This is a genomic window from Devosia sp. Leaf420 (genome assembly GCF_001425445.1).
In the GTDB taxonomy this organism is placed as follows: Bacteria; Pseudomonadota; Alphaproteobacteria; order Rhizobiales; family Devosiaceae; genus Devosia.
In genome coordinates this window covers 168308-224538 of record NZ_LMQU01000009.1, presented here as the reverse complement: position 1 = coordinate 224538, position 56231 = coordinate 168308, and the positions used below count along the sequence as shown (strand labels likewise).

Annotated in this window: 56 protein-coding genes, 1 tRNA gene and 1 pseudogene (2 of these 58 running past the window's edge); 30 read left to right on the top strand and 28 right to left on the bottom strand. The window is 61.4% G+C overall.

All coding sequences use genetic code 11. From position 1 onward, the window contains the following. Both ASG47_RS05635 and ASG47_RS05630 read right to left on the bottom strand, forming a co-directional pair. Positions 1-15, bottom strand: partial view of a hypothetical protein gene (locus tag ASG47_RS05635; protein WP_061907752.1) — the 5' end (the start) only. Its footprint begins 180 nt before the window's first position; the window shows 15 of its 195 coding nt (coding positions 1-15); the start codon lies at positions 13-15; the stop codon falls past the left edge of the window. Positions 16-132: 117 nt separating this feature from the next. Next, positions 133-492 (bottom strand): DUF427 domain-containing protein, encoded by a 360-nt coding sequence (locus tag ASG47_RS05630; RefSeq protein ID WP_061907751.1) that lies wholly within the window; start codon positions 490-492, stop codon positions 133-135. Between the two features lie 184 nt (positions 493-676). Between ASG47_RS05630 and ASG47_RS05625 the strand changes: the two genes are divergently transcribed. From ASG47_RS05625 to ASG47_RS05615, 3 genes are all read left to right on the top strand, one after another. Next, on the top strand, positions 677-967 hold the full coding sequence (locus tag ASG47_RS05625; protein WP_046144411.1) for a co-chaperone GroES: 291 nt from the start codon (positions 677-679) through the stop codon (positions 965-967). A 47-nt stretch (positions 968-1014) separates the two neighbouring features. Then, entirely contained in the window at positions 1015-2655 is a 1641-nt protein-coding gene (groL, locus tag ASG47_RS05620) for a chaperonin GroEL (protein WP_061907750.1), read from the top strand. 239 nt (positions 2656-2894) lie between these two features. Then, complete coding sequence (locus ASG47_RS05615; RefSeq protein WP_061908077.1) at positions 2895-3128, top strand: BrnA antitoxin family protein; 234 nt, start codon at positions 2895-2897, stop codon at positions 3126-3128. Between the two features lie 3 nt (positions 3129-3131). On the opposite strand, the gene ASG47_RS05610 is transcribed toward ASG47_RS05615, so the two are convergent. The 6 genes from ASG47_RS05610 to ASG47_RS05585 all read right to left on the bottom strand — a co-directional run bounded on the left by ASG47_RS05610 (position 3132) and on the right by ASG47_RS05585 (position 7921). Continuing rightward, entirely contained in the window at positions 3132-3881 is a 750-nt protein-coding gene (locus tag ASG47_RS05610; RefSeq protein ID WP_061907749.1) for a TSUP family transporter, read from the bottom strand. Between the two features lie 58 nt (positions 3882-3939). Next, on the bottom strand, positions 3940-4170 hold the full coding sequence (locus ASG47_RS05605; RefSeq protein ID WP_061907748.1) for a hypothetical protein: 231 nt from the start codon (positions 4168-4170) through the stop codon (positions 3940-3942). A gap of 17 nt (positions 4171-4187) precedes the next feature. Continuing rightward, entirely contained in the window at positions 4188-4892 is a 705-nt protein-coding gene (gene hisG / locus ASG47_RS05600; RefSeq protein WP_061907747.1) for an ATP phosphoribosyltransferase, read from the bottom strand. After that, positions 4889-5953 carry an ATP phosphoribosyltransferase regulatory subunit gene (locus ASG47_RS05595; protein ID WP_082511590.1) on the bottom strand — a complete coding sequence of 355 codons (1065 nt, stop codon included), beginning with the start codon at positions 5951-5953 and terminating at the stop codon, positions 4889-4891. Before ASG47_RS05595 ends, hisG begins: the two co-directional genes overlap by 4 nt. Before the next feature lie 126 nt (positions 5954-6079). Further along, the gene (gene hisS / locus ASG47_RS05590) at positions 6080-7498 is read right to left on the bottom strand and encodes a histidine--tRNA ligase (RefSeq protein ID WP_061907745.1); all 1419 of its coding nucleotides are present in this window, start codon (positions 7496-7498) and stop codon (positions 6080-6082) included. Between the two features lie 162 nt (positions 7499-7660). Next, positions 7661-7921 (bottom strand): hypothetical protein, encoded by a 261-nt coding sequence (locus ASG47_RS05585; protein WP_061907744.1) that lies wholly within the window; start codon positions 7919-7921, stop codon positions 7661-7663. Positions 7922-8381: 460 nt separating this feature from the next. Between ASG47_RS05585 and ASG47_RS05580 the strand changes: the two genes are divergently transcribed. Together ASG47_RS05580 and ASG47_RS05575 are read left to right on the top strand one after the other, a co-directional pair. Further along, positions 8382-9011, top strand: a complete 630-nt coding sequence (locus ASG47_RS05580; RefSeq protein ID WP_061907743.1) for a L,D-transpeptidase — start codon at positions 8382-8384, stop codon at positions 9009-9011. Positions 9012-9048: 37 nt separating this feature from the next. Continuing rightward, positions 9049-11067, top strand: coding sequence for a TadE/TadG family type IV pilus assembly protein (locus tag ASG47_RS05575; RefSeq protein WP_061907742.1), 2019 nt, complete (start codon positions 9049-9051; stop codon positions 11065-11067). Between the two features lie 50 nt (positions 11068-11117). Here ASG47_RS05575 and ASG47_RS05570 read toward each other — a convergent pair. After that, a tRNA-His gene (locus tag ASG47_RS05570) sits at positions 11118-11194 on the bottom strand. Next, complete coding sequence (locus ASG47_RS20845) at positions 11172-11435, bottom strand: hypothetical protein (protein ID WP_162243222.1); 264 nt, start codon at positions 11433-11435, stop codon at positions 11172-11174. The genes ASG47_RS05570 and ASG47_RS20845 overlap by 23 nt, the downstream gene beginning before the upstream one ends. Before the next feature lie 102 nt (positions 11436-11537). Here ASG47_RS20845 and ASG47_RS05565 point away from each other — a divergent pair, with 102 nt between their 5' ends. From ASG47_RS05565 to ASG47_RS05545, 5 genes are all read left to right on the top strand, one after another. After that, positions 11538-14090 (top strand): sensor histidine kinase, encoded by a 2553-nt coding sequence (locus ASG47_RS05565; RefSeq protein WP_162243221.1) that lies wholly within the window; start codon positions 11538-11540, stop codon positions 14088-14090. A 128-nt stretch (positions 14091-14218) separates the two neighbouring features. Then, on the top strand, positions 14219-15697 hold the full coding sequence (locus ASG47_RS05560) for an ABC transporter substrate-binding protein (protein WP_061907740.1): 1479 nt from the start codon (positions 14219-14221) through the stop codon (positions 15695-15697). Between the two features lie 147 nt (positions 15698-15844). Next, entirely contained in the window at positions 15845-16795 is a 951-nt protein-coding gene (locus tag ASG47_RS05555; RefSeq protein WP_061907739.1) for an ABC transporter permease, read from the top strand. After that, the gene (locus ASG47_RS05550) at positions 16792-17637 is read left to right on the top strand and encodes an ABC transporter permease (RefSeq protein WP_200940861.1); all 846 of its coding nucleotides are present in this window, start codon (positions 16792-16794) and stop codon (positions 17635-17637) included. Before ASG47_RS05555 ends, ASG47_RS05550 begins: the two co-directional genes overlap by 4 nt. Next, positions 17624-19174 (top strand): dipeptide ABC transporter ATP-binding protein, encoded by a 1551-nt coding sequence (locus ASG47_RS05545; protein ID WP_061907737.1) that lies wholly within the window; start codon positions 17624-17626, stop codon positions 19172-19174. The genes ASG47_RS05550 and ASG47_RS05545 overlap by 14 nt, the downstream gene beginning before the upstream one ends. A 3-nt stretch (positions 19175-19177) precedes the next feature. Here ASG47_RS05545 and ASG47_RS05540 read toward each other — a convergent pair whose 3' ends face one another. From ASG47_RS05540 to ASG47_RS05510, 7 genes are all read right to left on the bottom strand, one after another. Continuing rightward, a complete protein-coding gene (locus ASG47_RS05540; protein ID WP_156464000.1) occupies positions 19178-19756 on the bottom strand; it encodes a UPF0149 family protein in 579 nt (192 codons plus the stop codon). Positions 19757-19800: 44 nt separating this feature from the next. After that, on the bottom strand, positions 19801-21114 hold the full coding sequence (locus ASG47_RS05535) for a GH1 family beta-glucosidase (protein ID WP_061907735.1): 1314 nt from the start codon (positions 21112-21114) through the stop codon (positions 19801-19803). Between the two features lie 101 nt (positions 21115-21215). Continuing rightward, entirely contained in the window at positions 21216-22280 is a 1065-nt protein-coding gene (locus ASG47_RS05530) for an Mrp/NBP35 family ATP-binding protein (protein ID WP_061908076.1), read from the bottom strand. A 101-nt stretch (positions 22281-22381) separates the two neighbouring features. After that, the gene (gene fsa, locus ASG47_RS05525) at positions 22382-23035 is read right to left on the bottom strand and encodes a fructose-6-phosphate aldolase (RefSeq protein ID WP_061907734.1); all 654 of its coding nucleotides are present in this window, start codon (positions 23033-23035) and stop codon (positions 22382-22384) included. A gap of 78 nt (positions 23036-23113) precedes the next feature. Continuing rightward, on the bottom strand, positions 23114-24298 hold the full coding sequence (locus ASG47_RS05520) for an aromatic amino acid transaminase (RefSeq protein ID WP_061907733.1): 1185 nt from the start codon (positions 24296-24298) through the stop codon (positions 23114-23116). Between the two features lie 67 nt (positions 24299-24365). Then, complete coding sequence (locus tag ASG47_RS05515) at positions 24366-25295, bottom strand: electron transfer flavoprotein subunit alpha/FixB family protein (RefSeq protein WP_061907732.1); 930 nt, start codon at positions 25293-25295, stop codon at positions 24366-24368. Beyond that, positions 25295-26053: an electron transfer flavoprotein subunit beta/FixA family protein gene (locus ASG47_RS05510; RefSeq protein ID WP_061907731.1), complete on the bottom strand. Its 759-nt coding sequence runs from the start codon at positions 26051-26053 to the stop codon at positions 25295-25297. The genes ASG47_RS05515 and ASG47_RS05510 overlap by 1 nt, the downstream gene beginning before the upstream one ends. Positions 26054-26389: 336 nt before the next feature. On the opposite strand from ASG47_RS05510, the gene ASG47_RS05505 reads away from it, so the two are divergent. Then, positions 26390-27559 (top strand): M20 aminoacylase family protein, encoded by a 1170-nt coding sequence (locus ASG47_RS05505; protein WP_061907730.1) that lies wholly within the window; start codon positions 26390-26392, stop codon positions 27557-27559. A 160-nt stretch (positions 27560-27719) separates the two neighbouring features. Here ASG47_RS05505 and ASG47_RS05500 read toward each other — a convergent pair whose 3' ends face one another. Further along, positions 27720-28655, bottom strand: coding sequence for an AEC family transporter (locus ASG47_RS05500; RefSeq protein WP_061907729.1), 936 nt, complete (start codon positions 28653-28655; stop codon positions 27720-27722). Between the two features lie 164 nt (positions 28656-28819). Between ASG47_RS05500 and glpD the strand changes: the two genes are divergently transcribed. The 3 genes and pseudogenes from glpD to ASG47_RS05485 form a co-directional block, all read left to right on the top strand. Further along, positions 28820-30307 (top strand): glycerol-3-phosphate dehydrogenase, encoded by a 1488-nt coding sequence (glpD, locus tag ASG47_RS05495; RefSeq protein WP_061908075.1) that lies wholly within the window; start codon positions 28820-28822, stop codon positions 30305-30307. Positions 30308-30358: 51 nt separating this feature from the next. Then, positions 30359-31846: a glycerol kinase GlpK gene (glpK, locus tag ASG47_RS05490; RefSeq protein ID WP_061907728.1), complete on the top strand. Its 1488-nt coding sequence runs from the start codon at positions 30359-30361 to the stop codon at positions 31844-31846. Positions 31847-31865: 19 nt separating this feature from the next. Further along, positions 31866-32180, top strand: a pseudogene (locus ASG47_RS05485) (alkylphosphonate utilization protein); the annotation flags it as partial. A 3-nt stretch (positions 32181-32183) separates the two neighbouring features. Here ASG47_RS05485 and ASG47_RS05480 read toward each other — a convergent pair. Then, positions 32184-33002, bottom strand: coding sequence for a DUF1499 domain-containing protein (locus ASG47_RS05480; protein WP_156463999.1), 819 nt, complete (start codon positions 33000-33002; stop codon positions 32184-32186). Between the two features lie 77 nt (positions 33003-33079). Next, complete coding sequence (gene pdxH / locus ASG47_RS05475; RefSeq protein WP_061908074.1) at positions 33080-33709, bottom strand: pyridoxamine 5'-phosphate oxidase; 630 nt, start codon at positions 33707-33709, stop codon at positions 33080-33082. A 113-nt stretch (positions 33710-33822) separates the two neighbouring features. Here pdxH and ASG47_RS05470 point away from each other — a divergent pair, with 113 nt between their 5' ends. Next, entirely contained in the window at positions 33823-34794 is a 972-nt protein-coding gene (locus ASG47_RS05470; RefSeq protein WP_061907725.1) for a DnaJ C-terminal domain-containing protein, read from the top strand. Positions 34795-34966: 172 nt separating this feature from the next. On the opposite strand, the gene ASG47_RS05465 is transcribed toward ASG47_RS05470, so the two are convergent. Beyond that, positions 34967-35908 (bottom strand): L-threonylcarbamoyladenylate synthase, encoded by a 942-nt coding sequence (locus tag ASG47_RS05465; protein ID WP_061907724.1) that lies wholly within the window; start codon positions 35906-35908, stop codon positions 34967-34969. Positions 35909-36005: 97 nt separating this feature from the next. Between ASG47_RS05465 and ASG47_RS05460 the strand changes: the two genes are divergently transcribed. From ASG47_RS05460 to ASG47_RS05445, 4 genes are all read left to right on the top strand, one after another. After that, a complete protein-coding gene (locus ASG47_RS05460; protein WP_061907723.1) occupies positions 36006-36953 on the top strand; it encodes a histone deacetylase family protein in 948 nt (315 codons plus the stop codon). A gap of 8 nt (positions 36954-36961) precedes the next feature. Continuing rightward, positions 36962-37213, top strand: coding sequence for an exodeoxyribonuclease VII small subunit (locus ASG47_RS05455; RefSeq protein ID WP_061907722.1), 252 nt, complete (start codon positions 36962-36964; stop codon positions 37211-37213). 144 nt (positions 37214-37357) lie between these two features. Next, a complete protein-coding gene (locus ASG47_RS05450) occupies positions 37358-37957 on the top strand; it encodes an SCO family protein (RefSeq protein ID WP_061907721.1) in 600 nt (199 codons plus the stop codon). Next, positions 37954-38694, top strand: coding sequence for a TlyA family RNA methyltransferase (locus tag ASG47_RS05445; RefSeq protein ID WP_061907720.1), 741 nt, complete (start codon positions 37954-37956; stop codon positions 38692-38694). The genes ASG47_RS05450 and ASG47_RS05445 overlap by 4 nt, the downstream gene beginning before the upstream one ends. Here the strand turns inward: ASG47_RS05445 and ASG47_RS05440 are convergent. The 3 genes from ASG47_RS05440 to uxaC form a co-directional block, all read right to left on the bottom strand. Next, a complete protein-coding gene (locus ASG47_RS05440; protein WP_061907719.1) occupies positions 38691-39194 on the bottom strand; it encodes a CAP domain-containing protein in 504 nt (167 codons plus the stop codon). The genes ASG47_RS05445 and ASG47_RS05440 overlap by 4 nt on opposite strands. 18 nt (positions 39195-39212) lie before the next feature. Next, positions 39213-40064, bottom strand: a complete 852-nt coding sequence (locus ASG47_RS05435) for an aminoglycoside phosphotransferase family protein (protein ID WP_061907718.1) — start codon at positions 40062-40064, stop codon at positions 39213-39215. A gap of 236 nt (positions 40065-40300) precedes the next feature. Next, a complete protein-coding gene (uxaC, locus tag ASG47_RS05430; RefSeq protein WP_061908073.1) occupies positions 40301-41719 on the bottom strand; it encodes a glucuronate isomerase in 1419 nt (472 codons plus the stop codon). Between the two features lie 219 nt (positions 41720-41938). Here uxaC and ASG47_RS20585 point away from each other — a divergent pair, with 219 nt between their 5' ends. From ASG47_RS20585 to ASG47_RS05400, 7 genes are all read left to right on the top strand, one after another. Continuing rightward, positions 41939-42100: a hypothetical protein gene (locus ASG47_RS20585; protein ID WP_156351851.1), complete on the top strand. Its 162-nt coding sequence runs from the start codon at positions 41939-41941 to the stop codon at positions 42098-42100. Positions 42101-42163: 63 nt separating this feature from the next. Further along, positions 42164-42835 (top strand): response regulator transcription factor, encoded by a 672-nt coding sequence (locus ASG47_RS05425; RefSeq protein ID WP_061907717.1) that lies wholly within the window; start codon positions 42164-42166, stop codon positions 42833-42835. A gap of 145 nt (positions 42836-42980) precedes the next feature. After that, entirely contained in the window at positions 42981-45431 is a 2451-nt protein-coding gene (locus tag ASG47_RS05420) for an extracellular solute-binding protein (RefSeq protein WP_061907716.1), read from the top strand. A 62-nt stretch (positions 45432-45493) separates the two neighbouring features. After that, the gene (gene dapD, locus ASG47_RS05415; RefSeq protein ID WP_061907715.1) at positions 45494-46336 is read left to right on the top strand and encodes a 2,3,4,5-tetrahydropyridine-2,6-dicarboxylate N-succinyltransferase; all 843 of its coding nucleotides are present in this window, start codon (positions 45494-45496) and stop codon (positions 46334-46336) included. 2 nt (positions 46337-46338) lie between these two features. Then, positions 46339-47493 (top strand): succinyl-diaminopimelate desuccinylase, encoded by a 1155-nt coding sequence (gene dapE, locus ASG47_RS05410; RefSeq protein WP_061907714.1) that lies wholly within the window; start codon positions 46339-46341, stop codon positions 47491-47493. Next, positions 47490-48035, top strand: a complete 546-nt coding sequence (locus ASG47_RS05405; RefSeq protein WP_061907713.1) for a hypothetical protein — start codon at positions 47490-47492, stop codon at positions 48033-48035. The genes dapE and ASG47_RS05405 overlap by 4 nt, the downstream gene beginning before the upstream one ends. 16 nt (positions 48036-48051) lie before the next feature. Further along, positions 48052-48615, top strand: a complete 564-nt coding sequence (locus ASG47_RS05400; RefSeq protein WP_061907712.1) for a hypothetical protein — start codon at positions 48052-48054, stop codon at positions 48613-48615. Between the two features lie 62 nt (positions 48616-48677). On the opposite strand, the gene truA is transcribed toward ASG47_RS05400, so the two are convergent. From truA to def, 3 genes are all read right to left on the bottom strand, one after another. Continuing rightward, entirely contained in the window at positions 48678-49424 is a 747-nt protein-coding gene (truA, locus tag ASG47_RS05395) for a tRNA pseudouridine(38-40) synthase TruA (RefSeq protein WP_061907711.1), read from the bottom strand. 237 nt (positions 49425-49661) lie between these two features. Continuing rightward, a complete protein-coding gene (gene fmt / locus ASG47_RS05385; RefSeq protein WP_061907709.1) occupies positions 49662-50585 on the bottom strand; it encodes a methionyl-tRNA formyltransferase in 924 nt (307 codons plus the stop codon). Between the two features lie 47 nt (positions 50586-50632). Next, entirely contained in the window at positions 50633-51148 is a 516-nt protein-coding gene (gene def / locus ASG47_RS05380) for a peptide deformylase (protein ID WP_061907708.1), read from the bottom strand. A gap of 133 nt (positions 51149-51281) precedes the next feature. On the opposite strand from def, the gene rmuC reads away from it, so the two are divergent. Then, complete coding sequence (rmuC, locus tag ASG47_RS05375; RefSeq protein ID WP_061907707.1) at positions 51282-52706, top strand: DNA recombination protein RmuC; 1425 nt, start codon at positions 51282-51284, stop codon at positions 52704-52706. A gap of 150 nt (positions 52707-52856) precedes the next feature. Here rmuC and ASG47_RS05370 read toward each other — a convergent pair whose 3' ends face one another. Then, positions 52857-53069: a DUF2945 domain-containing protein gene (locus ASG47_RS05370; RefSeq protein WP_410494052.1), complete on the bottom strand. Its 213-nt coding sequence runs from the start codon at positions 53067-53069 to the stop codon at positions 52857-52859. A 210-nt stretch (positions 53070-53279) separates the two neighbouring features. Here ASG47_RS05370 and ASG47_RS05365 point away from each other — a divergent pair, with 210 nt between their 5' ends. The 3 genes from ASG47_RS05365 to ASG47_RS05355 form a co-directional block, all read left to right on the top strand. Then, the gene (locus ASG47_RS05365; RefSeq protein WP_061907705.1) at positions 53280-54827 is read left to right on the top strand and encodes a Do family serine endopeptidase; all 1548 of its coding nucleotides are present in this window, start codon (positions 53280-53282) and stop codon (positions 54825-54827) included. A 169-nt stretch (positions 54828-54996) separates the two neighbouring features. Beyond that, a complete protein-coding gene (locus tag ASG47_RS05360; RefSeq protein ID WP_061907704.1) occupies positions 54997-55668 on the top strand; it encodes a response regulator transcription factor in 672 nt (223 codons plus the stop codon). 4 nt (positions 55669-55672) lie between these two features. Further along, positions 55673-56231: the beginning of a sensor histidine kinase gene (locus ASG47_RS05355; protein WP_061907703.1), read on the top strand. 875 nt of this gene lie beyond the right edge of the window; the window shows 559 of its 1434 coding nt (coding positions 1-559); it begins with the start codon at positions 55673-55675; the stop codon falls past the right edge of the window.

The window sequence follows — 56231 nt, the reverse complement described above, 5'->3', positions numbered from 1 at the left end:
AGATTGTTCGCTCATGGTCAGCCTTATGCAGCACATGCGATGCGGAAGAAAGCACAAAGTGGGCCGCCTTTTAGCGCCCCACTCACCAATTCGTCCTTCGCACCATCTCGATGTTAACGGAATGCTACCGTTTTAGACGTCCGAAACGGTTACCTTCACCCGCTCGCCACCAAAGGTGATGAGGTCGCGAATGTCGGCATAGGCGCCATCGGCATAGGGAAAATACCAGGCTTCATCCGGGCCGTCGGCGGTCAAGGTCTTGATGGTATAAAAATGTGCCTCGCCTTTTCCAGCCTCAGTCCGGCGCGTATCCGAGGCTTCCAGAATGCCCGGATGGACATGGTCGAGCGGGACGAAATATTGCGGCTCCCGGCCAGCCTCTACCACCTGCAAAGCATTGGCGCTGCTGGCGATTTCCGCATCGTCAAAAAAGATATGCACGCGGCCCGATACAGGGCTCACATTGGCGGTCGCAGTCTCATCGGCGGTCACGGTTGCCTCCTTCGTTCAAGAGTCATCTTCCCATGGTAACGCACGAACAAAATCTCCGTTCACCCGACCTTGACTCATTGGCCGGGGGCTCCCTATATCCCGGTCAGCTTGTTAGCACTCAGCCACATCGAGTGCTAACAAGCCCGAGATTGCACCAGAAATGATGCCAAGAGGAACTGAAATCATGGGCTTCCGTCCCCTGCATGACCGCGTGGTCGTCCGTCGCGTCGATAGTGAAGAAAAGACCAAGGGCGGGATCATCATCCCCGACACCGCCAAGGAAAAGCCCTCTGAGGGCGTGATCGTTTCGGTTGGCCCCGGCGCCCGTGACGAAAACGGCAAGATCAATGCTCTCGACGTCAAGGCTGGCGATCGCGTGCTCTTCGGCAAGTGGAGCGGCACCGAGGTCAAGCTCAACGGCGAAGACCTGATCATCATGAAGGAAAGCGACATCATGGGTATCGTCGAGGTCTAAAACCCTCGTCTGTCCAGTCGTTTAACCCATTCTAAGGAGCGCCTCACATGGCTGCTAAAGAAGTAAAATTCTCGACCGACGCCCGCGAAAAGATGCTGCGCGGCGTCAACATCCTCGCCAATGCGGTGAAGGTGACCCTCGGCCCCAAGGGTCGTAACGTCGTTATCGAAAAGTCCTTTGGCGCCCCGCGCATCACCAAGGACGGCGTTTCGGTTGCCAAGGAAATCGAACTCGAAGACAAGTTCGAAAACCTCGGCGCCCAGCTCCTCCGCTCGGTCGCTTCCAAGACCAACGACGTTGCCGGTGACGGCACCACGACCGCGACCGTCCTCGGCCAGGCCATCGTCGTCGAAGGCGTCAAGGCAGTTGCTGCCGGCTTCAACCCGATGGATCTCAAGCGCGGTATCGACCTCGCTGTTGCTGAAGTCGTTGAATCGCTGAAGGCTTCGTCCAAGAAGATCACCTCGTCCTCCGAAGTTGCCCAGGTCGGCACCATTTCGGCTAACGGCGAAACTTCCATCGGCGACATGATTGCCGAAGCCATGCAGAAGGTCGGCAACGAGGGTGTTATCACCGTCGAAGAAGCCAAGACCGCTGAAACCGAACTCGATGTCGTTGAAGGCATGCAGTTCGACCGTGGCTACCTCTCGCCCTACTTTGTCACCAATGCTGAAAAGATGACGGCAGTCCTCGAGGACCCGATCATCCTGCTGCACGAAAAGAAGCTCGGCAATCTCCAGGCTATCCTGCCGATCCTCGAAGCTGTCGTTCAGTCCCAGCGCCCACTGCTGATCATTGCTGAAGACATCGAAGGTGAAGCTCTCGCGACCCTCGTCGTCAACCGTCTGCGCGGTGGGCTCAAGGTTGCAGCCGTCAAGGCTCCAGGCTTTGGCGATCGCCGCAAGGCAATGCTCGAAGACATCGCTATCCTCACCGGTGGCCAGGTGATCTCCGAAGATCTCGGCATCAAGCTCGAGAACGTGACCCTCGACATGCTCGGCACGGCCAAGCGCGTTGAAATCACCAAGGAAAACACCACCATCGTTGATGGCGCTGGCTCGGCTGAAGACATTCAGGGCCGCGTTGGCCAGATCAAGGCACAGATCGAGGAAACCACCTCGGACTACGACCGCGAGAAGCTGCAGGAACGTCTTGCCAAGCTCGCTGGTGGCGTTGCCGTGATCAAGGTCGGTGGTTCGACCGAAGTTGAAGTCAAGGAACGCAAGGACCGCGTCGACGACGCACTCAACGCAACCCGCGCTGCCGTCGAAGAAGGCATCGTTCCGGGTGGTGGTGTTGCTCTCCTCCGTGCTTCGGCCAACATCAAGGCCAAGGGCATCAATGCCGACCAGGAAGCTGGTATCGCCATCGTTCGCCGCGCTCTTCAGGAGCCAGTGCGCACCATTGCCAACAATGCTGGTGCCGAAGGCTCCGTCGTCGTGGGCAAGATCCTCGAGAACTCCGCTGCAGCGTTCGGCTACAATGCCGCAACCGGCGAATATGGTGATCTCGTTGCTCTCGGCGTTATCGACCCGGTCAAGGTCGTCCGTCATGCTCTCCAGGACGCAGCTTCGGTTGCTTCGCTCCTGATCACGACGGAAGCCATCATCGTCGAAGCTCCCAAGGACGCAGCACCGGCAATGCCGGGCGGCGGCGGCATGGGCGGCATGGGCGGTATGGACTTCTAAGGCTGACGCCTTAGACTTTCTTCTCGCTCACGGGCCGTATCGCGGTCGGCAAACCGCCGACCGCTGCCCCTCCGCGGAGGCGGCCGACGGCCGGGCGGCCTTGCCGCCTAGAGATAAAAGACTTCCAGGATCGTTTCTTCCCAGTCACGATCTTGGTGGAAAGCTCCGGTGGCAACACCGGGGCTTTTTTCATGGGCGTTGAACGGCTAGTCTGGGAACAAAGCAAACATGAGGCCAGCATGAGAACGCCACGACGCGGCAGCGCCTACGATCAGGCAGAAGCGGCCTTCAAGAGCGTCACCACCAAGCCAGAAACTGCGGCCAATCCAAAATCGTCAACGCCGCCAGAAGGCAAGGAATTGGTATCGCTCCGGCTTGATCGCGCCGTGCTCGAACATTTTCAGGATGAGGGCCCGGGTTGGCAAGAGCGTATCAATGAGGCGCTGCGCAAAGCCGCAGGGCTCGACGATTAAGCGCTAGGGCCAGACCAGCAGCTTGACTGCCATGGCGACCGACACCACCACGACCAATGGCCGAATAAGCTTGGCACCGAACCGGATGCCGGCGCGGGCGCCGACATAGCCGCCGATCACCTGCCCGCCGGCCATCACGATCGCCGCCTGCCAGACCACATCGCCGCCATGGATGAAAATCACCAGCGCGGATAGGTTGGACACGAGGTTGAGCAGCTTGGTATTCCCCGCGGCCTTGGTGATCCCAAGCCCGAAAAGCAGCACAAACCCGATGGTGAAAAACGAGCCCGTGCCCGGGCCAAATACGCCGTCATAAAAGCCGATGACGAAACCGAGGAGCGGCACCCAGCGAGGGAACGGCAGCCGCGACACGCGGTCGGCATCGGACAGGCTCGGCGCGAATAGAAAATAGAGCGCCACACCAATCAGGGCTATGGGCACGGCGACATTGAGCAGCGATGTATCGATCTGCTTGACGATCAGCGCACCGATCATGCTGCCGGCAAATGTTGCGGCAACCGAGGGCAGTAACGCGCGCACCGAAACGAAGCCGCGACGCCAATAGGTCAATACGGCGATCGTCGTGCCGATCGAGGATTGCATCTTGTTGGTCGCGAGAGCCGCAATCGGCGGCAGGCCCGCCGAAAGCAGCGCGGGCACCGTGACCATGCCACCGCCGCCAGCAACGGCGTCCACAAAGCCCGCGAGAGCGCCAACGCAGGCAAGTGCAACCAGAATCAGAGGATCGAGCATGATGGTCCCGGGAAATCTCGGCGCGTCTTAGCACCGGCGGATGCAAGGCAACAGAGCCTCAATCGCCCCCACCGCCGCCATCACCACCGCCGCTGTCGCCACCTGCATCCCCAGCGTCTCCGCCGTGATCGTGGTCACGATGGCTCGGGGAATATCCGGCATCGCCGGAGCCACCGGTGTCGCCCGAGGACTTGCGCGCCCGCCGCCGATCGGCGCGCTGACCGAGCGACACGATGGCGATGATCACACAGGCGACCACGACGAAGGTCAGGACAATCGGTTCCATCATCGCCACTTCGAGCTGGCCTAGAGCACTCCTGCACCCAGGCGTTTGAGCAGATCGTTGAGATAGGCCTTCTTGTCGGCCGGCCACTCGGTCGTGCGCGAGACGATCAGATTGGCCTCGCTCTTGAGCATTACGCCATCATCGAGGACGCGCAAGCCATTGGCAGCAAGGGTCGAGCCGGTCGAGGTAATATCGACGACGATATCAGCCACACCGGATGCTGGCGCGGCTTCCGTCGCACCGAGACTTTCGACAATGCGATATTCCGCAATCCCGGCCTTGGCGAAATGCTGGCGGGTGATGGTGATATATTTGGTCGCGATCCGCAGCCAACGCTTGTGACGGCTCCGAAAGTCCGAGGCAACGTCCGCAAGGTCATGGAGATGGGTGACATCGATCCAGGCATCGGGCACGGCAATGACGACGTCGGCATGACCGAAGTCGAGCGAACGAGCGAAGTGGACGGCATCCGGTCCGGTTTCACTCGTCTCGTGGATGAGGTCACGACCCGTCACGCCAATGTCGATATTGCCGCGGATCAGCTCGCGCGCAATTTCCGAGGCGGGGAAGAAACGTACCGTGACATCGGCTTCTCCCTCCATCACGCCGAGATAGGATCGCGCGCCGCCAGGCCGGGAAATGGTGAGACCGCGCTCGGCAAACCAGGCGCGGGTCAGTTCTTCGAGGCGCCCTTTCGAGGGGACTGCAAGTGTAATGCCCCTCATGCCGAGACCTCCACTTCCAGCCGATCAACCCAAAGCGCGCAACCTGAGGCCGCGATAGGTGCCGTGGCGCCGAGCCGTTCCAGCAAACGATCGTATTGACCGCCCGAGGCCAAAACGTCGCCACTCCGGCCGACAATTTCAAAGACGATGCCGGTATAATAATCGAGCCGCGGCGAGAAGGCGGCGTCGAAGGAAATGCGTGCTTCGCCAAGCTTATCGAGATGGCGCCGAATAGCGCGGATCGGCGCACCGAGCATCAGCTTGTGGCTTTCGGCCAGCGCTTCGATCTGGCGCAGTGCCGAGAGCACGTCGCCCGAAATCGAGAGGTAGTCGCGGAGCAGCTTTAGCGTTTCCGCAGGAACATGCGCTGCATCAAGCGCCTGTTGCTCGAGATAGCGGTCGGCGATCTCGTTTGGCGTGCGGCCTTCCGAGAGGCTTAGACCCGTCGATACCATGCGCGCCGTGACATCCTCGATCAGCACATCGCGCGACGGCTGTTCCTGTCGCGGCACGTCCGGCGCAGCCTCAAGGCGCGACAGCAGGCGCTCCATCGCTTCTGGATGACCGAAACGGTGCCGAATGCGCGAGCGCCACGCGGCGGGCATATCAGCCTGCACCAGAAGAGCCTCGAACAGGCCAACGCCGCCAAGACGGATATGGGCCGGGAGGCCATAGATGGAGAGGGCAGCACGCGCGAACGTCAAAACCTGGTCAAGCGCCACGTCGCCATCGGGCTGTGCCAAAAGCTCAATCCCGGCCTGGTCGAATTCGGCGGGACCGGTTTCACGCTGGCGGAATATCGGGCCGAGATAGGTGAAGGCCGCCGGTTGGCGCGTCCCATCGGCGATGTACTCGCGGACGATGGGTAGTGTAAATTCAGGACGCAGGCAATGCTCGGCGCCAGTCGTGTCGGTCGTCAAAAGCAGCCGGCGTCCGAACTCTTCGCCCGCCAGATCGAAATAGGGATCAGCCGGCAGGAGCAGCGGCGGGGTCGCACGGCAACCGCCCTGGGCCTCGACAAGGGCTTCGAGCTGGGCCCGTCGCATGGCGGCGTTAGACATTTACGGCCCCAAGAAACATCAACACACGCGGTGTCATCCCGGCGAAGGCCGGGATCCATCTTGAGATCTCAGGATGGGCCCCGGCCTTCGCCGGGGTGACATCGCGGATGGAGATGAGACTGCGCATCATTGCTGGTTCAGCAACTTCTGGATCGCCGAAACGAGATCCTCGCGCTTGATCTCGAACTGGCCGGGACGCGCAGCCTTCCATTTGGCATTATCGGTAATACCCTCGGACGCCTGCTTGCCGGCGACCAGATCCTTCACCTGCAGAATGCCCTGCTCGCGTTCCTGGCTGCCCTCGATGATGACCGCCGGCGAATTACGCTTATCGGCGTAGGAGACCTGCTTGCCGAAGTTCTTGGTTGAGCCGAGGAACATCTCGGCCCGGATGCCAGCCTGGCGGAGTTCGGCGACCATGGCCTGGTAGCGCGCGGTCTGGTCCTTATCCATAACCAGCACGACGACCGGGCCCACCGGCTCTTTCGAGCCGAGATTGCCCGTGAGTTTGAGCGCATTGGCAAGACGCGACACACCGATAGAAAAGCCGGTCGCCGGAACAGGCTCGCGACGGAAGCGGGATACGAGCCCGTCGTAACGGCCACCCCCGCCGACTGAGCCGAAGACCACGTCCTGACCCTTTTCGTTCTGCACCTTGAAGGTTAGTTCGATCTCAAAGACCGGGCCAGTATAGTATTCAAGGCCACGGACGACCGACGGGTCGATCTTGATCTTGTCCGCATCATAGCCAGCCGCGTCGAAGAGCGTCTGCATGACCGCGAGTTCAGCGACACCGGCATTGTCGGCGGGCGGCTTGCCTGCAACATAGTCGAGCACCACGCCCGCCTGCTCATCATTGAGCCCGGCACCTTTGGTAAAGTCGCCGCTTTCGTCCTTGCGTCCGGCGCCGAGCAGAAGCTTTACGCCTTCGGGACCGAATTTATCGAGCTTGTCCACCGCTCGGAGCACGCCCAGCTTTTGCGCGTCGGAGGTGACACCCGCGGCCTCAAGCACACCATCGAGCACCTTGCGATTATTCACCCGGACGACGTATTTGCCGGCCAGCCCCAGCGCATCCATGACGTCGGCCATCATCATGCACATTTCAGCATCGGCTTCAGGACCGGGCGCGCCAACCGTGTCGGCGTCGAACTGCATGAACTGACGGAAGCGGCCTGGGCCGGGCTTTTCGTTGCGGAAGACATAGCCCTGCCGATAGGAGCGATAAGGCTTTGGCAGAGTTTCGAAATTTTCAGCGAAATAGCGGGCGAGTGGCGCGGTCAAATCGTAGCGGAGGCTCATCCACTGCTCATCGTCGTCCTGCAGCGAAAAGACGCCGGCATTGGGCCGGTCCGTGTCGGGCAGGAATTTGCCAAGCGTCTCGGTAAGCTCAAGGAGCGGGGTTTCGACAGGGTCGAAGCCATAGCGCTCATACACCTTGCGGATGGTCTCGATCATTTGCCCAACGGCAGCGATATCACCCGGCGTGCGGTCTTCGAAGCCACGCGGCAGGCGGGGCGAAATCAGCTTGGTCTTTTCGGTCATCGCACTACTCCGGAGGCGGACAATGGCGGGCCCTCGCGCGGCCGGGAGGGCGGTTCCCCCGTCAGGCCCCTGCTCTAGCCGATAGGGTTTGGCGAGACAACAGGGGCCGTTGGAGTTTGCTTGATGTTCAGGCGGCCGGAGGTGCCCGGCCGCCTCTAACAATCATCTTCGACTTCGCTCGTTGAAGCCGGGTATGATCGTTATCGCCGGTAGCGAGTGCCAGATAACGGGTTCTGCTACAGGCGGCAGGCCAATATCAGCCCGCAGATAGGCTGGCAGATCGCTCGGCACGCGTGGCCGGTTCCACCAGGCACGAACTGCTGCAGCAATGACCGGCACGATTCCACGCTGATGCACGGCATCGGCGATGGAGAATTCAAGGCGCAAAACGACATTGCGCTCGGAAAGCACATTGGAAGACATTGGTATCCCGGCAGGGTGCAACCCCACCGGCCTCATGGTTTCAGAGTGGGAAAAGTGCTCAGACGGACGCAGTACGGACCGGCTTCGACACGTTGGCTAGGGTTGGATAATCCGCGGGCGATTTGCCCTTAGACACTCATCAGCGGCTAAATCAGCCTTTTACCGGCTCTCGGCGGGTATTGATGAGATGGAGCCAGGTCCCCGAGTGGCGGAACGTCATGACTGTCATAAAACGCCTCCCTCGGATGGCTGTTGCGGATGTCGAATCCTTAGATCGCGGCGCCGTGATCGGCAAGCATAAATGAGGCAGAACGCCGCAGGCTTTGCTTCCTGTTGCCACAACGCAACAGTTTTACCGCTTGTTAAGCCTTCAGGCTGGTCAGTTGTTTACCACGTTCCTTGACCTCTTTTTTGCGCTCAGCGCGCAAAATGCGGGCGATATCAAAGGGGCGTCGAAGCTATGGTCGAGACCAAGCGTCTAATCTCGGTTTTGTTGGCTGGTTTGCTTTTGCTGACAGCGCAGGCCGCGCCAGGCTTTGCCGACGGGCGTTTCCAGCAGGGCTGGCGCTTCGCGCCGCCGCCCGGCATGACCGTCACCGATCAGCGACCGCGCCACGCTTTGGCCCTCCAGGGCAATCCCTATGTAAGCCCAGCTTATCTCCGTCAGGTCGTGACCTATCCGACCGGCGAACGGTCAGGGACGATCGTCGTCGATACTACTGCGCATTTTCTCTATTTCGTTCTCGGCGATGGCCGCGCTTTGCGCTACGGCATTGGCGTTGCGCGTGATGGCTTTGAGTGGAACGGCACGCATCGCGTTACGCGAAAAGCCGAATGGCCGACATGGACGCCGCCTGCAGAAATGCGTCAGCGCCAGCCCGAGCTACCGGCCCAGATGGCGGGCGGCCCAGACAATCCGCTTGGCGCACGGGCGCTCTACCTGGGATCGACGCTTTATCGCATCCACGGCACCAACCAGCCCTGGACCATCGGCCAGAATGTCTCGTCAGGCTGCATCCGCATGACCAATCAAGACGTCACCGACCTTTATGGCCGTGTTCAGCTCAACACCAAGGTAGTCGTGCTTTAGCAAGCGCCTGCCGGATATCGGAATACGGAGCACCCGCGTGACGGCGCAGACGAAATTAGCCCGACTTCTTCGCCGATTTGCCAAGGATGAGGGCGGCGCCTTCGCCGTGATGTTCGGCGTCATGGCAATCGTCCTGATCGCCCTTGGCGGCGCAGTCGTTGATTATGTCACGCTCGAACAGGGCCGCAACCGCGCCCAACTCGCGCTTGACGCTGCGGCCCTGGCCCTGCAGCCAAAAGTTTTCGACAAGAATTTCAACGCCGCCGACGTGCAGAAACTGGCGCAGGCGTTTGTGATCGAGCGCGTCGCCAATTCCAGTATCGATGCGAAAATCCTGACGACCCGCGGCAATCCGACAGATGGTTCGCTTCACTTCGAGGCCAGCATCTCGGTGCCGACCGCCTTCGTCGCCTTGGTCGGCGTACCAAAACTAAATGCCAATGTCGTTTCGGAAGCAACACGCAAAAAGCTCGCGCTTGAAGTGGTCATGGTGCTCGACAATTCGGGATCGATGGGCAGTTTCAGCCGCATGACCTATCTCAAGAGTGCGGCCAAATGCGCCACGAATACCTTGTTCTATGATGACGTGGTGGTCGATCCATCAGATCCGAATAGCTGCGTGGCCGCCTCCAATGCGAAAACCGTTCCTGATGTGAAACTCGGGGTCGTACCCTTTACTATGTTCGTCAATGTTGGCAGCAAGTACGCCAACGCGACCTGGCTCGATCGGTACGGCGCATCGTCGAGCAGCAACGACAATTTCGACAATGATGACGACGATGCGCACCTCGTCGTGCCGGCCAATTATTCGTGGCCCAATCGTCTACAGCTATTTGCGGCGACCGGAGAAAGCTGGCGCGGATGCGTTGAAGAACGTCCGCATACGAAATCGGGCACTACGGCGACCGAATATCTCGATACCGATGATACGCTCCCCACCTCGGGCGACACCTTATTCATCCCGATGTTTTCGCCTGATCTGGCAAGTGGAACCGGGGGCAACAACTACATCAGCGATAGCCCAGCGATCTGCGATCGACCGGCGGTGACCTCAGGTGGGGTCACGACAGACTGCGTCCGCACCCTGACCTATTCGCAATGCAACGCAACCATGAGTAACTCAGAATGCCGCCAGACCGGGGATTCCACTGGTCCGGTAGGTCCAGTCAATTTCACCAGCACGGCCAAATTCACGACCGGTTTCTACGGTTCTCACGCTCCAAGCTGCGACTGCCGGATCTGGTCTGGTTGGAGTGGAGCGACGCAAACCTCAGGCAATGGCAACAACCGTACCTTCACGCGAACTGCCAGTTGCGTAGGTCAGGGCTACGTGCCCACTGGACTGTCGACGCGCGAATTGCAGGAGCGCATGTGCAAATACTATGCAGGCGTTAGCGGGTCGACTTTCTCATCCGGCCCGAACGCCGACTGCGTCCGAACTCCCATCCAGGAACTGACAACATCGCCCACCTCGGTTCAGAACACTATCTCGGCCATGCAGGCAGAGGGCGGCACCAACATTCATGTCGGCACGGCATGGGGGTTCCGTGTCCTGTCCCCAACCGCTCCGTTTTCCGAAGGCGGAGTTTATGACGAGGCCACCAGCAAGGTTATGATCATCATGACCGATGGCGAAAACACGGCTTATAATCTGACCAACTACTGCAATAGCGCCATGCGCGACCTGAACGGAAGTTGCTACAACTCGGCCTATGGCTTTCCCAATAATTCACGAAATGCCGACAGTAACAGTACGAGCGGCAGCAACATCGAACGTCTTGGCAAGCTTGGTACGAGTAATGCCGATCTCGTAACCGCAATGAACGAGCGCACCAGCCAGACATGCCAGAACGCCAAGGCCGCAGGCATTACCGTTTATACAATCGGACTCTCGACAGATAAGGTCGATCAGAGCACACCCGACGTGGTCCGCGCCATGCTGCGCGCCTGCGCAAGCACGCCCGAGAAGGCATATTTCCCAACAGCGTCCAACGAACTTCAGTCGGTCTTCTCGTCTATCGCCAACGAACTTTCGGCGCTACGCCTCGCCATTTAATCGAGACGCGTCCTATCACCAAGGAAACAGAACAACCAATTTCTGAAGGGTGGTACCACCTCTCGGGATCGAACCGAGGACCTCTAGATCCACAATCTAGCGCTCTAACCAACTGAGCTAAGGCGGCTCATGACATGGCGGGAAAAGCGTCGCCTGTCGAAACCGCGCGGAACATAGGTCGAGTTTTGCGGAATGACAAGCACCGATTTTAGGCCTGTGGACAGTCGCTCAAACTCCCTTTCGATCACGATTGGGAAGCCGGTGTGACCATTCGTTAGCACCTGCCGTTTAACCATGACGAGGATTGAATGGGCGCGATGCGTGCCATGGGCTGGATTCGTTTCCAGCGGCACGATAATGAAGAACACTTAAAGAACCCCGAAAAATTGTGCCAAACTGGTACAAACAAAATTGGCCCTTATACGCTGTCTATGAATGCCGAGTGGACCACATCGCCGAATGCCCGCCGGGTGCTGCAGCACGCACACGATCCGCGGCCGGCATGGCTTTGGTCGGGCGATGGCCAGCGCCTGATCTGGTCCAATTCCGCGGCAAACCTCTTCCTCGCCAAGATCAAGAAAAGCGGCCTTAAGCTCGCGCCATTGGCCGTGCCGCTCAAGGGACAGGTCGCACGGACCATCCGCCTTGGCTCGCCCGGCCGCACCAGCCTCGCGCGTATTCAATTCGATGCTGGCGACAAGCCGGCCTCTGCCACCTGCGCCACGACGCCGATTTTGCTCGAAGGCGAAGAGTTGTCGCTGCTGATCGTTGCCGTCGATCCGGTCGACGAGGCGATCCTGCAGGTGTTTGCCGAGCGCAACCAGATTTCCATTACGTCCGAAGAGCCTGAAATTGCGGATGAGCCCGCTATTCCGTTCGAAATTCAGCCCGAGCCGGAGGCGCCGGCTCCTGCTGTTGTAGTAGACACGGCGGCCGGCGAAGCAGACCCTTCGCAAGACGATCAAGACGCGGTGGGCGCCATCGAAGAACCGATCGATGAGACACCGGGTGCCGCTCACGCGCCGATCGAGCCGGACGATGCCTATCGTCATGAACTGCATAATTGGCAGGAGGCCGATCCGGAATCCGTCTACGCCCCGCCACCGGAGGAGCCGGTTTTTGCGCCGGTGAAGGATGAAGATTTTGCCGAGGACGCCGCTGAACCGTCAACGGACGTTCCTCTGGCCCCGAACGAAGACGAACGGCCACTTTTCCGCAGCCTGACAGCGCTGGTCGATCGCCTTGCGGCAGACGAAGACCTCTATACCCCGCTCGGCGAGAGCGACGACACGCCGCCCGAGACGTTCACCGAAGCAAACGCCGAAGAACTCGCTTCGACAGAAACGCCTCAGCCGACGCTGTTCAAGATCACCGGCCGGGGCTTCAAGGCGAGCAAATTGCCCACGCTTGCCGAAGCGCCGCCCCCTGCCCCGCCTGTCGAAGACGATGCGCTCTTTCCGCCGGGAACTGCGCCAGATTTGGTCGAGCGCGTTTCGCGTTATAATTTCGATGAGCTGTCGCGCATTCTGAATGATCGCGTGGGGTTGGGCGAGCGGAACGCTGTGCAGCCTCAGGCCGGTCAGGAGGTTGCACCTGCGGCATCCACCGGCTCGCTCGTCAATCTCGGTGGCGAGGCACTGGTCCTGAACCGTCTGCCGCTTGGCATCCTGGTTTTCCGCGACCAGCAGATCCTTTTTGCCAATCGCGCCATCACCGAAATGATCGGCTACGAATCGGTCGAGTCGCTGCGCCGTGCCGGACTAACGGCCGTTTTCCCTGCCAGTAGCGGGGAAGAGAGTGCTGGGCCGGTCAATCATCTCGTGCAGCAGGACGGGACTTTGGTGCCCGTGACCGCGCGCCTTCAATCGACCTCATGGCAGGGGCGGCCTGCGCTCATGCTTTCGGCCAGCGCAACCGAAGTGCGCACCGGGCATGAAGACGCGGTCCGCGCTTTTGCCAAAGCATTTGCCGAGCTGCGTGGCGATGGCTTTATCGAAGCCAGCCGCGCTGGCGTCGTGCGCGCGGCGGATCCTTCGGCCATTGCCGGTCTGGCCGATGGCACCACCGTGCTCGGCAAGACGCTATCAGAACTCACGCTGCCCGAAGACAGCATTGCGCTGCGCGCTTTCCTCGAGCGGCCGGCCAGGTTTGCCGAGACAGAGCGCCCCTCGATCCTGCTGCAATCCGCCAATGGAAAATCGGAGATCATCCTTTTTGCCCAGGGTCAGGCCGGCACCGTCAGCGGCTACTTCGCCTTCGTGCGCCCGCGCAGTGTCGTGCCGCGGCGAATGTCGGGCGGATCGGACGCCGATCCCGCGCTTTTGGCACGCATCAGCCGCGGCGTACGCCGGCCTCTCAATACAATAATCGGCTTTGCCGAATTGCTGCGTGGCAAGGCTTTTGGCGAACTCGGCGACGAGCGCTATCAGACCTATGCCGATGACATCGCGGCCGCCGGCAATGACATCGCTGCTTTGGTCGATGAGCTCGAAGACTATGCGCGGCTTCGCGACGGCAAATATCTCGCCGAGCGCGCCAGTCTCGACCTCACCGAACTGCTCGAAACCTGCGTGCTGCGCATCCGCAACCAGGCCAATGCTGGCCGGATCATCCTGCGGAACGCCATTTCGGAAACGCTGCCGAGGGTCACGGCGGATCGCGCCTCGCTGACACAGGCGGTGCTCAATCTTCTCGCCAGCGCCATCGATCAAAGCCCGGTGGGCAGCACGGTCGTCATCTCTGCCCAGCGCCTTGATGATGATGGCATCGCCATCCACGTGCGCGACAACTCCAACCACGGTGTCGATATGGCGGAGCGCTTCGTTGTGTTCCGCGATGGTCTCAGCCGCACCGGCCAAGCCCTTGCTCCCCTCCGCTCAAGCGTTGGCCTGGCGTTGACGCGCTCGCTGCTCGCGGTCAATACCGTGTCGCTTTCGGTCGATCCGGCGGGGGAAAGCGGTGTGCTTTTTACCCTCCGTATTCCTGCCGATCTCATCGACCGCTCGCCACTTGAGCCGAACTGAAGTCGTTTGTCCTAAACGCAGGGCTCTGAAGCAAAAACTTTAGCCCGGTATGCGCGTGCATGGCGCGGCAAGTTTGCCTATACCTAGCCGCGGGGCGCGGGACTGCGTCCGACCTCTGGGAGACAAATATGAGAGTGACCAAATCCCTCGCGCTGGCCAGTGCCGGTTTGCTGTTGGCCACCAGCCTTGCCATGGCGCAATCCACCGAAATCCGCGTCGGCGCGCCGCTCGAGCCACCGGCCCTCGACCCGACGGCGGGCGCTGCCGAAGCCATCGACGTGGTTGTCTACCAGAACGTTTTCGAGGGTTTGACCCGTATCGACCAGAACGGCGCCGTACAGTCCGGCCTCGCTTCGGAATGGACCATAAGCGAGGATGGTCTCACCTATGATTTCAAGCTCCATGACGGCGTGACCTTCCACGACGGCACGAGTTTTGACGCCGAAGACGTCAAGTTCACTTTCGATCGCATCCTTGCCGAAAACAGCGTCAACGCACAGAAGGCGCTTTATGAAGCCATCGAGAGCGTCACAGTCGTCGATCCGCTGACCGTCGAAATCAAGCTGTCGCGGCCCGATGGGCTCTTCCTCTTCAATATCGGTCGCGGCGACGCTGTGATTGTGGCGCCAGAGAGCGCCGAGAACAACGCCACCCAGCCGATCGGCACGGGGCCGTTCGCCTTCGTGCAATGGGATCGCGGCAGCCGCGTCATTCTCGAGCAATACGGCCCCTATTGGGGTGAGAAGCCTGCACTGACCAAGGCGACCTATGTCTTCATCAGCGATATGGCGACGATGACCAACGCGCTGCTCGCCGGCGATGTGGACGGCACCTACAACTTCTCGGCCGAAGCGCTGCCCGTCTTTGAAAACAATCCGCAGTTCAAGGTTCTGGTCGGCACGACCGAAGGCGAGACGATCCTTTCGACCAACAATGCCAAAGAGCCGTTCAACAAGCTCGAAGTGCGCCAGGCGATGGCCCATGCCATCAACCGCCAGGAGATCATTGATGGCGCGACCTACGGCTATGGCGTGCCGATCGGCAGCCATTTTGCGCCGCACAATCCCTATTATATCGATCTGACCAACACCTACCCCTTCGACCTCGACAAGGCCAAGGAACTGCTGGCCCAAGCCGGCTATCCCGATGGGTTTTCGGCGACACTCAAACTGCCGCCGGTCAATTACGCCACCGTCTCGGGTCAGATCATTGCCAGCGACTTTGCCAAGATCGGCATCAAGCTCGAACTCATCAACATGGAATGGGCGCAGTGGCTCGAAGACGTCTTTGCCAACAAGGACTTCGATCTGACGATCATCAGCCATGTCGAGCCCTTCGACATTGGCATCTATGCCAATCCCGACTACTACTTCGGCTATAACAATCCAGAGTTCCAGGCCCTCAACGAGACGCTCAATGCCACGACCGACGAGGCCAAGCGCAAGGAACTGGCCCAGGAAATGCAGACCATCATCGCCAAGGATGCGGTCAACGGCTACCTCTTCGAGCTGGCCCAGACCGGCGTCTGGAACGCCAAGCTCGACGGCATGTGGCAGAATGCTCCCGTCGAAGGTGTGGTCCTGCGCGACGTGCATTGGGTTGAATAAGCTTTCGGCGATCGAGATAGACACCCCCCTCCCAGCCTCCCCCACAAGGGGGGAGGTGCAGGTCAGCGGGTGTGACCGGTTCCGTTCAAAAACTCAAAACTTCACCTCCCCCCTTGTGGGGGAGGCCGGGAGGGGGGAACTGCTTCAGTGACCCTCTACATCCTTCGCCGCCTCGCAGGCTTTCTCGTCACCCTCCTCATCGCCGCCGCCGTCATCTTCCTGCTGCTCGATCTGCTCCCCGGCGACCCCGCGCGCTTCATCCTCGGCATCAATGCGACGCCCGAATCCGTCGCGGCACTGCGTCTTCAGATGGGGCTCGACGATCCGGCCATCCTCCGTTTCGGCAATTGGCTCTTGGGCATGTTCCGTGGCGATTTCGGCATGTCCCAGACCCAGAAACTCCCCGTCGCGGATCTCATCGCCGCGCGCATGGCCGTCACCCTGCCTCTCACGCTCTTTGCCATGGTGGTGTCGATCGTCATCGGCCTGCCGCTTGGAATATTGGCCGCCATGCATCGCGGCAAGCCGCTTGATACCATCCTCATGGTCATCGCCCAGGCCGGCGTCGCCGTGCCCAATTTCTGGTTCGGCATGCTGCTGACACTGCTCTTTGCCGTCATCTTGCGCTGGCTGCCGACCGGTGGTTTCACGCCTTGGCACGAAAACCCGATCGCCGCGTTTCGCGGCCTTCTCCTGCCCGGACTGGCCTTGGCCCTGCCGCAAGCCGCCATCCTGGCGAGGGTCATGCGCACGGCCCTCGTCGATGTTTCGACGCAGGATTTCATCCGTACTGCCCGCGCCAAGGGGATGACCTTCGGGCAGGCCATGTGGCGCCACGGGGTCCGCAATGCGTTTCTGCCGGTGCTGACGATCCTTGGCCTCCAATTCGCCTTTCTGATCGCCGGCACGATCATCGTCGAGAATGTGTTCTTCCTCCCCGGCCTCGGCCGGCTGATCGCCACCGCCGTCACCGAGCGCGATCTGGTATTGGTGCGCAGCGCGACGATCATCCTTGTCCTTGCCGTCAGCGCCACCATGCTGATCGTCGATATCGCCTATGGCTTTGTCGATCCGCGCTTGCGGGAGCGCGGCGCATGAGAACCGCTTGGATGCGTCACCCGGGCCTCATGCTCGGGCTTGCTGCGAGCTTTGCCTTCGCCCTTCTCGGGCTGTTGTCGCTGGTCTGGACGCCCTATCCGATCGGCGATATATCCATCGCCCGCCGCTTTGCGGTGCCCAGCCCGGATCATTGGCTAGGCACCGACCAGCTTGGCCGCGATATGCTGTCGCTGATCATGTCGGGCACACTGACAAGTTTTACCGTCGGCGCCACCGCCATCATCATCGGCGCGGGGATCGGCGTCCCGCTTGGGCTTGCAGCAGCCATCTATGGCGGACCCGTAGAATGGCTGGTGTTGCGGTTTTCCGATCTCGCTTTCGCCTTCCCCTCCATCATCATCGCCATTCTGATCGCGACACTCATGGGGCCCGGCGCAGCCAACGCCGTTATCGCCATCGGCATTTTCAATATCCCGGTCTTCGCCCAAGTGGCGCGCGGCGGCGCGCTGACGATCTCGACGCTCGATTATGTGGCGGCGGCCCGGCTGGCTGGTCTCAGCAGACCCGCAATCGCCCTTCGACACCTTCTCCCCAACATCGCCAGTCTCATCATCGTGCAGGCGACGATCCAGCTTTCGGTCGGCATTTTGGCCGAAGCTGGATTCTCCTATATCGGGCTTGGCACCCAGCCGCCGGAAACGAGCCTTGGGCTCATGCTCAGGGATGCGCAGAACCTTTTCCTGATCCATCCCTGGCTCAGCATCGCCCCGGGTCTGGCCATCGCTGTCATCGTCATCGCCCTCAATATTGCCGGCGATGGCCTCCGCGACATTCTCGATCCGCGCCTCCGCCGGCAGGAGGTTGGCCGTGTCGCTGGTTGAGATCGAAAACCTAACCATCCGCTTTGGTGGGCGCCCTGCCCTTTCCGGCCTGTCGCTTGCAATCGCCCGCGGGGAACGCTTCGGTATCGTAGGGGAAAGCGGCTCGGGCAAGTCGCTGACCGCGTTGGCGATCACTGGTCTTCTGCCCGATGCGGCAGAAGCAACCGGCGTGATCCGCTTCGATGGCAAGCTGCTACCGACCGACGAAAGGGCCATGGCGGCCCTTCGCGGCCACCGCATCGGCATAGTTTTCCAAGAGCCGATGACGGCGCTCAATCCGCTGATGCGCGTCGGCGCGCAGATCGACGAAGCTCTCGATCTCGCAGACAGCAGCACACGTGAGGTGGCTGCGCTGCTGCAAGAAGTTGGCCTCGACTCCAGCCACGCCATTCGCTTCCCACATCAACTCTCCGGCGGTCAGCGCCAGCGCGTGATGATCGCCATGGCGCTGGCCAGCGATCCTGACCTGATAATCGCCGACGAGCCAACCTCTGCGCTCGATGTCATTACGCAACGGCGTGTGCTGGATTTGATTGCCGAAATCTGCGACCGGCGACAGATGACGCTGATCTTCATCAGCCACGACATGCGCGCCGTAGCAGCGCTGTGCAATCGCGTTGCCGTCTTGAAGGCGGGCGAACTGGTCGAAACCGTACCAACAGAGGACGTCTTGAGAAGGCCCAAAGCGGCTTACACGCAGGCGCTCGTCGATGCCACGCAGATGGCACCGCGCGCGAACCACGATCTGTCTGACCAAGACTTATTGCTGAGCGTCGAGGGAGTCACGCGCGCCTATTCGCGCAATGGCCTTTTTAGCCGGCGTCAGCCGCCACTAATGGCAGTCAATGATGTCAGTTTCGATGTCACGCGCGGCGAGGTCCTCGCGCTGGTCGGCCCGTCGGGCTGTGGCAAGACAACCCTCGCCCGCGTCATTGCCGGCCTCGACAGCGCAACCTCTGGAACAATGACGATCGATAGCACGCCCTATCATGGCGCCGACCTGCCCCGGGAGAAGCGGGGAGACATATCGCTCGTCTTCCAGGATCCCTTCGGCAGCTTCAATCCGCGGCTGACGATCGGCAAATCGCTCGCGGAACCCTTGCGCCTCCTGCCCAAGCTGTCCCCGCTTGACCGCGAGCAGCGGCTGATCGAGGCCATTGAATCGGTAGGGCTCGATGCCTCGATGCTCACCCGCTATCCACACGAGTTTTCCGGCGGCCAACGTCAGCGCCTCGCCATCGCGCGGGCCTTGGTGACGCGGCCGCGCCTTGTCGTGCTGGATGAGCCCGTCTCAGCGCTCGATGTCTCGGTGCGCGGCGCAGTGCTCGATCTGCTGGCGCGCCTCCAGAGCCAGTTCGGGCTGACCTATCTGATCATCAGCCACGACCTCGACATGGTCGCGGCTATGGCTGACCGTGTCATGGTGATGGAAGCCGGCAGGATTGTCGAAGCCGGGTCGCCTAAAACCCTGTTCGCCGATCCCAGACACAGCCTCACCAAAGCGCTGATGGCAGCGCGACTGCCTGATCTTGTCTAAAACCTAGTTTTGGCGGTGCAGCCGATAAAGCAGCACGGCGACCTGGGCGAGCACTTCAGGCATGGCCTCGCGCATTTCGTCATATTCGGCCCATTCTTCATCGCCGGCGGTGTCGTCGGGCACGTTCTCGCCCTGCGCCAGCATCAGCCCGGTCGCAAGACCCATGGCCGCTTCGCCACGCGCATCATCGCCGGTATCGCGAAGGATTTCTTCCCAGGCGTCGAAGCGCAGGAACATGGCCTGCTGAAAGCCCGCCAACCAGGCTTCCCAGACGATATCGTCGCTTTCATCATCGACTTCGTAAAGCGGGGCATATTGATCTGAAGCCAGTTCAGCTTCGATCTCGGCCTGGCGCGCGAAGATCAGGCTTTCGATCTCTTCATTGCCCGGCTTGAGCATGCCGCGCTCGTCGGCAAGCCAATCGAACGGCCACCATTCTGACCGCTCGATCTGCGCCGGCCCGACGGCAAGCCCGCACAAAAACCCATCCAGCTCAGTGAGCAACATGGATTCGTCGCCTGCCTCGGACAGGAGAGTATCGAGACGCAAAAGGGACTCGGGGAGATCGACGAGTTCAGACATGAAAAAGGCCCGCGCTTGGAATTCAGTGCGCGGACCATACACGGTTAGCGCGTGTTGTGCAGCATGCCCTGGAACGCGCGATAGCTCGCCTTGGGGGTCCGCTGCTGCGTTTCATAATCGACATGAACGAGGCCGAAGCGCTTTTCGTAGCCCTCTGCCCATTCGTAATTGTCGAGCAACGACCAGGCGAAATAGCCGCGCACATCGGCGCCAGCATTGCGCGCAGCAAGCACGGCCTGCAGGTGCTCATCATAATAGCGAACGCGGCGCGGATCGTCGTCGCCTTCGACTTCCGCCATGCCGTTCTCGGTCACGTAGAGCGGGATTTTGGTATATTCGTTGGAGACGCGCACCAGAAGGTCGGACAGGCCCTTGGGGTAGATTTCCCAGCCGATATCGGTGAGTTCGAGATTTCCCTTTACCTGCTCCACAGGACGGCTCGGATCGCTCGACGCCTTATAGAGGCTGCGGGTGTAATAATTGATCCCCAGCCAATCGAGCGGACGCGACACGACGGCCATGTCGGCCTGGTAATTGGCGGGCAGATACAGCGCGAGCCACTCGGTCAATTCGCTCGGATACTGGCCCTTGAGCACGCCGCCGAGATACCAGCGATTGAACAGTGCATCGCCGAAATTGCAGGCGGCCTTATCGGCTTCGCTGTCTGTCGCAGGCTCGGATTTTTCAAGGTTCAGCACGATGCCGAGGTTTTTTGTGCCGGTGGCGCGCAGGGCGTCGATGGCCGTGCCATGGGCATAAAGCACATGGTGCATGGCGCGGGCAGCCGCGCGCATATCGCGATAGCCCGGCGCGTGGATGCCGAGATAGTGGCTGAGAAAGGCGACGCACCACGGTTCATTGATCGTCGCGGTCGCGGCAAGCCGATCGCCAAACTTTTCCCCGATCAGCGTCGCATAATCGGCGAACCAATTGGCGATATCGCGGTTCATCCAGCCGCCGCGATCCTGCAGCGTCGACGGCAGGTCCCAGTGATAGAGCGTCGCATAGGGCTTTAGGTCGCGCTCAAGCATGCCGTCGATCAGGCGATCGTAGAAATCGAGACCGGCCTGGTTCACGGCGCCCGTGCCCTCGGGGATGAGCCGCGGCCAGGCGAACGAAAAGCGATAAGCGCCGAAGCCGCCATCGCGGATCAGATCGAGATCCTGCGGCCAGAGTTCATAGTGGTTGCAGGCGTCGCGGCCCGTATCGCCGTTTTTCACATTGCCTGCAGTCGCAGCAAAGGTATCCCAGATCGAGGAGCCGCGGCCATCGCGTTGACCGCCTTCGATCTGATAGGCCGCCGTCGCCACGCCAAAGGTAAAATCGGACCCAAAGTCCCGCCGGTCGATCGAGAACATATCCCCTCCGCTCAGGCCTGCTGCCTGTTCCAAAATTCGGATATCCGGTTCGGAAATGCCATGCAATCGATTTCATAAATCGATTGCATCGATCTTCAGCGTCAGATGGCCTGTGCTTTGGCGATCAAGGTCCGCGCAATCTGGCGATAGACACCAGCCTCTGTTCCATCCGGTTCGGCAACCAAAGGGGGTACACCGGCGTCGGAGTTTTCGCGGATCGACATGACGAGGGGCACGGCGCCGAGGAACGGGATTTCGAGGTTCGCTGCGGCGCGTTCGGCGCCGCCCGAGCCGAAGATATTGTAGCGATTGCCGGTGTCGGGGGCGATGAAATAGCTCATGTTTTCAATGAGCCCCAGGATCGGTACGGACATGCGACGCAACATGTCGATGGCCTTTTGCGCATCGATTAGGGCGAGGTCCTGCGGGGTCGAGACGATGACCACGCCATCGACGATCGTCTGCTGGAAAAGGCCGATATGAATGTCGCCAGTGCCCGGCGGCAGGTCGATGACGAGAACGTCGAGATCGCCCCAGTCTGTTTCGCGCAGCAGCTGCCGAAGGCCGGAGGTGGCCATGGGGCCGCGCCAGACGACGGCTTGGCCGGGCACAAGCATAGAGCCGATCGACATGACTTTGAGGCCAAAGGCTTCGTGGGGCCGGAAAATACCGTCGTCGCGCAGAGCCGTGCGGCCCTCTATCCCCAGCAGTTTGGGGACCGAGGGACCGTAGAGATCGGCGTCGAGCATGCCGACCTTGAGGCCTTCGGCGGCAAGCGAGAGAGCCAAATTGACCGAGGTGGTGGATTTGCCGACGCCGCCCTTGCCCGAGCCGACCGCGATGATGCGGCTCACGCCATCAACCCGCGTCTTGCCTTGCGGCTGTGGCGAACCATGCGAGAATTTGGGCGTATTCTGCTTTTCGGAGGTGATGGAGACCATTACCTTGCGTTCGCCGGATCGGGTCTTTGCGGCGGTCAGGGCGGCATCGCGGACCGGCCCGAAGGCCGCTTCCATGCCGGGCTTTACGGCGACAGCAAAGGCGACGGCGCTGGGGGTGACGATGATTTCGGAGAGGCCGGAATAGCTTGCGAGATCACCGCCGCCGGGGATGTCCACATTGGCAAGGGCAGCCTTGATCTGGGCGGCGAGTTCGGTATCGGCCATCTTGGTCCCCAAAAGAAAAACCCCACCCAAGCGGTGCGCGGGCGAGGTCTTGAAGCGCGACCGCAGAAAATTTCCGCAGTCAATCAATGGATTAGTCGCCTCTAGAGGATCGACTGGCCGGTACCGGCCCAATCCTTGACGAAGCCTTCGATGCCGGCATTGGTCAGCGGGTGGTTGACGAGCTTCTTGATCACGTCAGGCGGGATGGTCGCGACATCGGCGCCAACCAGGGCAACCTGGGTCACATGGTTGGGCGTGCGGATCGAGGCGGCAAGAATCTGCGTCTCGAACTGATAGTTGTCGTAGATGGTGCGGATGTCTTCGATCAGTTGGACGCCATCGAGGTTGATGTCGTCGAGACGGCCGAGGAAGGGCGAGATATAGGTGGCGCCGGCCTTGGCTGCGAGCAGGGCCTGATTGGCCGAGAAGCAGAGCGTGACGTTGGTCTTGATGCCCTTGTCCTTGAAATACTTGGTGGCTTTCAAGCCGTTAAGGGTCAGCGGCAACTTGACCACAACGTTGGAGGCGATCTTGGCGAGGTGCTCGCCTTCGGCGATCATGCCGTCGAATTCAAGGCTGGCGACTTCGGCGGAGACCGGATCAGGCGTGATGCCGCAGATTTCCTTGATCACTTCCTTGAAGTCGCGGCCGGACTTGGCGATCAGCGACGGGTTGGTGGTCACACCATTGATGAGCCCGGCTTCGTTGAGTTCCTTGATGGCGGCGGTATCTGCAGTGTCGACGAAGAACTTCATCGTTCCCTCCTAAAAGCGTTCAATTCCGGCGAGTTAGCCGAATGCTAGTCCATGGCGGCTGGGCGCCGCAAGCCGTGCTCAGCGCAGCGCGCCAAGAAAAGCATCGGCGAGATCGCCGACGCGATCTTCCGGGATGCCGGCAACATTGATGCGACTGTCTCCAGTCATATAGACGCCATTTCCGGCCTTAAGATGTTCGACGGCATCATTGGTCAGGCCAAGCAGCGAAAACATGCCGCGATGTTCGGCGACGAAGTCGAAATCGGTCGAGTTTGAGCGTTCGCGGATCGCGTCAGACAGCTTTTTCCGCAATGAAATCATACGGTTACGCATGATCGCCAATTCCGCTTCCCATTCGGCGCGCAGGGATGCGTCTTCGAGAATGGTGCGGATGATCTCCGCGCCATGATCGGGCGGCTGCGAATAGGCGCCGCGGATGATGTTGAGAAGCTGGGAGTTGGTGACTTCCGCTTCCTCGGCATTGCGGGCAACGAGGATGGCGGCCCCGACACGCTCTCTATAAAGCCCGAAATTCTTCGAGCCCGAGAATGCTACCAGAGCCTCAGGGACCGTGGATAAGATTTTGCGCGTGCCATAGGCATCGGCTTCGATGCCATCGCCAAAGCCGAGATAGGCGAGATCGACGAACGGCAGAGCGCCGGTGCGCTTGAGGCTGTCGGCGACCTGATCCCACTGCGCATCTGTGAGGTTCGCGCCGGTCGGGTTGTGGCAGCAGCCATGGAGCAGCACGACGTCGCCAGCGCTCAATTTATCAAGCGCCGCAAGCATTTCGTCGAATTTTACACCGCGGGTTGCCGCGTCGAAGTAGGGATAGGTCGCGACCTTGAGGCCTGAATTGATCGCGATCGGATTGTGGTTGGCCCAGGTCGGATCGGAGACATAAACCGTGGCGCCGGGGCGAGCGCGATTGATCAGCTGCATCAGGACCCAAAGCGACCCGGTGCCGCCGGGGGCCTGGGCGATGCGGACGCGGGAACGGTCGACGCTATCGCCAAGGACAAGGTCGAGTACCGCGGTGCCAAAGCCCTTGTTGCCGGCGATGCCGAGGTAAGTCTTTGTTTTTTCGTTCGAAAGGATTTTCTCTTCGGCTTTGCGCACGGAGGTCATGACCGGGGTCACGCCTTTTTCGTCCTTATAGACACCGACGCCGAGGTCGATCTTGGTGGGACGGGAGTCGGCCGCATATTCGCCCATCAGCGCAAGAATCTTGTCGCCTGGGGCCTTGGAGAGGGTTTCGAACATTTTTGGAAGTCCGGTGGGAAAGCGCCGCCTTTATAGGCGGAATGGGGATTTTTGCAATCTTTTGCGACTAGCGCTTTAGGCCGAGACGCTCGAGTTCCGTGACCAATTGCGGAACGATTTCAAAGAGATCACCGATCAGCGCAACATCGGCGATTTTCACCAATGGGGCTTCGGGGTCTGAATTGATGGCGAAGATTTTCTTGGCGCCCTGGATGCCGGCGAGGTGCTGCAGCGCGCCGGAAATGCCGATGGCGATGTAGAGATCGGGGGCGATGATCTTGCCGGTCTGACCGATCTGCCAATCGTTGGGGGCATAGCCGGCATCGACCGCTGCGCGGGTGGCGCCGACAGCGGCGCCGAGGGTTTTGCCAAGCTTTTCAATGAGTTGAAAGCCCTCTGCCGAGCCAACCGAGACGCCGCCGCCGATGACGATCTGGGCGGTCGCGAGGTCGGGCGTATCGCTATCGGTGCGATGCGCGGCGAGGAATTTTGCAGCGGAAGTCACTGAAATATCTAACGATTCCACTGGCGCAGTGTTGCCAGAGGCGGCGGGGCGGAACGCCGAAGCGCGGAAGGTGAGGAGATGGGTTGCCTGCGGATCTTCGACGGTTTCGAGGGCATTTCCGGCGTAGATCGGGCGGGTGAAACGGTTGGGGCTGAGGATTTCGACGACGTCGGTGACCGGCTGAATATCGAGCTTGGCGGCTAGGCGCGGGATGACATCCTTGCCCACAGAGGACGCACTTGCGACAACATTCCGGTAACGTTGAGCAAGGTTCTCGAGCGAATTGGTGATGGTTTCGGCAATCGGGGTGGCGGTGACGGTGATCACCTTCTGGACGCCGGCGATTTTTGCAGCTTCCGCAGCAATGGAAGCGGGATTTTCGGCGACGACGAGAATGTCCACCACGCCCAACGCGCTCGAAGCGGCAACGAGGCGGGCGGTGGCGGGCGAGAGGACGCCGTTGTCATGATCGGCAAGCAGGAGAACCGACATCAGAGCGCCTCCATCTCGTTGACTTCCGAGGCGACGGCCGCGGCGAAGTCGGAAACCGAGCCCACGGTCTTGCCAGGAACGCGTTCAGTGGGCGGGGATATCTTTTCTGTTCTCAGGCGCGGGGCGAGGTCGACGCCGAATTCAGTGGCGGGGCGCACGGCGAGGGGTTTTGAGCGCGCCTTCATCACCATGGGCAGTGCGGCATTGCGCGGGGTGTTGAGGCGGAGGTCGGCGGTGACGACGGCCGGCAGCGGCACGGAAATGGTCTCGCGGCCATAGTCGACTTCGCGTGTGACTTCCAGTTCGGCGCCCTTGACGACGATTTGGGAGGCGAAGGTCGCTTGCGGGCGGTTGGTCAGGGCCGCGAGCATCTGGCCGACGTGGTTGCTGTCATCATCGACGGCCTGCTTGCCGAGAAGGATCAAGTCGGGCTGCTCTTCGGAAACAACCTTGGCAAGCAGCTTTGCAATGGTCAGCGTTTCGAGCGCGGCATCGGTTTCGATGAGAATGCCGCGGCGGGCGCCCATGGCAAGGGCGGTGAGGATAACGTCGTTGGACTGTTTCGGGCCGATCGAGACGATGACGATTTCGCTGACATCGCCTTTTTCCGCGAGCTGCACGGCGGCTTCGACCGCGTGCTTGCAGAAAGGGTTCATCGACATGCGGACGCCAGTGGTTTCGACACCGGTGCCATCGGGACGGACGCGGATGCGGACATTGTGGTCGACCACGCGCTTGACGGCGACGAGGATTTTCATGAGCGGCTCCGAAGTTGCCGGTTCAATGACAAAAAGGGGCGAATGGGGCAAGGCGCGGATGGGAAAATTCGGTTCGGTAGTGGAGGGAATGTTAGAAAGGGGTGCCTGAGGGGTTTTGCGAGGCTGGGCCCCCTCACCCGTCTCGGGCTTTGCCCGATCCACCCTCTCCCCAAGTGGGAGAGGAATAGAAAGAGGCGCCTCTTATTCTTCTCCCACTCGGGGAGAAGGTGGCGCTAAGCGCCGGATGAGGGGGCGTTCGTTTCGTACTGGAACAGTGGTTGACGCCAATCCTTGGGGCAGAGACACTGTCGCATCGTTTATTGTTCTGGACGTCTTATGCCTATCCTCAACCGCATTGCCGAATTTCATGACGAGATCACCGCCTGGCGGAGGGATCTGCATGCGCATCCGGAAGTGCTGTTCGATGTGCACCGCACGGCGGGGATCGTTGCGGAAAAGCTCAAAGCGTTCGGGGTCGACGAGATCGTCACCGGGCTCGGGCGCACCGGCGTTGTCGGCATCATCAATGGCCGAACCAATACAAGCGGTAGGACTATTGGGCTGCGCGCCGACATGGATGCGCTGACCGTCACCGAGCAGACCGGCGCTGCCTATGCCTCGACCATTCCGGGCAAGATGCATGCCTGCGGACATGATGGGCACACCGCGATGCTCTTGGGCGCCGCGAAATATCTCGCCGAAACGCGGAATTTTGACGGGCGCGTCGCGGTGATCTTCCAGCCGGCCGAAGAGGGCGGCGGTGGCGGCAAGGTGATGATCGAGGACGGGCTGATCGAAAAATTCGACATTGCCGAAGTCTATGGGATGCACAATTGGCCGGGCATGCCGGTCGGACATTTCGGCATTCGCGCCGGCGGCATCATGGCCGCGACGGATCGCTTTTACATCACCATCACCGGCCAAGGCGGGCATGCGGCGCGTCCGCAGCAGACGATCGATCCGATCATCGTTGCTGCGCAATTGGTAACGGCGCTGCAGACGATCGTCTCCCGCAATCTCGACCCGCTCGATAATGCCGTTTTGAGCGTGACGATGATCGAGGCGGGCGAAGCGGACAATGTGATTTCCCAGACCGCCAAGATCACCGGCACGGTGCGCACGCTCGATGGCGCAGTGCAGGACTTTATCGAGGCCCGGCTCAACGACATGGTGCCGCAGCTCGCGCTCGCCTTTGGCGCAACGGCGGAAATCCGCTATGCGCGCGGCTATCCGGTGACGGTCAATTCGGAGCGCGAGGCGAGTTTTGCGGCTGACGTCGCGGCGGAAATCTCGGGCGAGGAGCGGGTGGACCGCGACGTTGCGCCATCGATGGGCGGGGAAGATTTTTCCTTCATGCTCAACGAGCGGCCGGGGGCCTACATTTTCGTCGGGAATGGGGAATCCTCGGAATTGCATACGGATACGTATGATTTCAATGACGAGGCGATCCCGGTGGGGACAAGCTATTGGGTGAGGCTGGCGGAGCGGGCGCTGAAGGCGGGATGATAGCGCGCGAGCACTTTAGCTCGCGTTTGTGGCCCTCCCCCCATCCTCCCCCATCTAGGGGGAGGTGGTGGATCGAGTTTTGGGGCGCGATCTGGCCAGTTTCACAGGTCGGCACCTCCCCCTTGATGGGGGAGGCTGGGAGGGGGTGTTTTGACTAACCTCACAGCGCCAGAATAAACAGCCATCCCGAAATCGTCAGCGCCGAGAGTACCGTGGCGATGAGGATCGTGTTGGTCGCGACGCTGACGCCACGATCGTAATAGGTGGCGAAGACGTAGATGTTCACCCCGGCCGGCATGGCGGAAAGCAAGATGCCGTAGCGGGCGATGTCCATGGGGACGTGCAAAACCCAGATCATCAGCACATAGGCGATGGCGGGGTGGATGATCAGTTTGATCAGCGAGGCGACGAGCGCCTGCTTCCAGTTTTCCGAGAGCTTGAATTCGACCAGCGCGCCGCCGATACCGAAAAGGGCGGCAGGAACGACGGCCTGGCTCATCATGACGAAGAAGGCTTCGGCCGGCTCGATGAGCTGGATTTCAAGCAGTGAACCGATGATCCCCGCAGCAATGCCCCAGATCAGCGGATTGGAAACGACGCGGCGCATGGCGACGAGGAGCGTCTTCCCGAGCGGCTGGCCATCGCGCTTCACCAATTCCATCGTGACCATGCCGAGCGTGAGGAGGATCGCGCCATGGAGGCCGATGATGGAGAGGATGACGGGCAGCGCGTCGGAGCCATAGGCGCGGGTGATGATGGGGAGGCCGACGAGCACGGTATTGGTAAAGGTGCCCGAGAAACCGACGGCGACGCTTTCGCCAGGGCGATTGTTGAAGCCGCGACGGGCGATGAGGATGCCGAGCGCAAAGCAGACGAAGGCGCCGAGGTAGAACGGCCCGATTATCGAGAGATTGAAGGCCGAGCGGAAATCGCTGGTCGAAATCGAGTGGAAGAGTAGGCAGGGTGTCGCAAAATTGTTCACGAAAGCGATCAGGCTTTTGACGCCTTCAGCCGGGTAAAGGCGACGCAAGACCGCGATATAGCCAAGGGCCATCAACGCGAAAATGGGCAGGATCACATAGATGATGTCGAGCATTCGTCCAGCCGATCCTGGCGCAGGGATTGGGCGAGCCGTACGCTCCCAAAATCCCCGGGTCAACTGCGAACTTGTATGGAAGTTTCACAGGTTAAAGCGAACCAATTTCGGTTTTAAAACGAAAGCAAAAGCACTATATACGAAACATAATGCAGGAGATGGCCATGAGTGAAGCGGTGCTGGATCTGTTCGTCATCGGCGGCGGCGTCAATGGGGCGAGCGTGGCGCGCGATGCGGTCGGGCGCGGCTATACCGTTGGCCTCGCGGAAATGAACGATTTTGCCTCGGGCACCAGCTCGGCGGCGACCAAGCTCATTCATGGCGGATTGCGCTATCTCGAGCATTATGAATTCCGGCTCGTGCATGAAGCGCTGGCCGAGCGCGAAATCCTCTGGGCTGCGGCGCCGCACATCATCTGGCCGCTCCGTTTCGTGCTGCCGCACCACAAGGGATTGCGGCCTGCCTTCGTGCTGCGCACGGGCCTTGCGATGTATGATTATATGGGCGGGCGTAAGCTTTTGCCGCCGACCAAGACGCTCGACCTGACGCGAGATGCGACGGGCAAACCGCTGAAACCCGGCTATCGCCTGGGCTTTGAATATTCCGATTGCTGGGTCGACGATGCACGCTTCGTGGTGCTCAATGTGCGCGACGCGGCCGATCGCGGCGCCAAGGTCTATGCGCGCACCAAGGTGACGAGCGCGCGGCGCGAGGACGGCGCCTGGACTATCGTGCTCGATGGCGAAGATGGCATGCAGACCGTGCGCGCGAAAATGATCGTCAACGCGGCGGGTCCATGGGTCGATAGCGTCATCAATGGCGTCATGGGCAAGAACGGCGCGCATAATGTGCGGCTGGTTCAGGGCAGCCATATCGTCGTCAAAAAACTCTATGATCACGACCGCTGCTACATTTTCCAGAATGGCGATGGGCGGATCATTTTCGCCATTCCCTATCAGGACGATTTCACCCTGATCGGCACGACGGACCGCGATTATAAGGGCGATCCGAAGGATGTGAAAATCTCGGCCGAGGAGACCGATTACCTGCTCTCGGCGGCGAGCGAATATTTCGCGCAGCCAGTGACCAGGGACCAGATCGTCTGGACCTATTCGGGCGTGCGGCCGCTGTTCGACGATGGCGCCAGCGAAGCGCAGGAAGCGACGCGCGATTATGTGCTCAAGACCGAGGGCGACAAGGCGACGGGCGCGGTGATCAACGTCTTTGGCGGCAAGCTGACGACCTCGCGGCGGCTGGCGGAATCGGTCCTTGAAAAGATCGAAGATGTCCTGGGCAAGAAGCGCCCGGCCTGGACCAAGAAAAGCACCCTGCCCGGCGGCGACTTCGGGCCGCAGAGTTTTGACGCAGAAGTGCGCCGGCTGGGGCTCGATTATCCCGACCTGCCGAAACCATTCTTGCGGCGGTTGATGCGGCTTTATGGAACCAAGGCGCGGATTTTGCTGGCGGACCGCAAGACCACTGCCGAACTCGGGCAGCATTTTGGGGCTGACCTTTATGCGGCGGAGGTCGATTATCTCGTCGAGCACGAATGGGCGCGGAAAGCGGAGGACGTGCTCTGGCGGCGGACGAAGCTGGGGCTGAGGGTTGACGGCGAGGCTGCGGGTAAGCTGGAAGAGTATTTGGCTGCCTGAGGGATTGCGGCAAAGCAAGAAGCCAAGAGAGCTTCGCGAGAGGAGACGAGCGTGACCAAATTCATTCTAGCCATCGACCAGGGCACGACGTCGAGCCGGGCTATCGTATTCGACGGCGCGCGAAAAATTGTCGGCGTTGGCCAGAAGGAATTTACGCAGATCTTTCCGCAGGATGGCTGGGTAGAGCATGACCCGGAGGAAATCTGGGAGTCTGTGCTGTGGTCGATCAAGACGGCGCTGAGCGAGGCCAAGATCGGCGCGGATACGATCGCGGCGATTGGCATTACCAATCAGCGCGAGACGGTGGTGATCTGGGACCGAGAGACGGGCAAGCCTATCCATAATGCCGTGGTCTGGCAGGACCGGCGCACCTCCGCGATCTGTGCGGATTTGCGCAATGCGGGGCATGAGGCGCTGTTTACCGAGCGGACCGGTCTGCTGCTCGACCCCTATTTTTCCGGCACCAAGGTCAAATGGCTGCTCGAGCATGTCGATGGGGCGCGGGAAAAGGCGGAGGCTGGTAAGCTGGCTTTTGGCACGGTCGACACGTTCCTTATCTGGCGCCTGACAGGGGGCAAGATGCATGCGACCGACGCGACCAATGCGGCGCGGACGCTGATGTTCGATATCGGGCGCAATCAGTGGGCTGATGAACTGCTCGATATCCTGGGCGTGCCGGCAGCGCTGTTGCCGGAGGTGAAGGATTGCGCCGATGATTTCGGCGTGACGGACAAGGCGCTGCTGGGCGCGGAAATCCCGATTCTCGGGGTGGCGGGCGATCAGCATGCGGCGACGATCGGGCAGGCCTGTTTCGAGCCGGGCATGGTCAAATCGACCTATGGCACGGGCTGCTTTGCGGTGCTCAATACCGGCAAAGACATGGTGCGGTCGGCAAACCGGCTGCTGACAACCATCGCCTATCGGCTCGATGGCGAGACCACTTATGCGCTGGAAGGCTCGATTTTCATTGCGGGCGCGGCGGTGCAGTGGATCCGCGATGGGTTGAAGCTGGTCAAGAACGCGAGCGAAACCGGGCCGCTGGCGCGGACGGCGGATCCCTCGCAGCACGTCTATATGGTGCCAGCCTTTGTCGGGCTTGGGGCGCCCTGGTGGGATGCCGAGGCACGGGGCGCGATTTTTGGGATTACCCGCAATACCGGGCCGGCCGAGATTGCCCGCGCGGCGCTCGAAGCGGTTTGCTACCAGACGCGGGACTTGCTTCAAGCCATGCGCAAGGATTGGACGGCGGACGAAGAAACCGTGCTGCGCGTCGATGGCGGGATGGTCGCTTCGGACTGGACCATGCAGTTTCTCGCCGATGTGCTCGATGCACCGGTCGATCGGCCAACGATTTTGGAAACGACGGCGCTGGGTGCGGCATGGCTTGCGGGGATGAAGGCCGGTGTTTGGCCGGGCATGGATGAATTTGCGGCAAGCTGGGCGCGGGACCAGCGCTTTGAGCCGGAAATGGATGCCGCGGAGCGCGACGCCAAGGTGGCCGGCTGGGACGATGCGGTGCGGCGGGTGCTGACCGCTTGATAGGGCGGCACCGAAATGCCATAGGCCGGGCATGACCCAAGACAATGACGACTATATCTATGACGAAGCGACAGGCGAATGGCGGCCGGCTTCGGAGGTGAGTTCTGCTGCGGCGGGCCCGGCCGTGGTGCGCGATGCGTCGGGCACCGTGCTCGCCGATGGCGATGCCGTGGTGCTGATCAAGGACCTCAAGGTCAAGGGCGCCGGGCAGACACTGAAACAGGGCACGGTGATCAAATCGATCCGGCTGACTGACAATCCCGAAGAAATCGATTGCCGCCATGACGCGATCAAGGGCCTGGTCCTCCGCACCGAATTCGTGCGCAAGCGCTAGACCTTATTCGCCCTCGACGGCGGGCGCGGGCTCGTCGTCATCGGCGGGCGTCGGCTGATTAGCGGTTGGGTTATCGCGCAGAAGCGTCGTGACTTCATTATCGAGCGCGATCATGAAATCTTCGATGCGCGAGCCATTCGAGCCGAAATCGTGCGGCGCATTGATCGAGGCCGAGCGCATATCGACGCTGGCGCCGCCGGGCGTTGAGGACACACGAAGAACCGCTTCTTCGCGCCAGCCGGGAATGGTCGTGATCCGTGCATTGATGCGGCCAGGCGCGTCGGCTGTCGGCTCGACCTTGCGGCGGATGTCCCAGCCCTGGGCGATGGCGAGTTTGTCGACGATGCCGAAGAGCTGGGTGACATCGAGCGGATAGGTGCGCGTCGTCGCATTGGGGAAGATGCGGGCCTGATCGTCCGGAGTGAGGAGGATGGGCGGCGGCATTTTTGCCGTATCGGGCAGGAATAGCAGCGGCAGTTCGCCGCGCGCCACGGTCGCGATATCGGTGACCGGCGGATAGCGATAGGCGAGATAGCCATAGTAGCCGAAAGGCGCGAGGCAGATGAGCCCGAGGAAGAGGCCCGACAGCGCCTTCATCCAACCCTGATCGCCGGAAAACCACAGCCGGATCAGCGCCAAAACGGCGACGAGCACCGCCAGCGCCGAAACCGCCAGCGCCGCCATCATGACGATCAGAAAGCTCGGGGAATCGATCAGGCCCAGATGGTGCATAGCCACCGGCAGCACGACGAGCGGAATGGCAAGGCTGCCCAAGCGGCGAGCCCAGATTGCCGTTTTCGACGTTCTGATCAATATGCGCACGAAGAGGCCATTCCCTTGCTGGCGCTATGTTTACGGCAAAGGTGTTTCGCGACCCTGAACGGAACGGCTTCCCACTATCAGGGATAAAGCCGATTGCTCTGCCAGGTTCCGTCGACGGCTTCGCGGGTAAAGCGGACGCGATCGTGGAGGCGGTATTGGCCGTCCTTCCAAAATTCCATCATCAGCGGCTTGATGCGGAAGCCGGACCAATGATCGGGGCGGATGACGGGGCCATCGCCGATTTCGGCGGTCAGCGCTTCGACGCGGCTTTCGAGCGTAGCGCGGTTTTCGAGCGGACGGGATTGCAGCGAGGCGGCCGAGGCGATCTGGCTGCCGCGATGGCGGGAGGCGAAATAAGCGTCGGCTTCAGCCGGGCTGACGACTTCGACTGGGCCACGGAGGCGGATCTGGCGGCGCAGCGACTTCCAGTGAAAGACGGCGGCCGCCTTGGGATTGGCCTGCAATTGCCTTCCCTTGTCGGAACCGAAATTGGTGAAGAAGCAAAAGCCGCGCTCGTCGCGCGCATTGAGCAGCACCATGCGCACATCGGGCAGGCCATCGGTATCGGCGCTGGCAATGGCCATGGCGTGGGGATCGTTGGGTTCGCTTTCCTGCGCCAAAGCAAACCATTCCTCGAAAACGGCAAAGGGATCGAGGTCCTCGCGATTGCCATCATCGAAAAGGCGTTCGGTGAGCGTCTGCAACATCGTCATATTCCCGCGCTTTTGCGCCCCGCAAAACTGGACAAGGCCATGGGGCGTCGCCATATAGGACTGCAATTGTGGGCGAAGCAACGCCCGACCCAGACAGATTGGACCAAATGCGCGATCCTTACACCGTGCTTGGGGTGCCGCGGTCCGCAAGCGAGAAGGACATCAAGTCCGCCTATCGCAAGCTGGCCAAGAAATATCACCCCGACCAGAACCCGGATGATCCTTCGGCGCACAACAAGTTCGCCGAGGCGACCCATGCCTATGACCTGTTGAACGACACCGAAAAGCGCGGCCAATTCGACCGCGGCGAGATCGATGGCGACGGCAATCCGCGCTTTGCCGGCTTCGGCAATGGCGGATTTGGCGGCGGCGCGCGCGGCGCACGGCCCGGTGCCGGTGGCGCGGGAGGCTTTTCAGCCGAAGACATCTTGAAGGAATTCATGAGCGGCTTCGGTGGCCAGCCCCGTAATGGGGCGGGCGGCGCAAGACCGGGCGCCGGCGGCGCACAATGGGACCCGTTTGCAGGCGGCATGGGTGCTGGCGGCGCAGGGGCCGGTGCGCAAGCGCGGATGAAGGGCGACGATGTCGTCGTGACCGTCGCCGTTTCACTCGAAGATGCGCATAAGGCGGCTTCGGTGCCGGTGCGCATGCCGACGGGCAAGATGCTGTCGGTAAAGCTTCCCGAAAAGGTCGAGGAAGGCCAGCAGATCCGCCTCAAGGGCCAGGGCACGCCGAACGCCTTTGGCGAGCCGGGCGATGCGCTGGTCACAGTGCGCTTTGAGAAATCAAAGGTGTTCCGCCGCGACGGGAACGATCTGCGCACCGATGTGTCGATCACGCTTTATGAAGCGGTGCTTGGGGCCAAGGTGCGCGTGCCGACGCTCGATGGTTCGGTGGAACTGAACTTGCCGCCCGGGGTGGATACGGCGAAAGCGCTGCGCCTCAAGAACAAGGGGCTTTATGGCGATAGCGATCTCTATGTGAACCTGCGGGTGGTCTTGCCGCCGGGCGGGGATCCGGACCTTGAGGCGCTCGCACGATTCATGCGGGATCAGAAGCCTTATAAGGTTCGGGATTAGGGATTTTGGGGTGGCGGGTGGCTCAGGAAGGCCCCCTCACCCGCCGCTTCGCGTCGACCTCTCCCCCTGAGGGAGAGGTGTCGCTCTGCGACCTTGACGTTCTCCCACCTCTCCCTTTGGGGGAGAGGTCGAATTGCAATGCAATTCGGGTGAGGGCGCCTCGCGCGTGTCCCTATCCCCGCGGCGCGGCGGCTCTTTGCAGGCGGTCGTTGATCGCCTCGCCCAAGCCCTCATCCGGTATCGGCGCTACAGCGATCATCTTTGCGCCGGTGGCGTCCAGGTCATGCAGCATGGAGAAGAGGTTGCGGGCGGCTTCGTGGAGGTCGGCAGTGGGGGAGAGGTTTCGCATTTCGCCCGGGAAATCAGGCGCATCGCCAAATGCCAGAAAGGCTTCGCCGGGCTGCGGCGTTGCGTTAAGCCGCATGTGGGCGTTGGGGGCATAGTGGCTGAGGAGCATGCCGGGGGCGGAGATTTTGGCGCCTTGTTCGGCTAGGGAGACTTTCAGGCCAAAGGATTGTTCGATGTCGCGACGGGCGAGCGCGCCGGCGCGAAGCTGGATGATGGTTTCGCCATCGACGGCGACGATGGTAGATTCAACGCCGGCCTGGCAGGGGCCGCCATCCAGCACCTTGATTTTGCCGGCAAAGCCGCGGGTGACTTGTTCGGCTGTTGTGGGCGAGAGTTTTCCGGAAGGGTTGGCGGAGGGCGCCGAGAGTGGTCTTCCGGTGGCGCGGATTAAGGCGAGGGCGATCAGATGATCGGGCATGCGCAGCGCGACGGTATCAAGGCCGGCCGTGGCGACATCGGACAGGCCGTGACCGGGGCGTAGCGGCAGGACGATGCTGAGCGGACCGGGCCAGAATTTTTCGGCCAATCTTCGCGCGAGCGGGGAAAACACGGCGAGCTTTTCGGCCATATCCAGATCGGCGACATGGGCGATCAATGGATTGAAACGTGGGCGGCCTTTGGTTTCGTAGATGGAGAGCACCGCATCGGCATTGGTCGCATCGGCGCCGAGGCCATAGACGGTCTCGGTGGGGAAAGCGATAAGCCCGCCCGAGCGCAGGCGCGCGGCGGCGGTGGCGATAGCCTCTTCATCGGGAATGGTGCTCATGGGCAGTGTTTGGCAAGCGGCAGGACCCGCGTCAAGCGGCGCGCATTCGCAACGGAAAAGTGCTATGCCGCTTTTCTGAAAACCCCGAAGGCCACAAGTGACAACGCTTCTCGTCAGCCAGCCCAATTTTGCCGACCACCAGACGCCGCAGGGCCATCCCGAGCGGGCGGAGCGTATTGCGGCGGTCAACGAGGCGCTAGCGCATGAGCATTTTGCGCCGCTGGTGCGGCGCGATGCGCCTTATGGCGACATAACATTGGCTGAACTCGTGCATGACGAGCGCTATATGGCGCAACTGCGCGCCGCGCGCCCGGCCGAGGGCATGGGACAGCTTGATAGCGATACCTTCATTTCGGCCAAGTCGCTTTCGGCGGCGGCGACAGGGCTCGGCGGGGCGCTGGCGGCGCTCGATGCGGTATTGCTCGGCGAGGTCGACAATGGCTTTTGCGCCATCCGCCCGCCGGGGCACCATGCCGAGATCGATCGGCCGATGGGCTTTTGCCTGATCAATACCGTGGCCGTGGTGGCGCGCGAGGCGCAGCGCAAATATGGCGCGGAGCGCGTCGCGATCATCGACTTCGACGTGCATCACGGCAATGGCACACAGGATATTTTCGAGACCGACAAAACCGTCTTCTACGCCTCGAGCCATCAGATGCCGCTCTTTCCCGGCACTGGGCATCCAAGCGAGCACGGCGTGGGCAATATCGTCAACACTGCGCTCAAACCCCAGACCGATGGGCTCGCCATGCGCGAGGCCTATAATCAGGTGATCCTGCCGGCGCTCGATAATTTCGCGCCGGATATGATCCTCATTTCAGCCGGGTTCGATGCTCATGCGCTTGATCCGTTGGCCCAGCTCGAATGGGAAGACGGGGACTATGCCTGGATCACGGGGAAGTTGATGGATGTCGCCGAAAGGCGCTGCGCCAATCGGATTGTGTCGCTGCTCGAAGGTGGCTATGACCTCACGGGCCTTGCCGGAGGCGTGCGCCAGCACGTCGCCATGCTGATGGGCGGCACGGCAGGACGATTTAACGAGTAGGATGCACCATGGCCGAAATGAACGCGGATGACGTCAAAGCCCTGAGCTTCGAGGCGGCTTTGGAGCAGCTCGAACAGATCGTGCAAAAGCTCGAAAGCGGCCGCGCCCCGCTAGCTGAATCCATCGCCATCTATGAGCGCGGCGAAGCGCTGAAGGCGCATTGCGAAATGCTGCTCAAGACTGCGGAAGCAAGAATTGAGAAGATTACGCTGAGCCGTGAGGGTAAGGCCGTGGGCACTGAGCCGCTCGACGCGAATTAGTTTTTTCTGCGACGACCCCCACCTAGCCTCCCCCTGAGAGGGGGAGGGACGTTTCGGTGCGTGGGGCAAGATGATTTCATAGCCACCGGCTTTGCTCCTCCCCCTACCAGGGGGAGGTCGGGTGGGGGTTAAAGGCCCAAAAACATGACGACGAACAAAACCCTGCGCAATGTGCGGATCGTGCTGTGGGCGCTGGTTGCGGTGGCGGCGCTGGGGGCGACGTGGCTCTATCTTTATCGGCCGCCCGCTCGACCGCTCGGGATCAATGGGCAGAGCTTTGCGCTCAATTCGACGCAGGGCGGGACGTTTACCGAAAAGGATCTTGTCGGCACGCCGACGCTGTTGTTCTTCGGCTATACGTTTTGTCCCGATGTGTGCCCGACGACGCTGGCGGAAACCACGGCCTGGCGCGCGCAATTGGGGCTGACGCCCGAGCAATTGCGGATCGTTTTCGTCACGGTGGATCCCGAGCGCGATACGCTCGAGGCGGTGAAGTCCTATGTCGAGGGGTTCGATCCTTCGATTATCGGACTGGTGGGGGATCAGGGAGCGACCGATCAGGTAAAGGCCGCGTTTGGGGTCTTTTCGGAAAAGGCAGGCGATGTCGAGAGCGAGTTCTATCTCGTCAATCACACGGCTCTGACCTTCCTCATCGACAAAAACGGCGCTTTCCAGAGCACCATTGCCTATGAAGAGGCGCAGGATACCGCGCTTGCCAAGGTCAAGCGGCTGGTCGAGGGGTGAGCGAGCGCATCAGGCTCGATCTGGCGCTGGAGCAGCGCGGGCTGCTGCCGAGCCGCGCAAGGGCGCGCGACGCTATTTTGCGCGGGACGGTGCAGATCAACGGCGAGCCTGCGAAGAAGCCGAACCAGATGGTGGGGCCTGACGATGTCATCGTGCTCGACGATCCAGCGGCGGGATATGTGTCGCGGGCGGCACTGAAGCTGATTGCCGGGCTCGATGCGGGCAGTGTGGATGTCAGCGGTAAGGTGTGTCTCGATGTCGGATCGTCGACTGGTGGGTTCACGCAAGTCTTGCTTGAGCGCGGTGCGGCTAGGGTATTTGCCGTGGATGTGGGGCATGAACAGTTGCACGAGAGCTTGCGGCGTGATCCGCGCGTCGTGAGCCTTGAGGGGTTCAATGCGCGAGAGCTTTCGCGGGCAGACATTCCCGAACCCGTCGATCTCCTCGTATCCGATGTGAGCTTTGTGTCGGTAACCAAGGTGCTCGAAGCGCCGCTTGGGCTTTGTGGACCGCAGGCGTGGGCGGTTATTCTCTTCAAGCCGCAGTTCGAGGTTGGGCGCGATTTTGTGGGCAAGGGCGGAATTGTCAGCGACGCGGAGGCGTCAGCCCGGGCTATGGCCGAAGTGATCGGTTTTGTCGAAGCGCAGGGCTTTGTGCATCGGGTGAGTGTCGAATCCCCGATTGCTGGCGGGGATGGCAATCGGGAAACGGTGCTGGTGTTTTCGCGGGTGAGTTAAGCCCGCCAGGCATCAAAGCTGCCGCCGGCGATCATGGCCCAATAGAGTTTTCCGGAGCTGGTGCGGGCGGTGGCGAGGCCGAATTCCACGAATTTTGGCGAGAGCAAAGTGCTGCGGTGGCCGGGGCTGGCGAGCCAGCCTTCGATGACGGTCGGGAGCGTCTTATAGCCCTTGGCGACGTTTTCGCCGACGGCGCCGAGATAGCCCGCTTCGGTTACGCGCTGTCGGAGGGTGACGCCGAGATCGTGGCTGAGCGTGTCTTTTCGTGCCATCAAACGCGCCTGGGACAGCGCGGCCGTTTCGAGGCGCGGATTATAGGCCCAGGCCGGTGCGCCATTGGCTTTGCGCGTGGCATTGATGGCGGCGATGATTTCGTCGCGCGTCAAGGTTTCCGGACGATCGGAGGTGGCGGCCGGTAGCGGGGGGATGGTGGCCGAACAGGCCGAGAGCAGGCCGGCAGCGCCAAGGGCGAGAACCATGCGTCGCGAAAAGTGCGTCATCAGAAAAATCCGGTTCGATCAGGCGAGATCATAGGCAGTGAGCAGATTGGGCAGCACGGCGAGTTGGCCGGTAATGAGCTTGCCCTCGTCGAGATCCCAGCAGGCTGAAAGCGCGGCGTGAGCGGCAGCCCAGCCGAGGATGCGTTTTCGCGAATAGCCGAGGCGCTGGGAAAGAATATCGGCGCGGGCGGCGATGCGCTTGGGATCGGAGGCGATCTTGTCGGCGCGCTCGGGATTAATGAAGATGTTGGCGCTTTCATACGCCGGATCGCCGAGCAGGCCCTTGGGGTCGATGGCAAGCCAACCGCGATCGGAACTGAGGACATTGTCGTGATGCAGATCGCCATGAAGCGGGACGATGGCGCTGGGGCGGTCGAAAAGTTTTAGGGCAATGCCGGTCGAGCGGGCATAAAGATCGCGCGCCGTGTGGGGCCAGGCGCGCACATCGGTATCGAAAAGCGTCTGAAAGCGATCGCGGAGCGGTTGCAGATTATCGGGCGCGTCGGGGCGCTGGCGATGGAGGCTCGCAATGACGGTCGCCATGGCAATCGTGGCTTCATCGTCCTTGCCGGAACGGACGGGATCGCCCAGCGTGCCGCCATCGAGCCATTCCATGAAAATGGTATCGCCATGGCTATCGAAGACTGTGGCGGCGCCATCGCCTTCGTACCATTGGAGGAGGCGCACGCCCCTGCCCTCTTCGCGCGAGGCTTCGGGCTTGATGATCTTCAGAGCCGCAAAATTGCGGCCGTTCTGCTCGACCCGGTAAATCCAACTACGCGGGGTTTCCTTGACCGGCGTCGACTTGGTCAGGGACCAGCGGATCATGGCGCGGCTGAGAGCGGTTTCGACGGGAGACTGATTCATCATGGCGCCATTAGAGCAGAAGGCGTCGTCCGATTCGACGGGCGATTCGCAGTTGGCGCGAGAAGGTGATGAAAGTGTGGTGGGATTTGCCGTTTTTGGTGCGTGAGGCGCCACCCCCTCCCAGCCTCCCCCATCAAGGGGGAGGTGAAGGGACTGTGTTTTAGGTGAGATCGTGCCACGCACTCGATGCGGCAGCTCCCCCTTGATGGGGGAGGCTGGGAGGGGGTGACTACAGTTTCCTACTTGATCCGATACGCGTCCTTGGCCGCCTGATAGCTCAGGTGGACCGCGATCTCTTCGGCACTCGACTTGCTGATGCGGTTTTCGCCGACCCAGGTGCCGAGGAAGTGGCAGACTTCGCGGCGCCAGACGTCGTGGCGGGCGGGGATGGAGAGAAGCGCGCGGGTGTCGTCGTTGAAGCCGGCGAGGTTGTAGAAACCGGCGGTTTCGACCACCTGGTCGAGATAGCGGCGGATGCCCTGCGGGCTATCGTGGAACCACCAGGGCGGACCGATCATGAGCGATGGCCAATAGCCGGCCATTGGGGCGAGCTCGCGGGCATAGGTGGTTTCGTCGAGGACGAACATGATCAGCCGCAGGTTAGGCTCATTGCCGCAGCGCGACAGGAGGGCGCGGAGGCCGCCGACATAATCGGTGGGGCCGGGAATATCGGCGCCGAGATCGGGGCCGCGCTCACCGAAGAGCAGCGGATCGGTATTGCGGCGCGAGCCGGCATGGATCTGCATGACCATGCCGTCTTCGACCGAAAGCAGAGCCATTTCAGTCATCATCTGGGCGCGGAAAAGCTCGGCGTCATGGGCGTCGTGCTTGCCGGCCAGGATCTTGTCGAGCAAAGCCTGCTTCTCAACCAAAGGCAGATCGGCCGTGTTGGCCGTCGGCACGCCATGGTCGGTCGCAACGGCGCCAAAACGCCTGAAATATTCGCGGCGCTTGCGGTGAGCGTTGATGAGGCCGTTCCAGTTGGAAATGTCTTCGCCGGTCAGCTCGCCGAACTTTTTGAGATTATCAACGATGGCGGGGCGGCTTGGGTCGGTGACATCATCGGGGCGATAGGTGGTGCGGACCTGGCCGATCAGGCCCTGCTCTTCCATCGATTGGTGGTGCGTCAGGGGATCGAGCGCGAACTCGGTGGTGGCGATGACTTCGACGTTGAAGCGATCGAGAATGGCGCGGGGCAAAAGATCGGGCGAGCCGAGTTTGGCGTCGATGGCGTCAAAGATGCTGTCGGCTGTTTCTGCCGAAAGCTCTTCGGTGATGCCGAAGACGGCGTCGAGCGAATGGTCGATCCAGGTTTTCGATGGCGTGCCGGCAAAGAGGTAATAGTTCTCGGCAAAGAGGCGCCAGGCTTTGCGATTGTCGGCCTCGACCGGCTTGCCGTCCTTCCGCGGAATGCCCAGCGCGTCATAGTCGATGCCGCGGCTTTTGAGCATGCGCAGCACATAATGATCCGGCGTCAGGAACAAAGCCGTGGGGCTGGCGAAACGGCCATTGGTCGCGAACCAGGATGGATCCGTATGGCCATGCGGGCTGACGATGGGCAGGTCTTTGACCGCTGGATAAAGCTCGCGCGCGATGGACTTTTGCGGCTCGCTGGCGGGAAAGAGACGATCGGGATGAAGATGAGCGGACTGGGTCATGAAGGGTTTGTGCCATGAACCGGCGAGGCGTTCAACAACTTCCATACAAGATTGGATCTGTTAAAATTTAAGACAAATTAACCGCGTCTCCAGTCACCCGTTCGGGAAAAAGCCGGTCGGGCTTATCCTCTTGTCGCGGGTAAGAAACAGCACTTTCAAGGCGGCTGCCCAATCTTCGGTTCAGGTCCAGAGCGACCGGCAAAAGATGAGGGGACTGACATGGCCAATCTTGAATTCGACACGCGCGCTGTCAAAATCGTGCGGACCCGGGCGCGGCGCGATGCGCATGTGCAAAGGGCGCAGCAAATGCTGGTGGCGGCGGGGCTTGCCTCGCTTTGCGTCGTCGCCGTAGCTGGGGTTTTCCTCGGCCAGGTGCTGTAGAAAACGAACGCCCACTTTTGGCCTGACATGCTGTAGTATCCCTCTGGGGAGACAGACTTCTGCATGCGAATTCTTCTGGTCGAAGACAATGAAGACCTGGGCGAGGCGATCGAAAAGCGCCTGCGCACGGCCGGACATTCGGTCGACTGGGTGCGCGATGGTGCCGATGTGGTGCCCGCAGCCAAGGGCGAGGATTTTGATGCCGTCGCGCTCGATCTGATGCTGCCCAATCGCGACGGGATTAGCCTCATCGCAGAATTGCGGCGCGAAAAATTTTCGGCGCCGATCCTCGTGATGACGGCGCGCTCGGAAATCGACGACAAGGTGAGCCTTCTCGATCTTGGCGCCGATGACTATCTCGTAAAACCGTTCGATCTGCGGGAGCTCGAGGCGCGATTGCGTGCGCTGATCCGGCGGACGGGTGGGCAGACAAGCAGCGTCTTGGCGCTGGGCGATCTCGAGCTCGATCTGGCCGGGCTCAATGCCAGCGTTGGCGGCAGGCCGCTTGAGCTGGGGCGGCGGGAATTTCGGCTGCTCGAGATTTTGCTGACCCATGCGGGCAAAGTGGTCGCCAAGGAGCGGCTGATGAACCAGCTTTTCAATTTCGACGAGGCGGTGTCGATCAATGCGCTGGAGCTGCATATTTCGAGGCTGAGGAAAAAGCTCGAGCCGGCGCGGGTGGAGATTGGGACTGTGCGCGGGGTGGGGTATGTGGCGCGGGCGGTGGATGGGTAGCCTGACGATCGTGTTTGCCGTCACCCCTCCCGGCCTCCCCCATCTAGGGGGAGGTGCTGGGCCGGTGGGTTTGGCACTTACACTGCCCCAAACGCGATGCGGCACCTCCCCCTTGATGGGGGAGGCTGGGAGGGGGTGACCGCCCATGTCCGCTAAACCCTTCTCCATCCGCCGCCGCATCCTGGCGCTTGCCGTGGCGCTCTTGCTGGCCGCGGCCGTGGTCCTCATCGTCTTCATCCGCGATTATGCCGAGCGCGCCGCCGATAGCGCCTATGACCGGCTGCTTGCCGCATCAGCCTTCACCATTGCTGGGGCGGTGCAGGTCGAGAACGAGACGGTGTTCGTGGAATTGCCCTTGGCTGCCTTTGCCATGTTTTCCGGGGCTGACCGGGTGTTTTATGCCGTCGAGGGGCCTGATGCGGTGACGGTGACCGGCTATGAGGACCTGGCTCTTGCCATGGACGAGACCACATCGGCCGAGCCCCGGTTTCGCGATCTCGACTATCGCGGCGAGCTCGTTCGCGTGGCGAGTATCGGGCGGTTGATTTCGACGGCGAGCGATACCGGCTGGGTGACGATCCATGTGGCCGAGACGCAGAACCAGCGACAGGCGCTGGCCAATGAAATCCTTTCCAATGCCATCGTGCCGGTGATCGCGCTGACGCTGCTCGCCGTGGGGCTGGTCTGGTTCGGGATTTCGCGCATGTTCGCGCCGCTAACCGAGCTGGAGCATGATCTCCTGGCGCGGCCGCCTGACGATCTGTCTCCCCTAACAGTGCCGGTGCCGGCCGAGGTCGATCACCTCGTTGCTGCGCTCAACGGCTTCATGGGGCGATTGCAAAAGACCATGGAGCGGGTCAGCGGGCTGGTTGCGGAGGCAGCGCATGAGGTGCGGACGCCGCTCGCCTCGCTCCGCGCGCAGGCGGAGGTGGCGATGGACGAGCAGGAGCCGGCGGCCCTGCGGCGTCGCATCGAGCGCATCCATAGTGGCGCGGTGCAGGCGAGCCAATTGGTCAGCCAACTTCTCATGGACGCGACCATTTCCCACCGTCTCGAAGCGCAGGAAAGCGAGATGGTGATGCCCTGGAGCCTCGTCGAGGAAATCTGCCAGCGGCTCGATATGGAGCAATTGGGCCGGCTCTCGCTCGAGGCCGACGAGGCCGCGCAAATGGCGCAGATCCGCGGCGATCGGGTGGCCTTGCGCGAAATGCTGCGCAATCTCATCGACAATGCGCTGGTCTATTCGGCCGGGGCTGTGGAGATCGACATGCGCGTCTCGGGGGAAAGCCTCCTCGTGTCCGTGATGGATCGGGGTCCGGGCATGGATGCGGAGGATAAGGAGACGGTGCTCGAACGGTTCAAGCGGGGCAAGGCGAGCGGGGGCACGGTGGGGTCGGGTCTGGGCCTGGCGATCGTGTCGCGCGTGGCGACGGGGCACGGCGGCACGCTGCGGTTTATCGATCGCGAAGGGGGCGGGTTGACGGTCGAAGTGGCCTTGCCTTTGCCACGCGGATCATGGCGGCAAGGTGTGGCTGTTCTGGCGGGACTGGTTGTTGCGGCCATGCTGATCATGCCCGGACAAGCCGAGGCGCGGAGCACGACTTATCCGGCGCCGAGCGGGGTGGAAGATCAGGTGCTGACCATTGTCGGGGTGACGGACACGCCGCTCTTTGCTGCCTTTATCACGGGGTTCCAGTCCCAGCATCCTGCGGTCAGCGTCGTCTATGAAGAGATGGATTCGCTGCCGCTCTATGATCAGTTTCTTGCCGGAACACTGCCCGTCGCGCCCGATCTCCTGATTTCATCGGCCTCGGACCTGCAGCTCAAACTCGCCAATGATGGACATGCCCAGGCCTATGACAGCCCCTATCTCGGCGACCTGCCGGATTGGGCACATTGGCGCAATGAGGTTTTCGGCTTCACGTTCGAGCCGGCTGTGGTTATCTATAATCCGGACCGCATCGCGCCTGACGAAGTGCCGCGGACGCATCTGACGCTGGCGGAGCTTCTTGAGACGCAGACCGAGCGCTTTCGCGGGCAGATCGCGACCTATGACATCGGCGTCTCGGGCGTCGGCTTTTTGCTCGCCTCGCAGGACCAGACGATTTCCTCGACCTTCTGGCGCCTCGCGGCAGCGTTTGGGCGGGTCAATGCGCAATTTTCGGGGTCGAGCCCGGCCATTCTCAATGGCGTTGCCGATGGCAGTCTGGCACTCGGCTATAATGTGCTCGGGTCTTATGCCTTTGCGCGGCAGGCGGAGGGCGCCGATATCGAGATCGTCGTGCCCGACGATTATGTGCTGGTGCTGACGCGCTCGATGCTCATTCCGCGCGAGGCCAAGGCGGTTGGACTCGCCGAAGATTTCATCGACTTTGCGCTTTCGCCCGAAGGCCAGGCCATTGCGGCAGGCGGGACGGCGCTTGGGTCGGTGGTGCCGGGATCGGCAGGGACATGGACCAGCGAAGCGATCGCGGCGCGTGGGCGCGGGGTCATCCAAGCGATTTCCTTGGGGCCAAGCCTCATGGTGGCGCTCGATACGCTCAGGCGGCAGCGCTTTTTGGATACGTGGAAAGAGATCGTGTCGCCAAAGCTTTGAGTGCCGTTGACACAGAACCCGGCCCCGCTATGGTCCGCGCCAGTCTATCCGAGGAATTGCCAATGTCGCACGCCCAGCTTTCCAGCATCATCGAGACCGCCTTCGAGAACCGGGCCGAGATCAATTTCTCGACCAAGGGCGAGGTGCGCGATGCAGTGGAAACGGCGCTCAAACTGCTCGATAGCGGCGAAGCGCGTGTGGCCGAAAAGGTCGGCGGCGACTGGCAGGTCAATCAGTGGCTGAAAAAGGCCGTGCTGCTGTCCTTCCGCCTCAATGACAATGTGCTTATCGAAGGCGCGCCGGGCGGAGCCAATTGGTTCGACAAGGTGCCATCGAAATTCGTCGGCTGGGGCGACAACCAGTATCGCGCTGCCGGTTTCCGCACCGTGCCGGGCGCCGTCGTGCGTCAGTCGGCCTTTATCGGTAAGGGCGTGATCCTGATGCCGAGCTTTGTCAATCTTGGCGCTTATGTCGATGAAGGTACCATGGTCGACACTTGGGCCACGGTCGGCTCCTGCGCGCAGATCGGCAAGAATGTACACCTCTCGGGTGGCGTCGGCATCGGCGGCGTGCTTGAGCCGCTGCAGGCCAATCCGACCATCATCGAAGACAATTGCTTTGTCGGCGCGCGCTCCGAAGTCGTCGAAGGCGTCATCGTTGGCGAAGGCTCTGTGATCTCCATGGGCGTCTTCATCGGTGCCTCGACGAAGATCATCAACCGCGCGACCGGCGAAGTGCATATGGGCAAAGTGCCGCCCTATTCCGTCGTCGTCTCCGGCTCGCTGCCCGGCAAGCCCTTGCCCGATGGCACGCCGGGCCCGAGCCTTTATTGCGCCGTCATCGTCAAGACCGTCGACGCGCAGACGCGCTCCAAGACGGGGATCAACGAACTCTTGCGCGACTGATCATGACCATCGACCCGCAAAACCTGCTCGAGCGCCTGATTGCCTGCCCTTCGATGACGCCGGAGGCAGCGGGGGCGCTGGAGTTGTTGACCCACGAGCTTGAGGCAATCGGGTTTGCGGTGACGCATTTGCGCTTTGAGGGCGATGGGTCTTATCCCGTCGATAATCTCTTTGCGACGCGCGGGAGCGGTGGGCGGAAACTGCTGTTTGCCGGTCATACCGATGTGGTGCCGCCCGGCGATCTCCAGCAATGGACAAGCGATCCATTCGTGCCGCGCGTGGCGGATGGAAAACTCTTTGGGCGCGGCGCGGCGGATATGAAATCGGGCGTCGCGGCTTTTGTCGCGGCCTGTTCGGCTATCCCGGCCGATGCCGGCACGATCCAGCTTGCCATCACCAATGACGAAGAGGCCGACGCCATCAACGGCACCGAAAAGCTGGTGCGCTGGATGGCGGATAATGGCCATCACTTCGATTTTGCGTTGGTGGGCGAGCCGAGTGCGGCAGAATTTCTCGGCGATAGCATCAAGATCGGCCGCCGCGGCTCGTTTTCGGGCACCGTGATGGTGAAGGGTGTGCAGGGCCATGTCGCCTATCCGCACAAGGCCAATAATCCCCTGCCCGTGCTCGCGGCGATCGTGACGGCGCTGAGCACGACCAAGCTCGATGACGGCACCGAGCATTTTCCGGCCAGCAATCTCGAAGTGACGACGGTCGATGTCGGCAATCCGACGGGCAATGTCATTCCAGGGGCAGGGACGCTCAAATTCAATATCCGCTATAATGACACCTGGACGCCGGACACGCTGGCCGACTGGGTGAAGGCGCGGATCGCTGCGGTCGATGCTAGGGGTACGAGCGTCGATTTCGCTATTGCCGGCGTGCCATCACGCTCCTTCCTCTCGCCGCTGAGCGAGGATATCGATACGCTGTCCGACGCCATCGAGGATGTCACCGGGCGGCGGCCGGAATATTCGACCGGCGGCGGCACATCGGATGCGCGCTTTATCGCGCAGTATGGGCCGGTGGTGGAGTGCGGGCTGGTCGGCCCCTCCATGCACAAGGCCGACGAGCATATTTCCATCACCGATCTTGTCGGACTGACGGCGATCTACGAGACCTTTATGGGCCGGTTCTTTGCGGCGGAGACGCCATGAAGATCTGGGGGGCCATGAGCGAGGCCTTGAAAGGCTGGATCGCCATCGTCCGTGGCGATGCCGATTGGGCGCGGTATTTTGCCATTTCGGCAGCAGGCCTCGCGACCGCGCTGGTCCTGTTCTTTTTCTTCGCGCTGCTCTCGGTTGCCCTGGCGACGGCCGATGTCGGCATTCCGAGCTTTTTCGGGCTGATCATCGCGCTCGTGGTCCAGGGCCTCTCGATCCTTGCGCTCCTCGGCGGTATTCTGATTACGCGCAAAATCATGCCGGGCGAGATCAGCCTGCTGCGGCTGATGGTCCCAGGGATTTACGCGCTCATTGCCTATCTGATCGCCGGGACCATTCTGTCGCTGATCGCCGGGCCGGTGTTGATTTTGCTCTGGATTGGGCTCGCCTTCCTGCTCTTTTGCCTGGGGCGGCAGGCGGGGGGCTGGACCATCGGCGTTGCGGCCGCCTTTGCAGTTTTGACCATGGTCCTGCTTGTCGGCATGCCCGTGACACTCTACATGGCTCTTGGCCCCGTGGCCGCGCCCACCCCTTGAGACGAGACCCACGCTTTTGGCCCAGCCCAATTCCGCTTTTTTCGACGAAGCCGCCAATGCCATCCGAGGCTGCATCGCCCTCGTCATGGGCAAGCGTGACTCATCGAGCTATTTCGATTTCTCCCAGCGCGGCCTCGTCGGCAGCCTGATCGCGGTTCTCGCGGCCATGATCCTTGCTGGTTTCGGGCCGCTGCTCCTCGGCGCGCCAATGCCGTCGGGCGCAGCGACACAGTCGATCGTGATCAATGCCGTGCTGTTCGTCGCCCAAGCGTTTACCGCTTATCTCGCTTTGCGCCAGATGGGCCGGCAGGATGGGTTCATTCCCTATCTCGTTGCCAGCAATTGGGTGACGCTGCTGTCGGCAATCCTGCTCTTGGTCGCGACGATTTTCGGGCCGCTCGGCGTCATCGTGCTGCTCGGCACGGCTGTCGTCGCGATCCTGACCTTCGTCAATATCGGCCGGTTCATCGTGACATTGGCGCCGCTGCAGATCGGGCTCTTGTTCCTGTCGCAGGCGGTAGGTGTATTTTTGGCCCTGGGTCTTGTGACGCTGATCCTGCCGGCCCCGCCGATGCCCTGACGGGTCTTGACGTTGCGCATGTCCTTTTCCTGAAACCGGCGACCACTTTCAGGGGACATGCGCTAAGGGTAATCGACCCTGACGAAATAGAGCCCCGCCGAAGGCGCCATGGCGCCGCAGCGGCTGCGGTCCGCAGCGTCGAGCGCTGCGCGGAAATCATCGGGGCTCCACTTGCCTTCACCCACGAGCTTAAGAGAACCGACCATCGAGCGCACTTGATGGTGGAGGAAGCTGCGCGCGCTGGCGGTGACGATCACATGGTCGAGCTCGCGGCGCACCGCGAAATGGTCGAGCGTACGGATAGGCGAATTGGCCTGGCACTCGGACGAGCGGAACGTCGTGAAATCGTGCCGGCCGAGGATTTTTTGCGCGGCGGCATGCATGGCCTCGGCATCGAGCGGCATCGGCACATGCCAGACCTGATGGCGCTCCAGCGCTGCGGGGGCGCGGCGGTTGAGAATGCGATATTCGTAATGCCGCGCGAGGGCGGAAAAGCGGGCCTCGAAGGTTTCGGGGGCGGTTTCGCAGCTGATGACCGACGCAGGATGTGGGCGCAGGTGATAGTTGAGCGCCTCGCGCACGCGAAACGGTTCGCGGTCGGTCGAGAGGTCAAAGCTGACGACCTGGCCGAGGGCGTGAACGCCAGCGTCGGTGCGGCCGGAAGCTTGCGTCGTGACCGTTTCGCCGGAAAATCGAAAAATGGCTTCTTCGAGAGCCTGTTGAACGCTCATCCGATCCGCCTGCCGCTGCCAGCCGCAGAAGGGGGTTCCGTCGTATTCTAAAGTAAGCTTATATCTATACTTAGTGATGGGAGGGACCTATGGCGTTAATTAGACGTTTTGAGCTAGGTAGCAGCGAAAGAATAAGTCTACATAACGAAGTCAAAGCAACCTACGAGTGCTCTACGCTGCATGGTCAGCGCTTGGTGACCATCAAGACTTTCGGCAACCCGGATCGGCAGATGCCCACCATACCATCTCAGACTATCCAACTGGATCACCAGGGTGCAGAGGCTCTTGTTCACATTCTAAGGAAAACTTTCGCCCTTAGCTGACCCGCTCCGGCAATACCCCGGCCCCGCGCAAAAACGTTGCTGCGTCCATGGCGCCTTTGCCTTCGCGCTGCACCTGAGTGAGGCGGACGGCGCCTGTGCCGCAGGCAATGGTGAGGTCTGGGCCGATCAGGCTGCCGGGCGCGGCGCTGCCGGCGGCAAGCGTCGAGCGCAGCGCTTTTACGCGCGTCGGTTTGCCTGCCAGTTCCAGCTCGAACCAGGCGCCCGGAAAAGGCGAGAGGCCGCGGATGGTGTTGTGGACCTCTTCGGCGGATTTGGAAAAATCGAGTTTGGCCTCGGCCTTTTCGATCTTTGCCGCATAGGTGACGCCCGCTTCGGGCTGGGGCGTGAAATCGAGGCTGCCCCGTTCCAGCGCTGCGAGGGCGCGGCCCATGAGATCGGCGCCGAGGCGCATCATCTGGTCGTGGAGTTCGCCCGCCGTCATATCGGGACCGATGGGGATGATCTCGGTGGGGCCCATGGCGCCGGTATCAAGGCCCTCATCCATGTTCATGACGACGATGCCGGTCTGCTTGTCGCCGGCCATGATGGCGCGCTGCATAGGCGCGGCGCCGCGCCAGCGGGGGAGCAGCGAGCCGTGGAGATTGAGGCAGCCTTCAACCGGCGCATCGAGAATGGGCTTGGGCAGGATCAGGCCATAAGCGACCACCACGGCGACTTCGGCGCCGAGCGAGGCGAACTGGGCCTGCTCGGCTTCGTTGCGAAGGCTTTTGGGCGTGAAGACCGGAATGCCGAAATTCTCGGCCGCTTCATGCACCGGGCTCTTGCGCTCGGCCTGGCCGCGACCGGCCGGCTTTGGCGCGCGTGTATAGACGGCGAGCACTTCGTGGCCGGCAGAGACGATCTCGGTCAGCGTCGGCACGGAAAATTCGGGCGTGCCCATGAAGACGACGCGCATTGGCTTTACTCCTGGGCAATTCCCCGCGCTAGCGCGGGGAAGCGTTCTTAGCGCGCGGCGAGCTTTGCTTGCTTGTCGAACTTCTTGATCACGCGGTCACGCTTCAGGCGGCTGAGATAGTCGATATAGAGCACGCCATCGAGGTGATCGAGTTCGTGCTGGATGCAGACGGCGAGCTTGCCGTCGGCGTCCTTGGTCACTTCCTTGCCATCAAGATCAGTATATTTCACCGTCACGGTCGAAGGGCGCTCGACCTCGTAATAGAGCTCGGGGATCGACAGGCACCCCTCTTCGGTCACCTGGATTTCGTCGCCAAAACTGGTGATCTCGGGATTGATCATGACGAGCGGCTCGGGCGTTTCCTTTTCGCCGGCCAGATCCATGACCACGATGCGCTTCAAGACACCGATCTGGGGCGCGGCGAGGCCGATGCCCGGCGCGTCATACATGGTATCGAGCATGTCCTTGGCCAGCGTCTTGATCTCGTCGTCGACCTCGACGATCGGATCGGCAACGGCGCGCAGGCGCGCGTCAGGAATGATAAGAATAGGGCGGATGGCCATGGCAAAGGTCCGGCGATATCTGGATTTGCCAGTGATATGGCGTCTTGAGGCCAATCGGTCAACAGCGGAGGTCGTTTACGCCCGGCGCAGAATAGAACATTTTAAGAACGGAAGAATCGGTTAGACTGGCGCAATGAGTGAATTCGACACGATTTTGTTTGTGGCCGGCTCGGTGCCGGTGACCTTGGGCCTCGCGCTGGCGATTGGTTTTTTGCTGCTCGTCGGCTTGGCCTTTGTGTTGCTGGTCGGGAATGCGCGGGCCAATGCCGAGCGCGCGGAAGGTGCGGCGCGGGAGGCTAGCGACAATCTCAAGGCGAGTTTTCTCGAACAGATCGCGCAGCGCGACATGCGCATTCGGGATCTCGACTTGGCGCTGGCGCGCGAGCGCGAGCGGGCCGCGGATCTTCTCGACAGCGAGCGCGACAAATCGAGCGGGTTGACGGCCGAGCTTGCCGCCATGCGGACCCGGCTCGACGAGCAGGCGCGGCAGAACGAAGCGAACCTCAAACGCTTCATGGATGCGCGCCAGCAGATGACCGACGAGTTCAAGGCCATTGCCGGCGATGTGCTCAAAACGCATGGCGAGACATTTACGCGGCAAAACCGCGAGCAGGTGGATACGCTTCTCAAGCCCTTGCAGGACAAGATCACCGAGTTTCACAAGAACCTCGTCGAAGATCGCTCCGCCATGGGCGAGCGCATTCGCGCGCTAGCCGAGAGTAATCTGCAGATCACCACCGAGGCACAGAATCTTACGCGCGCGCTCAAGGGCAATTCGCAAACCCAGGGCGCCTGGGGCGAGATGATCCTCTCCACCATCCTCGAGCAATCGGGCCTGCGCGAAGGTGAGCAGTATTTCGTCCAGCAGAGCCATAGCGGCGAGGATGGGCAGCGCGTCAGGACCGACGTTGAAATCCTGATGCCGAATGGCGATCGACTGGTGATCGACTCGAAAGTGTCGCTGACAGCGTTCGAAGCCTTCGTAAACAGCGCCGAACTGGATCGGGACCAGCATTTGCGGGCGCACATCACCTCGGTGCGTGGGCATATCACGACGCTGGGGGACAAGAGCTATCATCGCGCCGCAAAGTCGAGCCTTGATTACGTGATGATGTTCGTGCCGATCGAATCCGCGCTCGCAACAGCCATCCAGCACGATGCCAAGCTCGTCGAATTTGGCATGGGGAAGGGTGTCATGCTGACGACCCCGACGACGCTAATGACGGTGCTGCGCACGGTCCGCAATGTGTGGGACATCGAAAAGCGCCACCAGAACGCCGAGGAAATCGCGGAACGCGCCGGGGCGCTTTACGAGAAAGTGGCCGGGTTCTTATCGACCATGGACAAGGTCGGCGCGAGCATCGAGCGCGCCAGCCAGGATTTCGCCAAGGCAAAGGATCAACTCTCAACCGGCCGCGGCAACGTTGTGCGGCAGGTGGAGATGCTGCGCGAGCTGGGCGCGAAATCGGGCAAGAGCTTGCCGGCGGGTTGGGACGGCGGGAGCGAGGAACAACCGACCTTGCGGCTGGTGGTGGATGAGCCGGGGGATCGGAATTAGAGGCTGGTGATTGGGGCTTCACCCCCTCCCAGCCTCCCCCATCAAGGGGGAGGTGGCGCACCGAGTATGAGGCACGATCTATTCAAGGCCACTAGCCAAACACCTCCCCCTTGATGGGGGAGGCTGGGAGGGGGCCCCGCGACACTACCTTCAAACCGCGCTCAATTCACTCTTGCTCTTGAGCACCTTATCGCCGTCGTCTTGCTCGATGAGGTAAGCCGGCTCGGCCTTGCTCGCTTCGCGTGTCACCTTGGTGCCCTTGATGGTCTTGGTGACATCCTCGGTGAACCGCTCGACGATCTTGCCTTCGGCCGTATTCGCGCCCCACTTCCAGCTGACTTTCGAACCCTTGCGAAATGCCATTTTCATCTCCGTTTTCGGAGCAATGGAAAATGGTGCGCAAATGTTCCTTGTGGCCCAAATGGGGCTGATCACGTCTCGTCGCCGTCCCTGCCGCAATGCTGCCTGCAACATTGCGAAAGCTTAATGTCGGCGCAACTTCACAGAAAGGCGCGACGTTCCATATGTAATCCCACAAGCTGTTGAGAGCTTTTTCGAAGGAGACTATTCCTTATGCGTCCCACTCTTCTTTCGCGTACGCGCCGTTGGCTTGGAGCATCGGCCCTGGCGCTTCTGGTCGGTGTCGGCGGCGTATCCACAGCCTTCGTGCTGACGGGTCAGGCTGCCAATGCTCAGGTGCGCAATGTCGCCCAGATCGCGGTTCCCGAAGTGAACCAGCAGGGCTTTGCCGACCTCGTCGATGCGGTCAAGCCGGCTGTGGTCTCCATTCTCGTTGAAGCTCAGGAACCGGCGTCCGGCCCAAGCGGCGGCCCTGCTGGTCCCGGCGGCCCGCGCGGCCGTGATTTCCAGTTCAATTTCCCCGATCTTCCGGAAGGCCATCCTTTCCGTGACTTCTTCGACCAGTTCGGTGGTGCTCCCGGCGCCCCTGGTGGCGGCGAAGCCAAGCCACGTCAGTTCATGGCAGCCGGCTCGGGCTTCATCGTTTCGGCTGATGGCTATGTCGTAACCAACAATCACGTCGTTGCCGACGCAACCAAGGTCACCGTGATCTTCGAAGATGGCACCGAACAGGTGGCGACCGTTGTCGGCACCGACGAGCGGACCGACCTTGCCGTTCTCAAGATCGAAGGCAAGGACCTGCCCTTCGTGACCTTCGAGGACCAACCAAGCCGTGTTGGCGATTGGGTGGTTGCCGTGGGTAACCCGTTCGGCCTCGGTGGTACCGTGACCGTGGGCGTCATCTCGGGTGCTGGCCGCAATATCGGCGGCTCGAACTATGGCGACTTCCTGCAGATCGACGCTGCCGTCAATACCGGCAATTCGGGCGGCCCGGCCTTCAACACCAAGGGTGAAGTGGTCGGCGTCAATACCGCCATCTATTCGCCCAATGGCGGCAATGTCGGTATCGCCTTCGCCATCCCTGCACACACGGTCAAGCAGATCGTCAACCAGTTGATCGACACCGGTACGGTGACCCGAGGCTATCTCGGCGTCTCCATCCAGGACGTCAGCAAGGACATTGCCGATAGCGTTGGCCTGACCACGGCCAAGGGCGCGATCGTGCGTGAACCGGCTGCCGATGGCCCTGCAGGCGCTGCGGGCGTCAAGTCCGGCGACATCATCACCGCCGTCGATGGCGACAGCATCGATGACGCGCTTGACCTCAGCCGCACCATTGCCGGCAAGGCCCCGGATTCGACCGTCGAGCTGACCATCTGGCGCGATGGCGCCGAGCAGAAGGTGAGCGTCAAGCTGACCCAGCTTAAGGAAGATGCTGGCCAGACTGCCCCGAGCACACCGACGCCTCCGGCTGACGTGCCGGAAAGCACCTCGATGCTCGGCATGACCCTCGTGCCTAATGGCGACGGCTCGGGCGGTCTGCTGATCCAGGACGTGCAGCCCGATAGCTCCGCTGCCCAGCGTGGCCTTGCCGTTGGCGATGTCGTGCTCGAAATCGACAATAAGCCGATCAATTCGGTTGCCGATTTTGAAGGCGCAGTCTCTGCTGTTCAGGGCAAGGGGCTCGCAACGGCTCTCGTCAAGGTTTCGCGCGACGGTGAAGCCCGCTTCATCGGCCTGCCGATCAACGAAGAGGGCTAAGGCTCTCTTCTTCCCACCGCGCCTGGAGGCGGTTCCCTCCTGCATCCAGCGCGCTTCTGCCGGCTCCGGGGTCATTCCCGGGGCCGTTTTTTAAACTGGGTCGCGATGCGATCTTTGCGATTTTGCATTTGCCCATTACTGCTTGTTGAGTTGAGCGCGGAGCGTCGGCGTGAAGATTTTGTTGATTGAAGACGATCGCGAAGCGGCCAGCTATCTGATCCAGGCTCTGGACGAAGCGGGCCATGTCACCCACCACGCCGCCGATGGCGAAACCGGCTATGCCATGGCGTCGGGCATGGATTATGACGTGCTGATCGTCGATCGCATGCTGCCGCGGCGCGATGGCCTCTCCATCGTCGAAAGCCTCCGCGCCGAGGCCGACCAGACCCCCGTCCTGATCCTGTCCGCCCTCGGCGAAGTCGATGACCGCGTGACGGGCCTTCGCGCCGGCGGCGACGATTACCTCACCAAACCCTATGCCTTTACCGAACTGTTGGCGCGTATCGAAGTCCTGGCGCGGCGATCGAGCCCGGCAGAAGCGGCGACGAGCTATAGCGTTGCGGGCCTCTCGCTCGATCGGCTGAGCCGCAAGGTCGAGCGCGACGGAGAATCCATTCTCCTGCAGCCGCGCGAATTCCGGCTGCTCGAATATTTGATGAAGAATGCCGGCAAGGTCGTGACCCGCACCATGCTTCTTGAAAATGTCTGGGATTATCACTTCGATCCCCAGACCAATGTCATCGACGTCCATATGTCGCGTCTGCGCTCAAAGATCGACAAAGGTCACGACAGCCCCCTCCTCCACACCGTGCGCGGCGCGGGCTACATGATCCGCGAGTAGACCTGTGAGCCGTTTCGCGCAGGTCTGGCGCACCTCGACGGTCCGCCTCACCGCGACCTTCATCGCTATTTTCGTGCTCTTTGCCATTTTGCTGATGGGCTTCATCGGCTGGCAATCTAGCGTAACGATCCAGCGCCAGCAGGCCGACGATATCGACCGCGAAGTTCGGCTTTTCCAGCGCATCGAGGCAACGCAGGGCATTCGCGCGCTCGCCTTTGCGCTCAATCGCCTGTCGAGCCAGCCGGGGCCGGGCGTTTACTATCTCGGCGATGCATCGGGCCAATATCTCCTCGGCAATATGACCGAAGTACCGCCCGATGTGCTGATCGATCCCGGCGTCTATAGCTTCGATTATGACCGGCCTGATCCGCTTGGCCCCGAAGCGGGCCCACCCGGCGGCCCTGCCGGTGGGCCGCCTGATCCGCCGAAGCGGGCGGGCGTGGCGCTGGTGCGTTCGGTGGAACTCAACAACGGCATGCGGCTCGTCGTCGGGCGCGATGTCGTCGAACGGCGCGGCTATTCGGCCATCATTCTCCAGAGTTTCCTGGTCGGCGTTGTCGGCA

Bases quoted from the DNA above. Each gene is read 5' to 3' on its own strand.
- ASG47_RS05625 (WP_046144411.1), top strand. From the start codon at position 677: ATGGGCTTCCGTCCCCTGCATGACCGCGTGGTCGTCCGTCGCGTCGAT.
- groL (WP_061907750.1), top strand. From the start codon at position 1,015: ATGGCTGCTAAAGAAGTAAAATTCTCGACCGACGCCCGCGAAAAGATG.
- ASG47_RS05615 (WP_061908077.1), top strand. From the start codon at position 2,895: ATGAGAACGCCACGACGCGGCAGCGCCTACGATCAGGCAGAAGCGGCC.
- ASG47_RS05610 (WP_061907749.1), bottom strand. From the start codon at position 3,881: ATGCTCGATCCTCTGATTCTGGTTGCACTTGCCTGCGTTGGCGCTCTC.
- ASG47_RS05605 (WP_061907748.1), bottom strand. From the start codon at position 4,170: ATGATGGAACCGATTGTCCTGACCTTCGTCGTGGTCGCCTGTGTGATC.
- hisG (WP_061907747.1), bottom strand. From the start codon at position 4,892: ATGAGGGGCATTACACTTGCAGTCCCCTCGAAAGGGCGCCTCGAAGAA.
- ASG47_RS05595 (WP_082511590.1), bottom strand. From the start codon at position 5,953: ATGTCTAACGCCGCCATGCGACGGGCCCAGCTCGAAGCCCTTGTCGAG.
- hisS (WP_061907745.1), bottom strand. From the start codon at position 7,498: ATGACCGAAAAGACCAAGCTGATTTCGCCCCGCCTGCCGCGTGGCTTC.
- ASG47_RS05585 (WP_061907744.1), bottom strand. From the start codon at position 7,921: ATGTCTTCCAATGTGCTTTCCGAGCGCAATGTCGTTTTGCGCCTTGAA.
- ASG47_RS05580 (WP_061907743.1), top strand. From the start codon at position 8,382: ATGGTCGAGACCAAGCGTCTAATCTCGGTTTTGTTGGCTGGTTTGCTT.
- ASG47_RS05560 (WP_061907740.1), top strand. From the start codon at position 14,219: ATGAGAGTGACCAAATCCCTCGCGCTGGCCAGTGCCGGTTTGCTGTTG.
- ASG47_RS05550 (WP_200940861.1), top strand. From the start codon at position 16,792: ATGAGAACCGCTTGGATGCGTCACCCGGGCCTCATGCTCGGGCTTGCT.
- ASG47_RS05540 (WP_156464000.1), bottom strand. From the start codon at position 19,756: ATGTCTGAACTCGTCGATCTCCCCGAGTCCCTTTTGCGTCTCGATACT.
- ASG47_RS05535 (WP_061907735.1), bottom strand. From the start codon at position 21,114: ATGTTCTCGATCGACCGGCGGGACTTTGGGTCCGATTTTACCTTTGGC.
- ASG47_RS05530 (WP_061908076.1), bottom strand. From the start codon at position 22,280: ATGGCCGATACCGAACTCGCCGCCCAGATCAAGGCTGCCCTTGCCAAT.
- fsa (WP_061907734.1), bottom strand. From the start codon at position 23,035: ATGAAGTTCTTCGTCGACACTGCAGATACCGCCGCCATCAAGGAACTC.
- ASG47_RS05520 (WP_061907733.1), bottom strand. From the start codon at position 24,298: ATGTTCGAAACCCTCTCCAAGGCCCCAGGCGACAAGATTCTTGCGCTG.
- ASG47_RS05515 (WP_061907732.1), bottom strand. From the start codon at position 25,295: ATGTCGGTTCTCCTGCTTGCCGATCATGACAACGGCGTCCTCTCGCCC.
- ASG47_RS05510 (WP_061907731.1), bottom strand. From the start codon at position 26,053: ATGAAAATCCTCGTCGCCGTCAAGCGCGTGGTCGACCACAATGTCCGC.
- ASG47_RS05505 (WP_061907730.1), top strand. From the start codon at position 26,390: ATGCCTATCCTCAACCGCATTGCCGAATTTCATGACGAGATCACCGCC.
- ASG47_RS05500 (WP_061907729.1), bottom strand. From the start codon at position 28,655: ATGCTCGACATCATCTATGTGATCCTGCCCATTTTCGCGTTGATGGCC.
- glpD (WP_061908075.1), top strand. From the start codon at position 28,820: ATGAGTGAAGCGGTGCTGGATCTGTTCGTCATCGGCGGCGGCGTCAAT.
- pdxH (WP_061908074.1), bottom strand. From the start codon at position 33,709: ATGTTGCAGACGCTCACCGAACGCCTTTTCGATGATGGCAATCGCGAG.
- ASG47_RS05470 (WP_061907725.1), top strand. From the start codon at position 33,823: ATGCGCGATCCTTACACCGTGCTTGGGGTGCCGCGGTCCGCAAGCGAG.
- ASG47_RS05465 (WP_061907724.1), bottom strand. From the start codon at position 35,908: ATGAGCACCATTCCCGATGAAGAGGCTATCGCCACCGCCGCCGCGCGC.
- ASG47_RS05455 (WP_061907722.1), top strand. From the start codon at position 36,962: ATGGCCGAAATGAACGCGGATGACGTCAAAGCCCTGAGCTTCGAGGCG.
- ASG47_RS05450 (WP_061907721.1), top strand. From the start codon at position 37,358: ATGACGACGAACAAAACCCTGCGCAATGTGCGGATCGTGCTGTGGGCG.
- ASG47_RS05440 (WP_061907719.1), bottom strand. From the start codon at position 39,194: ATGACGCACTTTTCGCGACGCATGGTTCTCGCCCTTGGCGCTGCCGGC.
- ASG47_RS05435 (WP_061907718.1), bottom strand. From the start codon at position 40,064: ATGATGAATCAGTCTCCCGTCGAAACCGCTCTCAGCCGCGCCATGATC.
- uxaC (WP_061908073.1), bottom strand. From the start codon at position 41,719: ATGACCCAGTCCGCTCATCTTCATCCCGATCGTCTCTTTCCCGCCAGC.
- ASG47_RS20585 (WP_156351851.1), top strand. From the start codon at position 41,939: ATGGCCAATCTTGAATTCGACACGCGCGCTGTCAAAATCGTGCGGACC.
- ASG47_RS05425 (WP_061907717.1), top strand. From the start codon at position 42,164: ATGCGAATTCTTCTGGTCGAAGACAATGAAGACCTGGGCGAGGCGATC.
- ASG47_RS05420 (WP_061907716.1), top strand. From the start codon at position 42,981: ATGTCCGCTAAACCCTTCTCCATCCGCCGCCGCATCCTGGCGCTTGCC.
- dapD (WP_061907715.1), top strand. From the start codon at position 45,494: ATGTCGCACGCCCAGCTTTCCAGCATCATCGAGACCGCCTTCGAGAAC.
- dapE (WP_061907714.1), top strand. From the start codon at position 46,339: ATGACCATCGACCCGCAAAACCTGCTCGAGCGCCTGATTGCCTGCCCT.
- ASG47_RS05405 (WP_061907713.1), top strand. From the start codon at position 47,490: ATGAAGATCTGGGGGGCCATGAGCGAGGCCTTGAAAGGCTGGATCGCC.
- fmt (WP_061907709.1), bottom strand. From the start codon at position 50,585: ATGCGCGTCGTCTTCATGGGCACGCCCGAATTTTCCGTGCCGACGCTG.
- def (WP_061907708.1), bottom strand. From the start codon at position 51,148: ATGGCCATCCGCCCTATTCTTATCATTCCTGACGCGCGCCTGCGCGCC.
- rmuC (WP_061907707.1), top strand. From the start codon at position 51,282: ATGAGTGAATTCGACACGATTTTGTTTGTGGCCGGCTCGGTGCCGGTG.
- ASG47_RS05370 (WP_410494052.1), bottom strand. From the start codon at position 53,069: ATGGCATTTCGCAAGGGTTCGAAAGTCAGCTGGAAGTGGGGCGCGAAT.
- ASG47_RS05365 (WP_061907705.1), top strand. From the start codon at position 53,280: ATGCGTCCCACTCTTCTTTCGCGTACGCGCCGTTGGCTTGGAGCATCG.